Below are 57002 nucleotides of genomic sequence, written 5' to 3' on the forward strand. Positions count from 1 at the left end.
CCTGCGGCGCTGTCCCTGCCCGCCCACCACCGAGGAACCCGTTGGAGACCCCGACCCGAGCGTCGGGCCCAAGCCATGCCCACTCAACGACCAGGGGCCGACCGCACCAATCCTCCGCCATCACCCCAGCTCAACCACTCGAAGCGAAACGGGGAGGCTAACTTGGCCCAGGAGCCCAGGAGCCCAGGAGCCCAGGAGCCCAGGAGCCCAGGAGCCCAGGAGCCCAGGAGCCCAGGAGGCCGGGAGTGGGGAAGCGGGCCGTCAGTTTTCGACTGTGGTACTGGATCCTGGTGTTCCGGTGCGGGTGCCCTCCCGTGCGTAGGTCTCGGTCGTCACTGTTCCCTGGGGGTCGGTGAAGGTGAAGTGGACGCTCGATGAGGTGACGGTGTACGCCACCTCGCCGGCGGCGCCGTCGCGAGAGTACTCAAGCCGGTAGGAGCCTGATTCGGGGGATTTGAAGCCCGTGATGGTTGCTCCGGCCAGTGGCGTCTGGGCAGGCCGGAACGGGGTGGCGACGGGCTGAGGGTCCACCTGGTCGTCCACGACGCTGACGACTCCTCGCAGGCCTCCGTTGATGTAGGGGTAGGTGCGCGTGCCATGGTAGTGGTAGGTACCACCAGGCAACTTGTGACCGTTGAACTTGTCCAGGCCGGTAACGGTGCTGCCATCGGGCTCGGTCTCACCGTAGATCGGATAGCCATCGAGCGCGTAGGCGATGGGTCGCTTCTTGCCGACGGAGTCCTGCAGGTGCAGAGGGGCGATGTGGTAGTGGTAGTCGTCGCCTCGTCCGGCGTGGCCGCCCCACTCGTCGAGCTCGCCCGCCAGGTATGCGTCGTCGCCTCGGTTGTTGAGCGCGTTGAAGATCGGTACGCCGTTCACCGCCAGGGCGATCGCGCCGCGGTAGAGCGCTGTCTTTCCCGACACCGGCTCGTCGGCCAGTGCCGGAGCGGACGGGATACGCCAGGCGTTGGCCCCGGCGTAGGGCTGGGACACAGGTACCTGCTGCTGCCAACTCGTTATGCCCACCATCATGTTGTGGGCCGGCAGGCCGTTGCTCTCGACGAGCCAGAACTCGCCGTCATTGACGACCTTGACGGTGTCGGCGAACTCGTCGAAGCCACTCAGCGTGGTGAGCGACGCCCCGCTCGCCCCTTCGGCTGTGCCCGTACTCCGGGAGGAGCCGCTGCATGCCGCCAGGAAGACGGCGCCCAGGCCCGTTGCTCCCGCTCGCAGTGCCCGACGCCTGGTCACCATGTGTGCAGGAAGTCGGATGTAGCCGTGTTCGTGGTGCTCGCGCGGGTCAGGCATGTGAAAGATCTCCTATGAGCTGTGGGTGTAGGTGACGGTGATGGAGTCGTGGGCAAGGGTGATGCCGTCGACAGCGGCCAGCAGTGCCTCACGGTCGACAGCCGCCGGGTCGGGCAGATCGGCCGACCCGGACAGGGCGTACACGGTGATGGTGTAGGCCCTCTTCCCCGGTCCCTTCGAACACGGAGGTGCGTAGTTGAGTTGGTTGTTCACACTGTTGGTGCCGACGGTCGCGTCGCCGTTCGAGCCGGCCGCGAGGCCCGTGGCGGCCGGATCGATGCCCCACAGTGTCCAGTACCAGTGCCATTCGTCGTCGGGGGCGTGATGATCCATCAGCACCGCGAGGCTTCTCGTCCCGTCGGGCACGTCGGCCCACTTGATCGGTGGTGAGATCGCCGAACCGCCGCAGGTGAAGTCGACGGGGAGTTCCCCGCCGTCGGCCATCGCCGGACTGCTGATGCTGAACCCGGTCGAGGTCGCTGTGCCGGTCGGCTGTGAGGACACTTCGGCTCTGGTCGTGTCTGATCTGGTGGGTGTTGCTGACGATGTCGTCGTCGATCCGCCACCGTCGCCGCAGGCGGTGGTGATCAAGGCGAGTGCCAGAACGACGGGCATGTGCGCGCCGCGTTGGAACGATGTCATGCGGTGCTCTCTTGTGTGTCCAGAAAGGATTGGTGGTTGATCGCGTAGACGGTTGAGCGCTGGTTTGTAAGCTCGTCGTCGCTTGCCGGCGGAAGTCCGGTCCGGGTAGCTGTCAGGGGGCCCGGTAGCGGGCTGGCGGCTTCGTCTGGGGGTGGGGGTGGAGGTGGTTGCCGCCGCCTGTGCCGCCGTGTAGTCCTCGGGAACCACCTGGCCGGTCGGCAGGGTGTAGTGGCCGGTGTACTTCGTGGCGGGCCGTTTGACGAAGACAACCTTGGCCGTGGCCGATATCCCGCTGGAGATCGTCTCCGACGTCTCCGTCGATTCATTGAACGTCTTCGAGAACGTTCTGGTCATGCTCTGCAGGTGAGAGCTGGAATTCGTGAGGGTGACTATTTCCTCGGACGGCATCCACGCGTTCTCCGCCTCATCAGGCGTGAAAGTGCAGCCGGCGGATGCGACGCAGGCGTTCCACGCCTCGCTCTGCTTCCATCCGAACGCCAGCTTCAGCGATGCGACGGAGAAGTCCAGATTGACGTATTTGCTGGACTGATTCACCCCGGACGACGGCCATCCGACCACCGTGGACGCGGAGGATGCGTCGGAGCTGGACATGAACGTCGGCGATCAGTCCCCGTAGGGGATGTAGCTGCCGAAGTCCTTGAGGTAGGGAACCAGCTGGTACGACGTGCTGTGGCCGCAGTAGGAGGCGGGGCTGGTGGACACCACACTCAGTTGGTGGTTTGACCCGGGGTCGTACAGATCGATCAGCTTGTGGAGTCCACGCGCGTCGATCGCGTCGGACAGGCCCGACAGGGTCCTGGCACAGAACCAGTCGGACACGGTGGACGGTGCGTCGACCCACTGCGCGCAGTGGCGGTTGGCGGTGCCGGAGAACATGGCTGCCGGGGCCGACTCCGCTGCCTGCGGGATCGAGGCTGCCGCCGCCGGCGCGGCTGTCACCGCACCCAGAGCCACGACCGGCGCCAGCACCGAGAGCGGCCGGCTGAGCCGTGTCCGAGACGCCCTGCCCGATATCGTGTACGTGCGCGAGGTGGTTTTCATGCGCATGCCAATGATCCTTTCCGTGTCGACGGTCACCGTCAGGAGCTTGTGTGGCGACCGCTCAAGGGACCCTGCTTCGGACCGGCGGTTGTCGCAGGGGCGTTTTGTGGGGCGCATCCCGGATACTCACCCGCTCGAGTCGCCCAGTCTGCGCCTTGTTTAACGCCGCCATAAACCGCCGCCCGGAACCAGGACAGCCCAAACCGCGGAGTCCTTTCCGCGGAGTTCGATGACGGGACCTTACATGCGCCCTCCATTCCTGCAATAGGCACCGATCTTGAATCTGTGAGTGAGATTGATGAAGACTTGAGGTTACTGATTGGTTTTTTGACCGGTTGTTATCTATTTCAACAACGGGCGCACAGGTGAGGTCTTGGCGCGCTGGAGCAAAAGGGGTGGAGTCGGGAGAATTTTCCGGCACTTCGGCCATGGCCCCCTGCTCGATACGCGTGAAGCTCCCAAGAAACTCACATCGAATTCACAGCTTTCGGCGCTCCTCACAGGCAGTGAGCCATTTCCATCCTTACTCCGAGCTGGTCAGATGAAGGGTGAGGACGGCTTTGACGAGGCTGGTGATCCGGGTGGTCGAGCACCGCAGTTTGCGGAGAAGCCGCCAGGACTTGAGGGTGGCGACGGCCTGCTCGACGAGGGCCCGGACCTTCGCGTGGGACCGGTTCACCGCCTGCTGGCCTGCGGAGAGGGTTTCTCACCGTCCCCAGCACGGGATGCGGGCCGTGCCGCCGGCACCTCGGTACCCCTTGTCGGCCGAGCACGGGATGTCTGCCTCGGTGAGGGCGTCGACGATGCCGTGTTCGCGGGCCGCGCGGATGTCGTGGACGGTGCCGGGCAAGGCCGGTGATGCCCAGAGCAGTCGACCGAAGGGGTCGGCGGTGATCTGCACGTTCAGCCCGTGCTTCTTGTGTTTGCCGGAGCAGAACGGCCGGTCCGCGGCAATGCGGTCGATCGGCAGCAGCGTGCCGTCCAGGAGGAGGTACGCCTTCGCCGACGCGGTCCGCACCGTGTCGGTCAGGGTGGGGGCGAGAGCGGCCAGGAGCTCGACCGCCTCGGTGAGATGGCGGTAGGCCGTCGTGGTGCCGATGCCGAAGCCTGCCGCGAGATGGGCGTAGGTGTGTCCCATCCGCAGATGGGCGAGGGGCCTGGCGGCCGGCGCTCAGGCGCCGCCACCGGGAGCCGATCGCGCGGCGGTGCCGCCGCAACTGCTGCGTGAGGAAGCGGAGGGTGGAGCTGGACACGTCGACGCCCGACGGGTAGACAGGCACGTGAAGCCTCTGGTGGAGCCGGTTCTCTTGGTCGAAAACCCATCTATCAGGGGCTTCACCGCGTTGTCAGCCCAACTGCCGCACGCCCGAACCAGGTTGGAAAAGAATCAGTGCGCGCGGAGGCCATATGTTCGGCCACGGATGACGGTGATCCGGCGGCCCGCCACGCGCGCAACGAAGGGTGTTGTCATCTCTGAAGGAGTGGGGTCGGTCACAGGGTCTCTGAGGAGTCGCGAGGTGGGTGGTTCGTCTGCTGGGCACGGGATGTGACGAGTCGTCGGCTCGTGGCGGTGACGGGTTCTGGAAGCAGTGCAGGCATGGCCGCCTGGTGATCACGTGGGTGTCGAATCCGTATGAGCACCGAGCGAGTCCATGCCTGCCCGCCCGTCGTCCCTCGTGCCGTCCTGCCTGGAGCGGCTGGGGGACGCTCCTGGCCCCGTCGCACCGCCCAGATGCAGATCGACACCAGGAGTAACGAGATCCCGGCCTTCGCCCCACTCCTGGACGGCGTCGACCTGAGCCAAGCCGTGATCACCGCAGATGCCCCGCACGCCCAGCACGATCACGCCTCCTACCTGCACGAACGCTGCGCCTAATACCTGGCCGTCGTCAAGGGGAACCACCCCACGTTGCACGAGCGGGTCCGTCGACTGCCCTGGCGCGACATCCGCCTGGACCCCATCGAGCGCACCCGGGCCCATCACCGCGACGAGGTACGCCGCTTGAAGACCGCCGCGTTCGCCCACCTCGACTACCCGCACGCCCGCCAGGCCCTTCAAGTCGTCCANACGACTCGCCGCATGGATCCGCGGCCACTGGAAGATCGAAAACCAGCTCCACCACGTCCGCGACCGCACCTTCCCCGAGGACGCCTCAAAGATCCGCACTCGGCACCTGCCCCGCATCGAGGCCGGCCTGCGCAACCTCGCCATCGGCGTCCACCGCCAAGACGGCCGCACCATCGCCGCCACCCTCCGCCACACCGGCCGCGACCATCAGCGGCCCCCTCACCGCCCTCGGACCGGCCTGACGAACCCGGACACAAGGCCACTTCTCAAAAACCCCGTGGTGAAACCGGCCGCTGTCGCGCGGGCTTCGTCGGGGCCGCAGTCCCCCCGGGCGGGGCTCACGGCAGCGCGCCCGCCGCGGCGGGGTCGGCCAGGGGCGCGAGCAGGTCCCCGTAGCGGTCGAGCCTCGCCGGGATGTCGCCCAGACGGAGGACCAGGTCGTCGGGCGACCCGCAGCCCTCGACCTCGTCCCAGGTGACGGGCGCGGACGCGGTCGGCTCGGCGCGGGCGCGCAGGGTGTAGGGCGTGGCGGTGGTCTTGGCCGCGGCGTTCTGGCTGTGGTCGACGAAGACCTTGCCCGGTCGCAGGGCGCGCGCCATCCGGTGCACGACCAGCTCCCCGAGCTCCGCCTCGGCCTCCACGGCCAGGCCCTTGGCGTACGCCGAGACCTCGTCGGACGGGGTCGGCTCCAGCGGTACCAGAAGGTGCAGACCCTTGGAGCCGGAGGTCTTCGCGTACGCGTCCAGGCCGTCGGCCGCCAGCCGCTCCCGCAGCCACAGCGCCACGTCGCAGCACTCCACGACGGTGGCGGGGGCCCCGGGGTCGAGGTCGAGGACCATCCGGTCGGCCCAGGCCGGCCGGTCCGCCTTCCACTGGGGCGTGTGGAACTCCACGACCAGGTTCGCCGCCCACATCAGGGACGGCAGGTCCTGGACGACGACCTGCTCGCCGGTCTCGCGGGAGGAGCGCGGGACCTCGGCGACCTCCACCCAGTCGGGGGTGCCGGGTGGCGGGTTCTTGGTGAAGAACAGCTGGCCGTCCGGGCCGTCGGGATAGCGGAGGAAGGACAGCGGCCGGTCCCGCAGATGCGTGAGGATCGCATCCGCGATGGTCGCGTAGTAGTGCAGCACCTCGCCCTTGGTGGTCCCGGTGGCCGGATGGAGCACCTTCTCCAGATTGCTGAGGGCCAGACGCCGCCCCTCCACCTCGGTGATGGGCGTCATACGATGAGAATCCCATGAATCCCTATGTATCGGATGAAAGGGATGGAACGGTGCGATCCATCTGGAACGGTGCGATCTCTTTCGGGCTGGTCAGCATTCCGATCAAGCTCGTGAACGCCACGGAGAGCCGCTCGGTCTCCTTCCGTCAGATCCACACCCGGGACGGCGGGCGCATCCGCTACCGCAAGGTCTGTGAGCTGGACGACCAGGAAGTGCCGCAGGCGGAGATCGGGAAGGCGTACGAGGACGCGGACGGGACGATGATCCCCATCACCGACGAGGACCTCGCCTCGCTGCCGCTGCCGACCACGAAGACGATCGACATCGTCGCCTTCGTCCCGGCCTCGGAGATCGATCCGCTCCAGATCGACGGCGCGTACTACCTCGCGGCGAACGGTGTGCCCGCGGCCAAGCCGTACACGCTGCTGCGGGAAGCCCTCAAACGGAGCAAGAAGGTCGGACTGGCCAAGTTCGCCCTTCGGGGGCGGGAGCGGCTGGGCATGCTCCGCGTCGTCGACGACGTGATCGCGATGCACGGTCTGCTCTGGCCCGACGAGGTCCGCCGGCCGGAGGGGGTCGCACCCGAGGCGGACGTCACGATCCGCGACGCGGAACTCGACCTGGCGGACGCGCTGATGGACACGCTCGGCGACGTCGACCTCGACTCGCTCCACGACGACTACCGGCAGGCGGTGGAGGAGCTGATCGCCGCTAAGGCGGAGGGCATCGAACTGGAGCCCCAGCCCGCGCCGGCGGGCGGCGGCAGGGTCATCGACCTGATGGCCGCACTGGAGAGCAGCGTGCGGGCGGCGAAGGAGGCCCGCGGTGACGAGGCGGCGGAGGTCTCCGCGCCGGTCACGGAGCTGAAGCCGCGAAAGAAGGCGGCGGCGAGGAAGGCCGCGTCGAAGGAGGCGGCGGCGAAGAGGACGGCCGCCGAGCCGGCGGCGAAGAAGACCGCGGCGAAGAAGACGGCCGCGGCCGGGTCGTCGAAGACGGCGTCCTCGAAGTCCTCGGCGAAGAAGACGGCGGCGAAGAAGACCGCCGCGAGGAAACGCGCGTCCTGAGAGCTCCGTGCCGTGCGGTCGCCCTGGCGCGGCGACCCGGGGCGCCGTTCGGGTCACGGGCGTCCGGGCCGGAGCTCGTCCGGCGGTACGGGTGCCGAGGTGCCGTCACCCGGGTACGGGCCCCCGCCGGCGCAGGGAGCTCCGGCGCGGCCACCCGGACCGTGCGCCCTCCCGCTCTCGCCCCCGCTCCCCGGTCCCGCCTGCCCCACTCCCGCTCCCGCCCCGCTCCCGGATCCCGCCCGTCGGCGCGCAGCCGCTCCGGGAGAACGTGCTCGGGCGCGGCCACCCCTGCCGCGGCGTCCGCACTACGCCTTTCGGCCGATGCCGTAACCCCTCCACGCGGAGCAGGTGTTGAGGGAGCATTGACAGCCCAAAACTGCCCGGCTACTTTCGGCCCAGGCCGAAAGTGCCGGGCTCTTCGCTCGTTTCCCCAGGTCCCCAGGGCTTCCGGAGGCCCCCATGAAGACAGGGTTCAAACGCGCCACCGCTCCTCTCGCACTGCTCACGCTCACCACGCTCACGGTCGCCGGATGCGGCGGCGACAGCGGCGCCGAGTCCAAGAAGGTCACCGTGTGGATGTACCCGGTGATCATGGATCCGAAGGCCAATGCGGCGTACTGGGACGGGATCGAGAAAGGGTTCGAAGCGAAGGAGAAGGGCGTCGACCTCAGCATCGAACAGCTGCCCTGGGAGAACCGCGACCAGAAGCTCGCCACCGCCTTCGGCAGCGGCAAGGGCCCGGACGTGGTCCTGCTCGGGCCCGACCAGATTCCGCAGTACCAGGCGAACGGCGCGATCCGGCCGGTCGACCGGGCCATCGAGGAGGCCAGGAGCGCCTTCCGCCCGAACGCCCTGGAGGCCATGAGCCAGGACGGCAAGGTCTACGCCGCACCGATCTACCACACCGTCACCAGCACTCTCTACAACAAGAAGCTGCTGGAGAAGGCGGGCATCACCGAGCCGCCCGCGACCTGGGACGCCATCAGGGCCGCGGCCCCGAAGCTGAAGCAGGCCGGCGCGTCCACGCTCGACTACTCCGCGAGCAACGAGGCCTCGCTCAACATGAGCTTCTACCCGCTGCTCTGGCAGGCGGGCGGCAAGGTCTTCGACGACGGGGGCAAGAAGGCCGCCTTCAACGGCCCCGAGGGCGTCGAGGCGCTGTCCTTTCTCGTCGACCTGTACAAGAGCGGGGCCGTGCCGAGGTCCGCCATGAACAACGCCAACCTCTTCACCGACCAGGCGCTCGGCAAGCAGCAGGTCGCCATGGGCTACACCAACACGCCCGCCGACGCCGTACTGGCCGAGAAGGCATGGGGCAAGGGCAACGTGATCGTCGGCCCCGCCCTGACCGGGCCCGGCAAGCAGGTCTGCTTCGGCATGCCCGGCGGGCTCGGCATCAACGCCAGGTCCGGGAACGTGGCGGGTGCCGAGAAGTTCATCGCCTACATGGTCGAGCCGGCGCAGATCGAGTCCATGGGCAAGGCCGGCGGCTTCTTCTCCCCGCGGACCGACGTGACGGTCCCGAACGACAGCGCCTACGCCAAGGAGTACCGGGAGGCGCTGAACCACACCTATCCGGGTGAGCCGAATCCGGCGGCGCGTCAGCTGATGGCGCTGATCAGCCCGGAGATCCAGGCCGCGCTGACCGGGAAGAAGAGCCCCAAGGCGGCCCTGGACGCGGCAGCCGCCGAGGCCGACGAGCTGCTGGCGCGTCAGCGTTGAGGAGGACCGCCACCGACTCGATCGCCCCGGACGAGGGGGACGGGCTGCCCGGAGCGAGCGGCCGGCCGCCCGGTGCGAAGGCCACCGGCCCGGGGGACCGGAGCGGCCCCGGCCGCCCCGCCCCCGGGGCACGGAGCCGGATCCTGCGGCGGCGCGAGGCACTCGCCGGCCTCGCCTTCGTCGCGCCGATGCTCGTGCTGTTCGCCGTGTTCCGCTTCGGGCCGACGCTCGGTGCGGCGTTCCTCTCCGTCACCGACTACCGGCTCAGCGGGGAATGGACGTTCATCGGAGCCGGGAACTACACCCGGCTCCTCGGCGACGACCTGTTCTGGGAGAGCCTCGGCGTCACCGCCGTCTACACGGTCCTGTACGTGCCGATGACCGTCGCCCTCGCCCTCGGCACCGCCGTGCTGCTCCACCGCACGCTCTGGATGCGCGGCTTCTTCCGAGGGCTGTTCTTCCTCCCGTACGTCACCAGCATCGTGCTGGCCGCCGTCATCTGGAAGTGGATCTACGAGGTCCAGGACGGGCTGCTCAACGCCTCCCTCGGCGTCCTCGGCGTCGGCCCCGTCGACTTCCTCGGCAGCGAGTCCCTGGTCCTGCCGTCCATCGCCGCCGCCTCCGCGTGGAAGGGCTTCGGCTACTCCATGCTCATCCTGCTCGCCGGACTCCAGAACATCCCGCGCGAGGTCACCGAGGCCGCCACCATCGACGGCGCGAGCGGTTGGCAGCGCTTCCGCTGGGTGACGCTGCCCCTGCTGCGGCCGGTGCTGTTCTTCGTCCTCGTCATCGAGGCGATCCTCGGCTTCCAGGTCTTCGACGCCATGTACGTCATGACGGCCGGCGGCCCGGTCCGCGCCAGCTACTCGCTCGTGTACTTCCTCTACGACTCGGGCTTCAAGTTCTTCGACTTCGGCTACGCCAGCGCGGTCGGTCTGGTCCTGTTCCTCGTCGTCCTCGTCTTCTCGCTCGTCCAGCGGAGGCTCATCGGAAGGGACACGGACTGATGGCGACCCCCTCCACGTCCGCAGAACGGTCCGTGGCCCCCGTGTCCTCGGCCGCGCCCCCGGCCGGGACGGCGCGGGCCCCGCGGCCGCCGTCGGCCCGGCTGGGCCTGCCGGTGCTGCTCGTCCTGGTCGCCGTGGTGACCGTCACGCCGTTCGTGGTCATGGTGCTGGTGGCGTTCGCCCCCGCCGGCGGCCAGACCCTCCCGGGTGCCTTCGACATCACCCGCGCCACGCTCGCGAACTTCACGGACGTCCTGGAGAACGCCGACATCGCCCGCTGGGCCGTCAACTCGCTCGTCTACTCGCTGGTGTCGGTGCTGCTCATCCTGCTGTTCTCGTCCATGGCCGGCTACGCGTTCGCCAAGAAGCGCTTCCCCGGCCGGGAGATCCTGTTCTGGTCGTTCCTGGCGACGCTGATGGTGCCGTTCCAGGCCACCCTCATCCCGTACTACATCCTCGTCTCGGAACTGGGCGGCGTGGACACGTACTGGGGCCTGATCGTGCCGACGCTCGCGAACTCGCAGGCCGTGTTCCTGATGCGCCAGTTCATCGTGCAGCTGCCCGACGAACTGTTCGAGGCGGCGAAGATCGACGGCGCCTCCGAATGGCGCATCTACACGACGGTCGTGGTGCCCCTGATCCGGCCCGTGCTCGCCACGCTGGGCGTGTTCGTCTTCCTGTGGCACTGGAACGACTTCCTCTGGCCCCTGGTCATCGGCCAGTCGGAGGAGATGCGCACCCTCACCGTCGGACTCGCGACCCTGGAGGGGGAGAACGTGGCGATCAACCAGATCATGGCCGGGGCGACCATCACCGTCATCCCCTGCCTCCTCGTCTTCGGACTGCTCCAGCGCTACCTCACCGACTCGATCGCCACCTCCGGGCTCAAGTCGTGACCCTCGCCGTGCCCGCCGACGGTCGCCAAGGCCGCCGCCCCCGGTGCCAACCCGGTGCCGGAGACCTGCGGTTCCCGTATGAGGCACGCCATCTACCGTGTCTCGTCGCCGCGACCTGCGCAGACCGCGTCGCCTGAGGTCCGGACGCCGTCCTCCTCGATCTGCGCATCGGACGGGGCCGGGTACCGCCGGCCGACCCGGACGAGCCGGACCGCGCCCGGATCCTGCACGGCACGACGCCCTGCTGACCGGCTCCCGCCCATGACCGCGCCGGGCCGGGCCGGTCCGTCCGGGGCGTCGCCGCACGCGGCTCTTCCGCCGACAGGCGCGGCTGCGCGGGTCAGACCCCGAGATCCCCGAACGCCTCGATGGCCCGCAGGGCGTCCGCCTGCGCCATCCCGGGCGGCTGTACGCGCAGGACCAGCCCGTCCGCCCCCATCTCCGCGTAACGTCCGATCCGTTCCCGGCACTCGCCGGGCGAGCCGATCACCGAGCGGGCCGCGATGTCGTCCCACTGCTGGGCATAGCGCGCCGCGTCGGCAGACGTGCGCTTCCAGTCGCCGTAAGCGTCGTACAGCCCCCGCAACGGCCGCTCCAGTGCCGCCCGCGCCCGCTGCGTGGTCGCGGCCGCGTACCCTTCGCGGCAGACGATGACCTCGGCGCCCAGTGAGGCCGGACCCTGCGGGTACGACCGGTAGGCGCGGATCTTCCCGGGCAGTTCCTCGTCCGTCTCGTTGAAGGACGAGGTCCAGCCGTCGCACATCCGGGCCGTGCGTTCCAGCGCGGCGGGCACCCGGCCGCCGTTCCAGATCCGGGGTCTGGGATCCTGCACGGGCCGCGGTGACAGGTACGCCCCCTCGACACGGGTCCAGTGGCCCTCGAACGTCACCTCGTCCTCGGTCCACAGCCGGGTGAGCACTTCCAGGCACTCCTCGAAGCGTGGCACGCGCTGCTCCGGCCGGGTGCCGAACAGCGCGAACTCCTCGGGCCGGTAGCCCAGGACGAAACCCGCGGTGAGCCGGCCGCCCGACAGCACGTCGATGTGCGCCAGCGTCTCGGCGAGCCACACCGGCTGGTAGACCGGAGCGATCAGCCCGGCCGTCGCCAGCCCGATCCGCTCGGTGTGCGCGGCGAGATAGGCCAGGGAGGTGAGCGCCTCGTGGTAGCCGGGCCGGTGCAGATGGCGCTCGCCAAGCACGACCCAGGCGAACCCGGCCTGTTCGGCGAGGCGGACCTGCTCCACCGCGTCGGCGAGCCGTGGCCGGTCGGCCTTGTCGGCATAGAGATTGACGTAGAGGCCGAGGCGCATGGGAGCGTAATCCCTTCCTTTACGGTCCGGACCGTAAAAGCTAGCGTAGCGGCGACGGCCGCAACAGACAGGAGAGAACGCCCATGTCCGCGACGGACCTGCTGGTGCGCCGGCTCCGCGGCACCGTGCTGCCCGCGGTCGCAACCCCCATGGACGGGCGGGGAGTCGTCGACTTCGCCGCACTGCGCGGCTACGCCGGGCGCATCGCCGCCCAGCCGGTCGGCGGAGTCGCCGTCTGGGCGCACACGGGCCGCGGGCTGTATCTCTCCGAGGAGGACCGCCGCCGGGTCCTCGCGGTGTGGCGGTCGGCGGTGGACGGGCCGGTCGTGGCGGGCGTGGGCGTGCCGCGGACCGTGCGGGCCGGGCGCCCGCGCGAGGTGGTGGACGCCACGGTCGCGATGGCCGTGCAGGCGGCCGAGGGAGGCGCGGACGCCGTCATGGTCTACCCGTCGGTCCTGCTGGCCGGTGACGAGGACGCCGCCGTCGCCCTCCACGAGGAGGCGGCCGCCGCGAGCGGCCTTCCCGTGCTCGGCTTCTTCCTGCACGGCGAGGCGGGCGGATACCCCTATCCGCCGCGGCTGGTCGGCAGGCTCCTCGGCCTGCCCTCCGCGGCCGGCCTCAAACTCGCCACCCTGGACCGGGCGATGGCCTGCCAGGACGCGATCCGCGCGGCCCGGCCCACCGGGAAGCTCGTCGTCACCGGTGAGGACCGGATGTTCGGGCCCTCGCTGATGTGGGGCGCCGACTCGGCACTCGTCGGCATCGCGGCGGCTCGCGTACCGCTGACGACCGCAGTGCTGGACGCCTGGCGCGAGGGAGACCACACCGCGTTCGTCCGGGCCTCGGCGCGGCTCGACGCCTTCGCCGAGGCCACGTTCCTCGACCCCGTCGAGGGCTATGTGCAGCGCATGCTGTGGGCGGCGGTCTGGGAGGGCGCCGTCCCCGAGGAGGCGGCGCACGATCCCTACGGCCCTGACCTGCCGGACGCGGAGCGCCGGGCCGTGGTCGAATGCCTGGAGAGGCTCGCGAAGGAGCCGGACGTGCTCCGCTGAGTGCGCGGGCCCGCCCGCCGGGCGGGAGGAGCGCCCGGCAGGAGCGGCCAGGGGGTTGCCGGGCGGTGGATCGGACCACCGGGACAGGCCCGGCGGCAGGGCGGGAACCGGGCCCCGCCCTCGGGCACCCGGCAGCGTCAGGCGGGGACCTCGAGGCCGAACAGCTCCGCGGCGTTCCGCCACAGCACCCGGTTCAGTTCGGCCGGGGTGAACCCGGCGTCCCGCAGCACGCCCAGCGACCAGCAGGGGTCGATGAGCGTCGCGTCCGTGCCGAACAGCATCCGCCCCACCGGCACCCCGGCCTCGCGCGCGTAGGCGACCCTGCCCGCGTCGGCGGCGGTACGGCAGTGCTCCAGGTACAGCCCCTCGCACGAAGCGGCCGCGTGCGCCGCCTCCTGCCACGCGTCCCCGCCCGCGTGGCCCATGACCACCCGCAGTCCCGGGCGCGCGGCCACCATGTCGGGCAGCCGGGCGACCTCCCGCCCCCAGGTGTGCAGCAGCAGCGGTACGCCCGCCTCGGCGACCACGTCGAACGCCTCGGCCATCTCCCGCGAGCCGGGCAGCCGCCCCGGATAGTGCGTGTGGATCTTCGCACCGACGAACCGCCCTGAGTCCAGACAACGGTGCAGGTCCGCGGCGCTCTCCTCGATCCGGTTCGGGTTCACCACGGCGTACCCGTACAGGCGCGGCCGGGACGCCAGCTCCTTCATCAGCGCGGCGTTGCCCGCGACCGCGTCGTACACCACCGCCTCGGACGCCGACACCAGTTGGAGGTCGATGCCGTACCGGTCCATCAGACGCAGGTTCTCGTCCGCGTTGCCGCAGGTGAGGTGGAACTGCCAGCGGCCCACATGGGCGTGCACGTCGATGATCGGCATCAGCTGAGCAGCTCCTCGATGTTCCTCGTGGCAACCGCGTCGCGCTCGTCGTCGGAGATGTCCGCGTAGCGCAGCCGCAGCGTCAGCGGCGAGATGTCCATGAACGGGGTGCGCGAGCCGAAGACCAGATGGCGCGCCCCCACCGAGTGCACGACCCGCTCGACGGAGTCGGGGCCCGACAGCATCCGGGTGGTCACCCGGAACCCCGGCTCCTCGCGTGCCATCAGCAGGAAGTCCGCCAGCAGATACGCGTGCAGGTCCAGGAAGACGACATCGACCCCGCGGTCCATCAGGGGCGGGCCGTAGCGGCGCGGGTCGCCGTCGTGGAGCAGCACCATCCCGCGCGCCAGGGCCAGGTCGACGACCCGCCGGTAGCCGGGGAAGCCCGGGTCGGCGGCCTGCTCGACGGTGAACAGCCGCAGGAAGCGGACTCCCGCGGCCGTCAGCTCGTCCAGCCGGTCCTCGGCGGTCATCGCGTCCCGGACGTCGACGGTGCCCACCGGCAGCAGCTCCGGGCAGTCAGCGAGGTCGCGCAGCGTCTCCTCATTGCCCGCCCGGTCGTCGAACAGCGGCCCGCGCGTGGACAGCGCGAGGGCACCGCAGACGGGGGAGCGGTCGAGGCGCCGGCGCACCTCCGCGAGCGCGACGTCCCGGTGGTGCCGGGGCCACGGCCCGTACAGCACGTCCACGTCCCAGCCGACCTGCTCCCGTGGCGACGGCGTCAGCCAGTCGTACGCGGGCGGCCGGTCGTACTCGGCCGTCGTGCTCGTGCTCATCGCGCTCCCACCTCGCCCAGTGCCCGGGCGATACGGTCGACGTCGTCCTCGGTGTAGGCCTCGTTCCACTGAAGCACCAGCAGCGTACGGTCGATCAGCGTCTCCGCCCGGGGACACGGGCCCGCCGGATGGCCGGACAGTGCCGGATTGGCGTACAGGGGCCGCTCCAGATAACCCGGCAGCGCCGGTACGCCCGCGGCCCGCAGGCCCTTCGCCCAGCGGGAGTTGTCGTCCACGAGCAGCGGCATCACCCACCAGGCGTGCCCGGTCCGCCGGGACGGGAGACGGACCTCCGAGGACGGCCCGAGCCCCTCGACGGCCGCCGCGAACCGAGCCGCCCGCTCCCGCCGCACCCGTACGACCTCGGCGACCCGGGTCAGCTGGGCCCGGGCGACCGCGGCGACGAGCTCCGTCATCCGGTAGTTCAGCCCCATCGTGCGGTGGATGCGGCCCTCCGCGCGGTCCCAGCCCTTGTCCATGAACAGCCGCATCCTGCGGGCCAGTTCCGGGTCGTCAGTGATGCTCAGACCACCGTCGCCCGCTGTGATGTGCTTGTACTGCTGGAGGCTGAAACAGGCGATGTCGCCGACTGTGCCGAGGAGCCGGCCGGTCTCGTCCTCGCCCAGCCACGCCTGCGCGCAGTCCTCGATCAGCGGCAGCCCGTGCCGGTCGCAGATCTCCCGCAGCCGGACCACGTCCGCGGCACCGCCGAAGAGATGGACCGCCACGACCGCACGGGTGCGCGGATTGATCGCCGCCTCCACCGCCTCCGGGTCGAGATTGCCGTCGTCCGACCGTACGTCCGCGAACACCACCCTTCCGCCCTGGGCGAGGACCGGCGCGACCGTACCGAAGTCCGAGATCGGGGTGGTGACGACCTCGTCGCCGGGACCCACCCCGGCGGCCGCGACCGCGAGATGCAGCGCGGCGGTTCCGGAACTGGACGAGACGGCCTCGGCCCGCCCGTACAGCGCCGCCATCTCCGACTCCAGCGCCCTGGTCTCCCGGCCGAACGCCCCGCACAGGACCGCCGAGTCGAGGACCCGAAGCACCGCGGCGCGCTCCTCCTCGCCGAAGGTCCTGCCGCGCGGTTCGAGAACTGTGGGCAGTGGCATTTCCCGTTGCGGCATCGGGGGATTATCCTCTCGGCAGCACGCGATTATGGCCTGGGCCGAAACTAGAACTCCCGTGGTCGGCCGTCAATCACGGGCGAACCCCCCGCGGAACGCGTCCCCGGCCCCGCCGGTACGTGCGTCACACCCCTCGCAGGTCGCCGCCGCGACCTCAGCAGAACGGAGACCGGGCCATGCCGCTCACGGTCGGCGTGATAGGCCCCGAGGACCTGGTCCGCAAGGTGGTCGCGGTCGGCGGCCAGGCGGGCACGGGCCGGCTGCTGCCGCTCCCGTACCGCCACGAGGACGAGACGACGGGCGTCGTCACCGGCGCCGGGTCCGCCACGGACGCCCTGCTGTTCACCGGGGTCGTCCCGCACAGCCTCGCCGAGGCGGCCGGCGTCCTCGACCGCCCCGCGATGTACGTGCCCTACAGCGGCGCCACGCTGCTGCGGGCGCTCGTCGAACTGCTCCGGCTCGGCCACGACGTCTCCCGCGTCTCCATCGACACCCTGCGCCGCGACGAGGTGCTGGAGACGCTCACGGAGGCGAAGCTCCCCACCGAGCACATACAGGTCCTTCCCTACCGGCCCGGACTCACCTCCCAGGACCTCGTCGACTTCCATCTGGAGGCGCGCGAGACCGGGCGGTCGAGGGTCGCGATCACCTGTCTCGGCTCGGCCTTCCACGTCCTGGAGCACCAAACCCACACCGTGCGGCTCGCCCCCTCCCGGCACTCGATCCTCGCGACCCTCCAGGCGCTCGCCCTCGCCACGGCGGGACGGCACAGCGGTGACGCCCAGGTCGCCCTCGGGGTCATCGACCTACCCGGCGCGGACGACCGGCTCGCCGACGACGTGAGGATCCTCGGCGGCAGCCTCGCCGCCCTGCCCGACGGCCGGCGGCTCGTCGTCACCACCCGGGGCGTGCTCGAGAAGGCGACGGACCGGTTCACCCGCATCCCCTTCCTCGACGGTCTGGCCGCCCGGCACGGCACCGCCCACATCGGCTTCGGCCTCGGGCGCACCGCCGCCGAGGCGGAGGCGCTGGCGCGCCGCGCGGTGAACCGGGCCCGGTCCGTCGGGGCCGCCGCGGGCGTCGTGTCGATGACCGACGACGTCGACATCGTCATCGACGGCGCCGCGGGGGGCCCCGACGGCGAGACCGCCCCGCGCGGGGGAGCGGCGCTGCTGGCGCGGCGGACCGGCATCAGCCCCCAGACCCTGGACCGGCTGCGAGAACTGGCCTCCGAGGACCGCGGGGAGGGACTCACGGCGCACGCGGTCGCCGAGCACCTGTCGGTGCAGCAGCGCACGGCGCGCCGGATACTCAAACGGCTGGAGCGGGCGGGTGTGGCCGTCCCGACGGGAATCCGCCAGGAGGGACAGACGGGCCGGCCGCCGATCGTGTACCGGGTACGGCTGTAGGCCCCGGCGGGTCGCCGGGCGGGGCGGTGCTCCGCCGGGGCGGTGCGGTTCGGAGGAGGCGCTCCGCCGGGGCGGGTGCCGTTCGGGGCGGCGGACCGGGAGCGGCCGCACCCCCGCCCGCGTCCGTTTGTGTACGGCCGCCGTGAGGGAAGTTACGGTCCGGACCGAAACGACGCCTGCGAAGGAGCTGAGCCGGCTTGAAGATCGCCTCGTTCCACACCCGAGTGGTCCGCGCCCCCTATCGACGCCCGTTCGCGATCAGCAGCGGCACCAGCCCCGAACTCGTCAGCCTGCTGGTGGAGGTACGTACCACCGACGGGGCGTCGGGCTTCGGCGAGGCCTCGCCCATGACCGCGTACACGGGGGAGACCCTGGCCGGGCTGCGGGCCGCCCTCACCGAGCACGCAGCGCCCGCCCTCATCGGCCGCGACCCGCGCGATCTGGCAGGGGCGCACGCGGCCATGGACGCCGCGATCCGCGGCCAGCACCTGGCCAAGGCCGCACTCGACCTCGCCCTCCACGATCTGGCCGCCCGCGCCGCGGGCTGGCCCGCGCACTTCCTCCTGGGCGGGGCCGTCACCCATCGTGTGCCCACCACGTGGGTCGTCGGACTCGGCAGTATCGCGGAGAGCGTCGAGGAAGCCGCGCGGTACGCCGAGCGCGGCTTCCACCACATCAAGCTCAAGGGCGGCGAGGACCCCGATCGGGACGTCGAACTCGTCGCCGCCGTACGGAAGTCCGTCCCCGATTCCGTGTCGCTCTCCCTCGACGCCAACGAGGGGTACGCGCCGGGCAGCGCGCTCCGCACGGTCACGCGCCTCGCCGACGCCGGACTCGACCTCGTCGAACAGCCCCTGCCCCGCTGGGACCTGGCCGGGCTCGCCGCGCTGCGCGCCCGGGGCGGCGCACGGGTGATGGCCGACGAGTCGCTCCAGTCGCTCCACGACGCGCTGGAGATCGTCCGCCGCGGCGCCGCCGATGTGCTCAACATCAAGATCCTGAAGGTCGGCGGTCTCCACCGGGCGCGCCAGATCGCCGCCGTCGCCGAGGCCGCCGGCCTGTCCGTGAAGATCGGCAGTATGCCGGAGTTCGGCGTCGCCACCCTCGCCGCCGCCCATCTCTCCGCGGCCCTCCCGCACGCCACGGTCCCGCCCGACCTGGTCGGGCCCCTGCTCGTCGAACAGGAGCCGCTCGCCCCGGAGACCTTCGCGGCGACGAGCGGCACGGGCCATGTCCAGCTCCCGGACCTGCCCGGGCTGGGCCACCGGCTGGCGCCTCTGTGAGCAGGTCCGGCCGTCCGGCGCGCTGCCTCCGCCCGCCCGTTCACCCACCCGCCCGACGGGCACGTGGACCCGTCGGGCGGCCGACGTCGGGCTCGTGGTGGCGCGCGGCGCGGTGGCAGAGGCCGGTTACGTCCTGGTGGCCGCCGGCGAAGCGGCAGGGCGGGCGGAGCTGTTCCGTGGCGGCCGCACGCTCGACGCGGAGCTCACGGCTCCCCGCTGCTCTTGCGCCGGTGGCGCCGGCGGCCTGCGCGGTCGCCCGCGCGCAGGTGGGGACGCCGTCCGCCCGGCGACGGTGCCGGCGGGGGAGGGGTGGGCAGGGCCCAGGACTCGGTGTTCGCCAGTTCGGGGCCGAGTACGTCGTCACCGTAGAGACCGTGCAGCCAGTTGGTCTGGTAGACGGTGTCGAGGTAACGCTCGCCCAGGTCCGGGGCGATGGCCACCGCCGTGCGCCCGTCGCCGCCGTGCTCGGCGAGCCAGCCCATCGCGCCGCTGACGACGGTGCCGGTGGAGCCGCCGAACAGGAACCCCCGGCGGGCCAGCCGGTGGCAGGCCCGGATGGTGTCCCGTTCCTCCACCCGGATGACCTCGTCCACGAAGGACTCGTCGAGCAGCGGAGGACGGATGCTCATCCCCAGCCCGGGGATCATCCTGCGCCCCGCCTCACCGCCGAAGGAGACGGAGCCGACGCTGTCCACCGCGATGATCCGCACCGGCCGGTGCCACTCGCGGAAGAAGCGGGCGCAGCCCATCAGCGTGCCGGTGGTGCCGGCGCCGACGAACAGCGTGTCCAGTTCGGGGAACTGACGTGCGATCTCGGGCGCCGTCCGGCGGTAGTGCGCCTTCCAGTTGCCCGGGTTCGTGTACTGGCTGAGCCACACGTACCGGCTGTCGGAGGCGCACAGCGCACGGAGGTAGTCGATCCGCGCGCCCAGGAAGCTGCCGTTGGCCTCCTGGCCGGCGATGACGTGCACCTGGCTGCCCAGGGCCTCCATCATCAGCCGGGTCGTCAGATTGCAGCGGGAGTCGGTGACGCACAGGAACCTGTAGCCCTTGCTCGCCGCGATCATGCTCAGTGCCACGCCCAGGTTGCCCGAGGAGGACTCCACGAGGATCGAATCCGGCGTCAGGACTCCGTCCCTCTCGGCGGCCTCCACCATCTCGATCGCGGCCTTCAGCTTGATCGAGCCGGCGAAGTTGAAGCCCTCGCACTTCAGGAAGAGCGAGCGCCCGAATATCGACTCGAGGTCGATGTAGAGATCGTCTTCGTTGAAGTCCTGGGGAACGGATATGACAGGCACGATGGCCTCCTCATCTGCAGCGGGCCCGTCGGGCCCCTGCGTCAGCGGCCGTGGAGTCGTCCGTAGCTGCTACGGAGACCTGACCCTTGATCTCTCCGGGGGACCAGTTCTGCAAGGTGCCTCCTCACTGGCTTCCGGGCGGCTCAGCCGTACCGGCGCAGTTCGTGGAAGAAGCCGTCGACGACGTGCAGCCCGCCGGAGCGCGCCACCTCGTCGTAGACCCATGTGCCGACCGCGAGGTCCAGCACCCCGAGGCCGAAGGGCGAGAAGACCACCGGCCGGTCCGCGGGGAGCGTCACCCGGCCGGCGATCACGTCGTCGAGCGTGCCGTCCAGGAAGGCGCGGCCGCCCGTCAGCCGCTCCGCCAGGTGCGGGGAGGTGTCGGCCTTGAGGCAGTGCTCGACGTCGTCCACGACATTGGCCGAGGCGAGCAGGACCTCCGGGGCGAGATCGCGTAGGGACACGTGCAGCACGAGCGGGTTGTGACTGAACCAGGACGGGTCGGTGACGTGCGGCTCGGTGGCGATGGTCGCGAACACCACGAGGTCGCTGAAGCGGATCAGTTCCTCGGGATCGTCGTGCACACTGATCCGGCCCGCCGTGCCCGACTGCTCCAGGTAGCAGCGGAACCCGGCCGTGCTCTCCGGCGCCACGTCGTGGACGCCGATCTCGTCGAAGGACCAGCCGGTGCCGGCGAGGAAGGTGTGGATGTAGCGGGCGACGAGTCCCGTGCCGAAGAACCCGACCCGGGTCGGGCGCCCGGCCGACCGTCCCCGGCTGAGCCGGTCCGCCGCCAGCGCCGCCGAGGCAGCCGTCCTGGTCGCGCTGATGATCGAGCCCTCCAGACACGCGAAGGGGTAGCCGGTGTCGTGGTCGTTGAGGATCAGCACCGCCGAGGCCCGGGGAAAACCGGCCTCCACGTTCGCCGGGAAACTTGAGATCCACTTGACGCCGTCCACGCCGGCCTCCCCGCCGAGCGACGCCGGCAGCGCGATGATCCGCGACGCCGGACGGTCCCGGAAGCGCAGGAAGTACGAGGGCGGATTGACGGTACGGCCCTCGCCGTGCAACCGGTACGTGGCCTCGACGAGTTCGACGATCCGCTTCTCGTGGCCCTGCAGCGCGCGCTGCACCTGCTCACCCGGGATCACCGCGAACGACGGCGCGGTATCCGGTTCGTCGGTACCCCCCGGGCCGTACGCCCGGTGCTTCGCGGATTCCACGGCGGACTCCGTCCGGCCGGATCGGATGGCGGTCATAGCGCCCTCACCTCTACGGTCGGCGAGCAGTCGGCCAGGGACACCGGCTCGGCCAGCCCGACGAGGATCTCGCGGGGGCCTTCGTAGGGCTCGCGGCTGTGGGCGGTGCGGATGTTGTCGACGAGCATGAGGTCGCCGGTCTGCCAGGGTTCGCGGGCCGTGTGGGCCTCGTAGACCTCGTTGAGGGTCTGGACGACGTCCTCGCCGACGGGGTCGCCGTTGCCGTAGCGGGTGTTGAACGGCAGGCNCCGACGAGGATCTCGCGGGGGCCTTCGTAGGGCTCGCGGCTGTGGGCGGTGCGGATGTTGTCGACGAGCATGAGGTCGCCGGTCTGCCAGGGTTCGCGGGCCGTGTGGGCCTCGTAGACCTCGTTGAGGGTCTGGACGACGTCCTCGCCGACGGGGTCGCCGTTGCCGTAGCGGGTGTTGAACGGCAGGCCGTCCTCGCCGTACTCGTCGACGAGGTACTCGCGGACCTCGGGGGCGAGGGTCCATTCGTTGAGGAACGCGATCTGGTTGAACCAGCAGCGGGCTCCGGTCAGCGGGTGGCGCACGACGGCGCTGCGGCGCTGGCGGGTGCGCAGTCCGCCGTCGCTCTGCCAGGCGAGGTCGATGGCGTTGGCGCGGCAGTACTCCTCGACGGCGGTGCGGTCGTCGGTGCCGAAGGCCTCGGTCCAGGAGGCGCCGATCTCGTCGTTGTAGCTGCGGGTGAGCAGCCAGCCCTCCCGCTCGAAGCGTTCCACCATCGCCGGCGGCAGTGCCTCCAGCACGGCGGTGGCGTCCGCGACTCCGGTGACCCCGCCGTCGGTCGGCGCGGTCAGGCACGCGAACATCATCATGCCCGGGAACGTCGTCGTGTAGCTGAGTTCGTGGTGCATGCACATCGGCTGGTTCGGCGGCCACGCCGTGGAGGAGTAGACACCGTCCCGGTACGACTCGCGCGCGGCGAACGCCTCCCGTTCGGTCATCAGCGGCCCGCCGGCGAGCTGCTGGAACACCGCGCCGACCTGGTCCGCCTCATGCAGTCCCAGACCGCGCACCAGTACCGAGCCGTGCTCGGCGACCAGGGAGCGCAGTGCGTCCCGCTGCCCGGCCGCCCAGCTCGCCGCGTCCCCGGGGGACTCGACGCGCAGGACCGGGGGCCTGCCCGGCCGCGACTCCACGTCGAGCAGTGACGCGTGGGATGAGGGCGACATTTCTGTTCCTTTCGGTCGTGGCTCAGGAGGGAGCCGGCAGGGCAGCGGCGCGCAGCACGGCTCGTGCCGCCTCGGCCGGACGGGTGCGGAGGAAGTAGTGGCCTCCGTCGGCGAGTTCGTACAGATCGACGTGCTCGGCCAGCAACCGCCAGTCGCGGTGCCGTTCGGGGGGTGCCGTGACGGGGTCGTCCGCGGCCACGACGACGGTGACCGGCGCGGACAGGCGCACGGCGGGCGGGGCCTCCAGGAGACCGGCGAAGTACTCGTGGGCGGCCACGCAGTCGTGGCGGTAGGCGGCACCGATGTGCTCGGCGCGCTGGGCGTCCAGTTCGCCGAGTCCGGTGCGGCCGCGGTCGTCGGCCAACCCGGCGGCGATCTCGGCGTCGCTCCTGCGCGTGAGCTCGTCGACGGCGCTCCGCCGTTCCGCCGCCCCGCCGAGCAGCTGCGCGGCGAGGAACACCCGCTCGACCTCGACACCGCGCTCCTGGAGCCTCCTTGCCGTCTCCACGGCGGGAGCGGTGCCGGAGGAGTGCCCCCACAGCAGCACCCGGGACACGCCCAGGCCGGTGATCTCCTCCACGACCCGCTCGACCACCTGCTCCAACGGGGCGAAGGGTTCACGGGCGGCCGCCGGGTCGTGTCCGGGGAGCTCGACGGCGTACACGGCCGGTCCGTCGGCAGCCAGGACGCGGGCCAACGGCTGGAAGTTCACCGCGTTGCCGCCCGCGTAGGGGAAGCAGACCAGGGCGCCGGCGCGGGGGGCCTTCGGCTCCGACAGGCGCTCCAGCAGACCGTCTCCGGCGGTGCGGCGAGTTCCCTGCGCCGCGCTCGGGCCGTTCGGGGTGGGTTGGCTGTTGGTGGTGTCGGTGGTGTCGGTGGTGTTGGTGTTGGTGTCGAGGAGTGCGGCGAGGTCGGTNCCATGCCGGGAGGAGTGAGGGCATAGCTGAGCTCGTGGTGCATGCACATCGGCTGGTTGGGCGGCCACGCCGATGACGAATAGACACCGTCCGCGTAGGCCTCCCGGGCGGCGAATGCTTCTCTGTCGGGCAGGAGTGCGCCGCCGGCGAGTTGCCGGAACACGACGCCGACCTGGTCCGCGTCGCGCAGTCCCAGACCGCGCACGAGGATCGCACCGTGCTCGGCGACGAGGGCGCGCAGTGCGGGGGCATGGGCCGCGGTCCAGGTCGATGCCTCGTCGGGGGCGTCGACGGACAGGACCGGCGGCCTGCCGGGCCGGAGGGCGACCTGGGGCAGGGTGGCGGGAGCGGAGGGTGTCATCGTGTGTGTCCTTTCCTTACTTCGGTGTTCCGTGATCTGTGGTGTTCCGTGGCCTGCCGGGTTCCGTCTTCGGTCCCGGTCGGCACGGTGTTCAGGAGGCGGGGGTGGGTTGGCTGTCGGTGGTGTCGGTGGTGTTGGTGGTGTTGGTGTTGGTGTCGAGGAGTGCGGCGAGGTCGGTGAGGACGGGGTGGCGGGTGACGTCCTTGAGGGTGACGGCGCGGTCCAGGGCGATGGCGAGTTTCACCGCGGACAGCGAGGTGCCACCGCGGTCGAAGAAGTGGTCGCCGCGGCCGATCCGGTCCTCGGGCACACCCAGCACGGCCGACCAGGCCGCCGCCAGCCGCCGTTCCGCCGGGGTCGCCGGCGCCCCGCCACCGCCACCGGTGTCGGTGTTCTCGGCGGGGGTGTCCAGGGTGGCGGCGAGCGCGGTCAGGGCCTTCCTGTCGACCTTGCCGTTCGCGGTCAGCGGCAGCTCCGGCCGCCAGTGGAACACCGACGGCACCATGTACGACGGCAGCGTCGCCCCCAGCCCCGCGGCCAGCACCCGCGCCTCCAACGGCCCCGCGGCCGTGTAGAACGCCACCAACTGCGTCCCCGCCCCACCCGCCACCGCGACCACCGCACCGTCCCGCACCCCCACCTGACGCAGCAGCGTGTTCTCGATCTCCCCGATCTCGATCCGGAACCCGCGGATCTTCACCTGCGTGTCCCGCCGGCCCAGGAACTCCAGCTTCCCCGACACATCCCACCGACCACGGTCCCCACTGCGGTACAACCGCTCACCCGGCCGCAACGGATCCGGCACGAACGCCGCCGCCGTCCGCTCCGGATCATTGACATATCCACGCCCCACACACACACCGGAGAACACGATCTCCCCCGGCGCACCCAACGGCACCGGCCGCAACCCCTCGTCCACCACATACACATGCACATTGGCCACCGGCCGCCCCAGCAGCACCCGCTCCGGCACCCCCGTCATCACCTCGTGGTTGGTGTCGTCACAGGTCTCCGTCAGCCCATAGGCGTTGACCAGCGCGATCCCCGGCTGCGCCGCGAACCACCGCTCGACCAGCTCCCGCTTCAACGCCTCACCCGTCACCGACACACACCGCAGATCCCCCAGCCGCCGCGGCTCGTGCTCCAACGCGGCCAACACCGCCTCCAGATACGACGGCACCACCTGCAGCACGTTCACCCCGGCACCGACGACCGTGTCCAGGAACCGCGACACATCCAGCACCGCGTCCTGCTCCACCAGCACCGTCCGCCCACCCACCAGCAACCCCGCTACCAACTGCCACAACGAGATGTCGAAACACTGCGGCGCGACCTGCGCCACCACACCCCCCTCACCGATCCCCAGATCGTCGATCTTCGCGAACAGATGGTTGACCAGACCCGCGTGCTCGCACATCGCACCCTTCGGCTCACCCGTCGAACCGGAGGTGAAATAGATGTACGCCAACTGCCCCGCCGCCACCGGCACGTTCAGATCGTCCCGAGCGTGCCCCTCGGCATACGCCACGGCCACCGCCAGCCGCTCCACCCCGCCCACCGAGACCAGCGCCTCGTCCAGCGTTCCACTGCTCCCGGACTCGGTCAGCACCACCCGGCACCCCGCCCGCGACAGCGTCGCCGCGATCCGGCCCGCCGGGAACCGCGGCTCGATCGGCAGATACACCCCACCCGCCTTGAACACCGCCAGCACCGACGCCAGCCAGTCCGCGTTCCGCTCCAGCACCACCCCCACCACACCCTCCCCCTCCACACCACGCACCCGCAGCGCCCGCGCCAGCCGGTTCGCCCGCCCGTTCAACTCCCCGTACGTCCACTCCCGCCCCGCGTGCACCACCGCCACCGCGTCCGGATGCATCCGCACCCGCTCCTCGAACAACTCGTGCACCCGCAACCCCGGCAACTCCCGCCGCCGCCCCGCCAGCCCCTCCACCTGAAAACCCACCTCCTCGGCGGACAGCAGGCCCGTGTCGCCGCACGCGGTATCCGGATCCGCCGCGATCCGCGCCAGCGCGGCCAGGTGATAGCCGGCGATCCGGCCCGCCGCCTCCCCGTCCAGCACATCGGTGCGGAACCGGAACCGCAGCACCACGTCCCCACCCACCCCGTCCACCNNNCCCCTCCACCTGAAAACCCACCTCCTCGGCGGACAGCAGGCCCGTGTCGCCGCACGCGGTATCCGGATCCGCCGCGATCCGCGCCAGCGCGGCCAGGTGATAGCCGGCGATCCGGCCCGCCGCCTCCCCGTCCAGCACATCGGTGCGGAACCGGAACCGCAGCACCACGTCCCCACCCACCCCGTCCACCACCGACAGCCGCAGCACCGTCCCACCACCGACCCCCCCGTCGACCCCGTGAGGGTCGAACTCGGCTTCGGTGACCGGCCCCGCGATCGCCATCTGCCGGCGCAGGGACTCGACGGGGAAGTCCCGGTGCTCGGCGATCCGCGTCACGGCGTCATGGGTGTCCCGGACGAGGGCCCGCCACGAGGGGACGTCGGTGGCAATCCGGCACGGCAGCGCCGGAGCGCCCGGGGCGGGAACACAGCCGGTGACGGCCTCGTCCTCACCCGACAGCACCGCCAGCACACGGGCATGGGCCGCGAGCACCAGTGAGGTGGCCGGGATCCCGAGCTCCCCGGCCAGCCGCCGCAGCCCCTGCGCGAGCCCGTCCGGGACCCGCGCCACGTGCTCCGCGCTCCCCNGCCCCCGTCGACCCCGTGAGAGTCGAACTCCACCTCGTACAGCGGTCCGGCGGCACCCAGTTCGCGCGCTAGCTCCGCCACCGGGAAGTCGCGGTGCGCCCGCAGTCCCGTGGTCACGCGGTGCGCATCGCGGACCAACGCCCGCCAGGCACGAGCGCCGTCGGCCACCATCCGGCACGGCAGCGCCCGCGCGCCCGGAGCGGGAACACAGCCGGTGACGGCCTCGTCCTCACCCGACAGCACCGCCAGCACACGGGCATGGGCCGCGAGCACCACCGCACCCAGCGGGACGCCGGACTCCCCGGCCAGCCGCCGCAGCCCCTGTGCGAGCCCGTCCGGGACCCGCGCCACGTGCTCCGCGCTCCCCGGCACCGGCTCGGTCGTCCACCGCGGGATCGCGGTCAGTCCTCCGGCGCCGAGCACGTCGCACCAGAACTCCCGGCCCGCGTCCGTCCGCGCCGCCCCTGCCGTCCGCGCCATCTGCGTCTCCATCGGTGCGTCCTCCCTCACCCTCGCCCGGACGCCGCGTGCGGCTGCGGGCTGCCGTTCAGCGCGACGGGTCGGTAGGCGGCCCCGCGCGCCTCGGCGGCCGGATTCCCGATCCACCGTGCGTGTGCGGGCATTTCCTCGCCCTTCATCAGGAAGGCGTCGGCAGCGAGCTGGGCGTGGTCGCCCATCGTCACGCCGTAGTGCACGTGGGAGCTGACGCCGAGGGTGCAGCCGGTGCCGAGGACGCTGTAGTCGGACTTGAACGTGCCGTCCTCCTGCGAGTGGCACTGGACCGTGCTCGCCTGGTTCAGCGTGCAGAAGTCGCCGATCGTGGTCAGCGTCCGCTCCGTGAAGCCCGCGCCGTCGTCGAAGACCCGCCTGCCCATGCGCACGCCCAGCATCCGCCACAGCAGCGTCTTGTAGGGCGTGCCGCTGAAGAGGTTGAGGTAGTGCACGGGAACCTTCCAGAGGCGCTCGTGCCACCAGAAGTACGGGTCGTAGATGGAGCACAGCTTGGGCTCCAGCGGGCGGAAGCGGGTGATGAGCCGTTCCGACAGGGTGAAGTAGCACGCCGTGAACGCCAGGGTGATCGAGAGGTACAGCGCGATCACCAGCTGCCCGAGCACGCCGTACACGTCGAGGGTCGCCAGAGCGAACACCGTCAGCACGAACGAGTGCACCCACCGCACGAACAGCCAGAGCGCCATGGTGCGGAGGTTGTACCGGTTCTTCGCGGCCAGACTGCGGTGGAACTCCTCGCCGGTCCTCAGATGGTCGAAGCGGGTGTCGCGCTCGACGGTGCGCGGGATCCCGAAGCACGGCGCTCCCAGCAGGCCCACGTCCTCGCGGACTTCGCCGTCGAGCGGGATCATCACCTTCGTCGCGAGCAGGGTGTTCTCGCCGGTCCTGCCCCCGGACGGGTAGGCGATGTTGTTGCCGAGAAAGCTGTGCGGGCCGATGACGGCCCGGGAGACGCGAAACGACGTCCCCGAGAATTCCGCGTTCATGACGGAGAGACCGTCGGCGACCATCGTTCCGGTACCCACCGTGGTGAGGTAGGGGGACTCGTGCTGCACATGGGTGCCGAAGTTGGACCCGGTCTGCTCCACCTTGGACAGGTCGTAGCCGAGAAAGCGCAGGTAGTGGACGATGTACGAGCTGTCCCCGAAGAGCCAGCCGAAGAACTTGACGTTGGTCATCCGCGCGATGAGCCGGTGCAGCGAGTACTGCAGGCCGTACAGCGGATAGACCCTGTCCGGCTCGATCGTCAGGCTCAGCAGCCGCGGCACGGTGAACAGCCAGACCAGCCCGAGGACGAGGGAGCCGAAGAAGAGGACGACGGACAGGACCAGGGCGTCGACGTACAGGCCCGCCGACGTGATGTGCGTGGCGCCGGGGCCCAGCACCTGGTTCAGCGCCGGGATCTCCGTCACCAGGAGGTACGCGCCGCCGACCATCAGCGGGACGTACAGCACGAACAGTTGGAGCACGGTGCCGAGCCCGAAGAGCGTCCGGCGCAGTGTGCTGCAACGCGCCGGCGGCACGCGCACGTAGTCGACGTCGGTGCGCTCGGCCGGGGAGCCGTGCCAGTGCTCGCCGGCCGGGACCGAGTCACCGCTCTGCAGCGCCGAGGCGTGGCCCAGTTGGGCCCGGTCGCCCATCGACGTGTCGATGTCGAGCACGGTCTTCTCACCGACGAACGCGTCCCGCCCGATCGTGACGCGGCCCGTCTGGATGCGACCGGCGTGGGCGCGGTAGCCGATGAAGTAGGACTCCTTGCGGATGACCGTGCCGGAGCCGATCGTGAGCAGGTCGGTGCACACCGGGACGGTCCGGGAAAGGATGGTGACGCCCTTTCCGATACGGGCGCCGAGGGCCCGCAGATAGAGGACGTACAGCGGATTTCCGACGTAGAACCTCATCGGGTTCGCGTTGACCAGTACCTTGACGGTCCAGAACCGCAGATAGGTCAGTCCCCAGATGGGGAACTCCTGTGGTTTCCAGCGGCCGACCAGGATCCATTTGGCGGCGATGGGGAAGAGGCAGAGCACGATCATCGCGGCGCTGCCGAAGACCATGGACCGCAGGTAGATGTGCAGCAGACCCGAGCCCCTGGAAACCCACTCGTAGCCACGAGCGGTGACGGTGCCGAGGGCAAAGCAGTAGGCGAGGAAGACCAGCGTCTGCGCGGTTCCGCACAGGAGGTACGTCCTTCTGCTGACGGGTACGACGCTCTCGGCCGGTTCGGATGCCGGCGCGGCTTCGGGCGCGGGCGCCTCCGTCACCAGTGCGGTCACCAGGCCGCGGATCGTGGGGTACTGATAGATGTCCTTCATCGACACCGAGGGAAGGTCGTCGCGCTTCCTGACCCGGGCGCAGAACTGCGCCATGACCAGCGAGTTGGCGCACAGGTCCTCGAAGAAGTGGCTGTCCGCCGATATCTGCTCGGCCTTTACCAGGCCGGCCAGTACTTCGGCGAAGTCCTTCTCGGCACCTGCCGTACCCGTTCCCGTCGCCGGACCGTCAATTCGGTGCTCGTTGAGCGCCGATTCATCCGGCTCGGGCGTCAGGACCTCGACAGACTTGTCCACCATGCGAGCTCCTTGAGGAAATGCCGGTCGCCATCGTTCTGCGCGGCCGGCACTCGTTGTCCTCACGCTCCAGCGATGGCCGGAGCGAGCAATCCGGAAGTCACGCGGTCGTGAGCTCTTCTCCGGTCACAATCACGATCACCAGTCTCCGTCGTGCATCGCAGGGGTGCCACTCGGACCGGATCCCGTCGGACTGCCCTGAACGTGATGGCTACGCGAATGAATCCCGGCCGCCGGACCGCCGGTGGCCGGTAGTCCGGACACCGCATCGAAGCTGTTGTCATCGTCGGGACGAGGCGATGGCCCCCGGCGCCGACCGCCGGTAGCGGACGCCTCGGGAGGCGCTTGAATCGCACCCGTCAGGTATTCGGTACCGGCACCCGCCCGGATGGGAAATTCTTCAATCAAATGTCTTCAAAGTGCCGAGCGGGGTTCGGCCGGACGGGTGGGCGGGGCGTGTGAAAGGGGAGAGAGGGGCGCGCGGGGCGTGCGCCGGGCGTGCTGATGACGGGGCGAGAACACCGGTTGCGGGGTGCTGGCCCGGCCGGGTGAGTCACGCGGGTGCGTCCCGGTTGGACCGGTGCCCGGCGCACCTGGACCGGCCCCCGCCCGGGTCGCCCCCGGGGAGCGCGCCTCCTGGACCGGGCCCTGTGCGGGTCGGTCCCGGGCCCGCCCCGCTCGGTCCGGTCTGCCCGCGGCCGTGCAGAGCCGTGCGGACCGCCGGAAGGAAACCCTGACGGCCGTCGCACGAACGGCGTTACCGCGCTGCTGACGGGCCGCCGCCCGACCCGTCAGCACCGCGGCCCGTCGAAGCGGCTACGGGATCCGGATACTGTCGACGATTTCCCGGTGCGTCTTCTCCAGCGCCTTCTCGTTCGCCTCCGGGCCGACGGTCACGACCTGGACGAGGTACCTGTCGCCGTCGATGAGACGGGTGGACCCGGTCATCCGCTCCCCCTCGTCCGTCGCGATCCGCGCGTCGAGCGCGGGCCGGCCCTCGACCGTGGTCTCCTCGGCGCCCGTACTGACGAACGAGGTGCCGGTCTCCTTCTCCACTCCTTCCACGAAGGACCGGAGCTCGGCGCCGAGCCGCATGTCGTAGGCGTCCGGCACCTCGGTGACGGCGAAGACCACGAAACCCTCCCCGGTCTCCACCAGGTACGCGCGGTTGGTCACCTCCTGGCCGAGGACGCGCTCGGTGTGCTTCTCGACGGTCGCCTTGCCGGGCAGGTCCGCGGTGATGCCCGTAGGGGCGTCGGTGGTCTTCACCCATCCGGCACGAAGCTCGGCCCGGATCGCGGTGACGACACCGGCACGTGGTGTGACGGGGGCGGCGTTCGCGGTGGAGGACGCCACGGCGCCCCCGGTGACGGCGGCCGCGGCGACGGTGAGAAGAAGGAGGCGCTTGGTTCGGTTCGAGGTCCGGATGGCGTGGAACATGAAAATCACTTCCGTCAAGGTGTCGGCAAGAGGGACATGTCGAAACGACCCGGGGCGTTCGGCGAACCACTCACCGACGAGCCGCGCGGTCCCTCCGTTCCGGCCGGGTCCGCACCTCCATTACGCCGGTGGCGGGCGGCGGGCGTCATGCCCCTGGATCGCGTGACAGGAGAACCCGGGACTTGACAACGGCTCCGGCGTGGGGGGAAGAGAGGTCACGGACGGCGGGTCGCTCCCCGCCGGACGGCGGGCCGTGACGGCGGCCGCACAGGTGGCCCCCACGGGCGTCGGCGCCCATGCACCGTTGCCGGCGGCGTCCGCATCGAGGTCACCGACCCGCGGTCGGCCTCGCGGTACACGGGCCCGCGACCCCGCGCCCGAGTGGAGCCGGAGCCCTCCGAAGCCCTCTGATCGGCCGCCAGGCCACCGGCCGGAATCGTCCGTCGGAGGTGCGAGGGCCCGGTTGGTCAGCCCGTGCCGCGCCTGGGCCGCTGCCTTCTTCCCCGGCTCGGTCAGACGTGTGACGCGCTCCTCGAACTCCTTGAGGGTGCGGAAGGCGGCACCACACCGAATTCGAAGACCCGTCATCTGACGACGGGGCCTCGTCGATATTGCGGCCAGGATCTGTCCGCAATCGACGGTAGCGTGAGAAGTGGCCCTCTTCCGTCGATGTGAGGATGTTCATGCAGCAGAAGGCTATTCAGATCATCGGTGCCCGTGAGAACAACCTCAAGGACATCTCCGTGGAGGTGCCGAAGCATAAGGTCACCGTGTTCACGGGGGTATCGGGGTCGGGAAAGTCGTCCCTGGTGTTCGACACAATCGCGGCGGAATCCCAACGGCAGCTCAATGAGACGTTCACCGCGTTCGTGCGCAATCGCCTGCCCAAGTACGGTCAGCCCGACGTCGACGACATCGCGAACCTCTCCGCTGCGGTGATCATCGATCAGAAGCGGATCGGAGGGAACGCGCGGTCCACCGTCGGGACGATCACCGACATCTACGCCCTGCTCCGGCTTCTGTATTCCCGGGTGGGCCGGCCTTGGATCGGCTATTCGAACGCCTTCTCGTTCAACGACCCCTCGGGAATGTGCCCCGATTGCGAGGGCCTCGGCCACCGAGTTCAGGTCGACCTCGACAAGCTGCTCGACAGGTCCAAATCCCTCAATGAGGGCGCCATCCGGCATCCCGCCTTCAATGTCGGTGGCTGGTTCTGGAAGCTGTACGCCAATTCCGGCCTCTTCGACAACGACAAGAGGCTCCGCGACTACACCGAGAGCGAGTGGCAGGCGTTCCTGTACGGGGCCCAGGGGTCGATCGCTCTGGAATGGCAAGGAGGCAAGATCAACTCCAAGTACGAAGGGCTGATGGACAAGTTCAACCGGCTCTACTTGCGCAAGGAGCCGGACGAGATGAGCGCGAAGAACCGGGTGGCGCTGGAGCAGGTCGTCACCCGGGGGCCCTGCGACACCTGTAAGGGGCAACGGCTCAGCCGGCAGGCGCTCGGCTGCCGCATCAACGGCCGGAACATCGCCGAACTCTCCTCCTTGGAGATCGCCGACCTGATGGAGGAGGTCAAGAAGGTCGACGCGCCCTCCGTCTCCCCCCTGACGGCCAGTCTGATCGAGCGGCTCCAGCACCTCATGGAACTGGGGCTGGGATACCTCAGCCTCAGCCGTGAGACCTCCACGCTCTCCGGCGGCGAGTCACAGCGCATCAAGATGGTGCGTCACCTGAACAGTTCGCTCGTCGACATGGTGTACATCTTCGACGAGCCCACGATCGGCCTGCACCCCAGTGACGTCCAGCGGCTCAGCCGGCTCCTGATGGAACTGGCCGAGAAGGGCAACACCGTGCTGGTGGTCGAGCATGACCGCGACATCATCGAGATGGCCGAGCACGTCATCGACCTCGGGCCCGGGGCCGGGCGGTGCGGAGGCGAGATCGTCTACCGGGGCGACGTCCGGGGTCTCACAGAGGCGGACACGCCGACCGGACGGTTCCTCCGCAGGATCACCCCGATCAAGGAGCGATTCCGCGAGCCCAGGGGGCACCTGGAGGTGACGGGAGCCCGGATCCACAACCTCAAGGACATCAGCGTACGGATTCCGCTCGGCGTTCTGACCGCTGTCACCGGACCGGCCGGCTCCGGGAAGAGCACGCTCATCCACGACGTACTGCTGCGGCAGCACCCCTCGGCGGTCGTCATCGACCAGTCCGCGGTCACCACCAACCGGCGTTCGAACCCGGCGACCTACACCGGCATCATGGACGAGATCCGCAGGCTGTTCGCCCGTGAGAACCAGGTCAGCCCCTCACTGTTCAGCTTCAACTCCGAGGGCGCCTGCCCCACCTGCCAGGGACACGGCATCATCTACACCGACCTCGCCTTCATGGATCCGATGATCACGACCTGCGAGGTCTGCGCGGGCATGCGTTTCACCGAGGACGTCCTGCGCCTGACCCTGCGAGGGCAGAACATCCACGACGTGCTGTCGATGAGCGCCGCGGAGGCGGCCCAGTTCTTCACCGAGCCCAAGGTCGCCAGGACGCTCCGTTCCATCAACCAGGTCGGCCTCGGCTATCTCCAGCTCGGGCAGCCGCTCAACACCCTCTCCGGCGGTGAGTGCCAGCGCATCAAGCTCGCCACGGAGCTGGGGAAGAAGGGCAGCGTCTACGTCATGGACGAGCCCACCACCGGACTCCACATGTCCGATGTCGACAGCCTCGTCCGCCTTCTCGACGGCCTCGTCGAGAAGGGGAACTCGGTCATCGTCATCGAGCACAATCTCGACGTCGTCAGGCAGGCGGACTGGGTCGTCGACCTCGGCCCCGGGGGCGGCAGCGAGGGCGGCCGGGTGATCTTCGAGGGCACCCCCGCCGACCTGGCGGAGGCCGAGCACTCCGTCACCGGGCGGTTCCTCGCCGCGTCCCTGCCGGGTGCCGGTTCCAAGGCCGACCACCGGGCCTCGCGCTGATCCTTGACCCGGGTGCTGAGCGGCGTCCCGCCATGCCTTCGGCTGAGCATGTGCTCCGACCAAGGAACACACACGCCCAGCACGAAGGCCGTGGGGATGAGTCTGCTGCATCACACGGTCCGGCAGGATCCGTTCGCGGAACTGTCACGCTTCCGGGGTGAGTTCTACTCCTGCCTGACCAGACGTGTGGACGCGCTGTTCGAGCGGGCCGACGCCGTGCTGTGTGAGGACGGCCCGGTCCGGTTCCCTGGTGGAGTTGTCGCCGGTGGGCGAACACCGTCGCGGGCACGGTGGGCTCTATGACGCCCTGGCCGCCGGCCGGGTGGAGGTGGCCCGGCTGCGTCGGGCCCTTGCCGCGGTGCCGCTGCCGAAGAAGTCCACGACTCCTCGTCCACGCCGCACAGGTTAAAGATCAAGTCAGCGCCGGACGCCCTGCCCGGCCGGCGCACGGTGCCGGGCCGTCAGCTGTTCCAGCGTCGGCACCACCGCACCGGGTGCCGGGGTCCGCAGCATCTCCGCGCGGATCCGTGCCGCGCCCTGCCGGAAGGACGGCTCGGCCGATACCTGAGCCAGCCTGTCCCTGACCCGGCCGGCCGAGGCGCCCTCGCCGTGCGGCGGGAGGAAGATCCCCGCGCCAAGCTTCTCCAGCTGCCCGGCCCGGAAGACGTCGTCCCACTGCCAGGCGAGGGCAAGCTGAGGCACCCCGTGCAGCGCCGCCGTCGCCCAGGTGCCGGCGCCGCCGTGGTGCACGACGGCCGCGCAGCTCGGAAGGACGACGTGCAGGGACAGGCTGTCCACCACCCGCACGTTCCCGGGCAGCGGCGGCAGGCCGTCGCGCTCCTCGGCCTTGACCGTGGCGACCACCTCGGCGTCCAGCTCCGCGATCGCGGCCAGCAGCTCACCGGCCCGGGGCAGCCCCGTGAAGCCCGTCGAGCGCTCCGTGATGCCCTGAGTGAGCAGGACCCTCGGGCGCCCAGGATCCGCCCGCAGCCACGGTGGCACCACCGCCGGGACCGGGCCGTTGTAAGGGACGAACCGCATCGGCACCGTCGGGCGGGCCGTGGCGAACCGCACGCTCGGCGGCATCTGGTCGATCGTCCAGTGGCCGCTGATCACCGCGGGCCCGAAGGCCGCACCGTGCCGCTCCAGCGTCCACGTCAGCCACTCCTCCAGGGCGTCGTCCCGGCGCTCGGCCGGCACCTCGTCCAGTACCTGCTGGAACCGGTCGTGCACCCGCAGGAAGAGGTCTGGGCCCCACAGCAGGCGGGCCTGCGCCGCGCCGGTCACCTGGGCCGCCACCGCGCCGGCGAAGGTGAAGGGCTCCCAGACGACCAGGTCGGGACGCCACCAGCGGGCGAAGTCCACCATCTCGTCGATCATGGAGTCGTTGTTGATCTGGGCGTAGAACGCCGCCGTCAGCATGGACGTGGACGCTTCGAGGAACTCCAGGTCGAGCAGCTCCGGCCGGTTCTCCAGGTAGTCCGGGTTCCGGTGCAGCGCGAACACGCCGGGCGCCATGGCCCCCATCGCCGCCTGCACCTGGTGGTCCGTACCCACCGGCACAGCCGTGAGTCCAGCGCGGGTGATGCTCTCGGTGAGAGCGGGCTGGCTCGCCACCCGGACGTCGTGCCCGGCCGCCCGCAGCGCCCAGGCGAGCGGCACCACACCGTTGAAGTGCGCGTCCATGGCGAACGCCGTCACGAGCACCTTCATCGGGTCACCCTCCCCGGGTCACTTCTGGGCCAGCCGCAGCGAGAGCGGGGCGCGGACCACAGGGGAGCGCCCGCGCCGCAGCGGCTCGCCCTCGGCCTGCAGCACCTGCAGCCGCTCGGCCACCGCCCGCAGGACGGCGGTGCACAGCACGCGGACGAGCGGGGCGACCAGCCTCAGGTGGTCCGGGCCCGCCAGGGCCACGTGTGTGAAACCGGGGCTACGGGGGCGGTCAAGGCGGAAGCGGTCCGGGTCCTCGTACAGCTCCGCGTCCCGCTGGGCGGCGTCGACCAGCACCACCACGTGCTGGTCCGCCTCCAGCGTCTCGCCGCCGATCTCGACCTCTCCCTGGGTGATCAGGCTGCGCAGTGTCACGGGCGGGGCCCAGCGGAGGGTCTCCTCGACCGCGTCCGCCGCCCTTTCGGGATCGGCCCGCAGCAGCGACCACTGCTCGCCGTGCTCCAGCAGAGCCATGACGGCGTTCGCCACGGTGGTGATCGCCGTCTCGGCTCCGACCACCGTGCTCAGCACCGCGGCCGTGACGGTGTCCCCGGGATCGCGTCCGCCATCGGGGTCCACGGCCAGCAGGGCGCTCAGCGCGCCGTCTGCCGGTGCGGTGAGGTGGTCGGCCACGGCCGCGGCCATCAGCTCCCGGACGCGGCGCAGCGCCTGCGTCATCGCCCGGGCCACCGGGAGGCGCGGCGGGCAGAGGGCGGAGTCGAGCACCGGACCGCAGGCGGCCAGCAGGTCCGGCAGTACCGCACGTGCAGCGTCCGGGAGGCCCAGGACGGCGGCGAGCGAGCTCGCGACCGCCGGCCGCGCCAGGTCCGACACCAGGTCGAAGTGCGACGGCAGACCGTCCAGCACCCGATGCACCGCACGCTCCGCGTCGATCTGCCACGCCGTGCACGTACCGGGCCCGAGGACCGGACCGAGCAGGGCCGCGAGACGGTCGTGCTCGGCGGCCGGGGGCAGCAGGTCCTCGCCGAGCGGAGTGACGTGACAGGTCCGCCAGGTCTCCCAGACGTTGTCACGCACGTGCTCCTGCGGGCCCTCGGAGGCAGGGTGCCGGGGACCCAGCAGCGGGTCGTCCAGCAGGCGGGCCGCCAGCCCGCCGTCCGCGGTCACCCACGTGCCAAGCGCACTGCGGTGGAGCGGGCCCCGGCCGCGGACCAGCTCACCGAGGGACAGATGATCGGCCTCGCCGCGCAGTCGCCGGGCATAGGGGTCGCCCAGCGCGCCGAAGACGAAGTGGAAGCCGCGCACGGTCAGCAGATGGCGCCCCAGCTCGCTGTCGGTCGGGGCGGCCGGCGGCGCGTACGTGGGTGTGGGCATCGTCGTGCTCCTCACACTGTCGTGGCCCGGGTGTGGGCGCAGATGGCGGCGGCCAGCGGCTCGTGGACCGCGAGGGGCAGGGCGTGCCCCATGTTCTCGATCTCCACCACCCGGGCGCAGGGAATCCGGTCGGCGAGGTGCCGGGCGTGCGGCGGCGGGGCCGCGGGGTCGCACATCGCCTGGACCGCCAGCACCGGTGTGGTGACGCGGGACAACTCCGCCCCCCGCGACACCGGCGGCTGCGGGATCATGTGGTGCACGATCGGCTCGTCGAACGTTCCCGCGTGCCCGGCGGCCAGGAGCTCGCGGCGCCGGAACTCGTCGGCGTCGAAGGGCACTCCCTTCCCGTTGAGCAGGCGCCACTTCTCCACCCGGCGCTCCAGCCGCCCCTCGTCAGTCTCGGCAGGTTGCTGAAGCAGCGTCATCATGTCGAGGAACCGCTGGGTGGGCACGGGCAGTCCGCTGACGGACGGCTCACCCTTGAGGGCCGCCTCCAGGTCGGCGTCGAAGTCGACGTCGAGCGCGCCCCCCAGCATCACGGTGAGGGTGAGGAGCCGCTCCGGAGCGTCCAGGGCGAGCAGCTGGCCGATGGTGTGGCCCAGCGACATGCCCACCACATGGGCGGCGCGGACCTGCCAGCCGTCCAGGACGGCCAGCGCGTCGGCGGCCAGTTCGTCGAAGCCGTAGGGGTGGAGCTCGAAGTCGCACCGGGAGGAGCGCCCGGTGTCCCGGTGGTCATAGCGGATCACGAAGTGCCCGGCCGAGACCAGGCGTTCGACGAACTCGTCCGGCCATGACCTGGCCGAGAGGTTGCCGCCGGCGATCAGGAGCATCGGGGCGTCGGCCGGGTCACCGAGCCCCTCGCTCCACAGGGTCACCTCGTCGTGGGTGATCGTGCGTGTCGGCATCGCTGACCAACCCTTCCCGTTCCTCGTGTGTCAGGCGCCGGTGGACGCGGGGGCAAGGACGAGGAGCGAGAGGTCGTACGGGATGGTCGGCGAGGGCAGTTGCCGCACCTCCTCGACCGCGAGGCCCGCCGACGCGGCCAGCCCGTCCCACTTCTCGCGGGTGCGCAGGGCACCGCCGAGGAAGACCAGCATCCGCAGATCGAGCTCCGTGAACTGTTCGTTGAACGAGTTCTCGTGGAGGTCGTCGCGCTCGTGGATCAGGATGCGTCCGCCGGGCTCCAGGGCCTCGGCGCAGCGGGTGAGGATCCGGACGGCGTCGGGGTCCGGCCAGTTCAGCAGGACGAAGGAGAGGATGATCGCGTCCGCCCTGCGGGGAAGCGGCTGGAAGAAGTCACCCTCGACGACGTCGACGCGCTCGGAGAGACCCTCGTCCTTCAGATAGGCGCGGGCGGTGTCCACGGTGCCCGCCATCTCCAGGACGGTCGCCGAGACGTGCGGGGCCCGGCGCGCGATGGCCGCGGCGAAGCCACCCTTGCCGCCGCCCACGTCGAGCACGTGCCGGACGTTCGTCCAGTCGTACGCGGCGGCCGGCGCGTCGAAGGCGACGTCCTGGTCGCAGGCGAGCAGCGAGTCGAAGGACGCGCGCAGGCCGGGGCGGCCGGCCAGGTCCTCGTAGAACGGCTTGCCGTAGATCGACTCGTACGTGGGACGGCCGGTGCGGATGGCGTCGGGGAGGTGGGTGAAGGAGATGTCGGCCCGCGCCACGGTCTGCGTCAGGTCGTGCCAGGCGCGCTGCGCGGCCGGGTGGTCGTCGGCGAGCAGCTCCCCGACCTCGGTCGGGACGAACTCGCCCGGTGCGTCCTCCTGCAGCAGCCCGATCGCCACCAGGTGGCGGATCAGCCGCAGGAGTGTTTCGGGCCGGGTGTCGGTCCTGGCCGCCAGGGCCTCCACGGTGCGGGACCCGGCCAGGATGTGGTCGACGAGCCGCAGGGTGGCGGCCGTCCGGACGACCATGGGGGTGTGCAGGCTTCCGAGGCGGATCAGGGTCCTGAGGGCGTCGATCTGCTGCGGCCGGGCAGCGACCGTCTGTTCGGCTGTCATGGGTGTGTCCGTGCTCCTGTCGTGGCGTCGGTGGGTGAAGGAGAGCTCAGGGGCGGCAGCCCTCGGGGGTGGGCCAGGGCTCGCCGAGCTGGCGGTAGGTGCCGAGGTAGTCGGGCCAGTCGCGGTGGTCGCGGATCTTGCCGTCGACGATGCGGATGAGGTGGATCTGCTCACCGGAGAACCGGCGCCCGGTCGCCGGCATGCCGACGAGATTGCCGACGTGCCGGCCGTAGAGGGCCAGCTTCGCCCGCACCCACGGGCCGTTCTCCTCGTAACCGATCTCCTCCAGGTGCGCCTCTTCGGAGAAGGCGTACTTGAGCCAGGTGACGGCGGCCGCGAACGCCTCCGGGCCGCGCAGATCCGGATTGTGCTCCAGCGCGCCGGGGTTCAGATACTCGGGGTGAATGAATTCCGCGACATCGTCGGTTTTTCCCGTGTTGTATGCCTCCACCATGCGGCGGGCCAGATCGATCTGCATGCTCATGATTTTCCCTCCCGTACCGGAAACGGCGACACCGGCAGCGGCCGCGTCAACGATTGTTGTTCCGACTGCGGTGGCGTACAAGGGTTTCGGGGGTGCCTCGAACGGCACTCCACCGCCCTTCAAGTGCGGGTCGAAAACTGGGAAGTCGGGAAGAGACGGAATCGCAGAGGCAGGAGCCGAGGATGCAGGATTCGTCCTACAAAGAGCAGGTGGCACACGCCTTCGACCAGTCGTCGTCGACCTATGACCGGCTGGGAGTGCAATTCTTCACGCCCATGGGCAACCGCCTGGTGGAAATGGCGGAGCCGGCCGCCGGTGAACGAGTGATCGACATAGGCTGCGGGCGCGGCGCATGCCTTTTCCCGGCTTTGCGAAAGGTCGGCCCTCAGGGGCACGTCCACGGAATCGACATCGCTCCCGGAATGATCGAGGAAGCTCGCAGGGAAGCCGCCGAACGCGGTCTGCGGAATATCGCCCTCGATGTGATGGACGCGGAGACGCCCGAATTCCCGCCGCGCTCGTTCGACCTGGCCATGGGGAGCTACAGCGTCATCTTCCTGCCGGACGCGGTGGGGGCGCTGGCGCGCTACGCCGGAATCCTGGACCACGGGGGCAGGATCGCGTTCACCAGCCCGGTCTTCCGCGCCGGCACGTTCCCCTTCCTGCCACCGGAGTTCACCCCGCTCATCCCGCAGGCGCTGCTGGAGCACCTGCCCGAGCAGTGGCGGCCCGAGGCGCTGGTTCGGCGGTTCAACAGCTGGCTGGAGCGGGTCGAAGATCTCGTCCGCACCATGGAACGCTGCGGCTACACCTCGGTCACCGTCACCGACGAACCGGTGCGGATGACGGCCCTGTCCAGCGAGGCGTGGGTGGACTGGTCCCACACCCAGGGCATGCGTCTGCTGTGGCAGAACCTCCCGCAGGCCCAGCGAACGGAATTGCGCGCACGGCTCGTCGAGGGACTCGACAAGCTGAGTGACGCCACCGGGGCCCTCGCCATCGACGTGCCGGTCCGCTTCGTCACCGCCCAGGTCGCCCACTGAGCACGGCGCCCTGCTCGCGCACCGCGGCCAGCGCCGCCGCCACGGACGTCCGGTCCGCCTCGGCGGTGCCGGCCCGCGGCGGCAGCAGCGGCACCACCGAGTTCTGCCCGGACCGCACCGTCGGATGGCGGCGGGCGATGGTGCTCAGCCCCTGCCCCGGCCCCGTCTCCACACAGACCACGCCCGTGCGGGAGCCGAGCACCGCGTCCAGCGCCGGCCAGAAACGGACCGTCTCCACGGGATGCCCGGCCCAGTACGACGGGTCGGCGGCCAGTTGCCCGGTCACCGCACCCGGCCGGTACCCGGAGCGGAAGGGGATGGACGGAGCCGCCACGCGCGTGGACGCGAACCGCTCGGCCGCCCCCGCCGCGTACGGGGCCAGCATCGGACTGTGGAAGGCGGTCAGCGACGGCACCTCACGGCATGTCAGCCCTGCCTCCCGCAGCGCCCGGGCGACCCCGGCGAGCGGTGCGACGGGCCCCGCGAGAATGGTCTGGCGGGGCGAGTTGACGGCCGCGACCACCACCTCCCCGTCTCCGAGATACGGACCCAGCACGTCCCCGCCCGCGGCGACCGCCAGCATCCCTCCGGGCGGTGCCTGGGCCAGCCGTCGCACCCGGTCCAGCACGAGGCCCGCCGCGTCGCGCAGCGTGAACACCCCGGCGAGCGCGGCCGCCGCCATCTCCCCGACACTGTGCCCCAGCAGTGCCCACGGCCGGCCGGTCGTGGCCGTCACCATCCGGCCGAGGGCGTAGTCCACCGCGAACAGCAACGGCTGGGAACGGGTGACGTGGTCCAGCGGTATGACGGGGTGATCGCTCAGCCAGTCGGCACGCAGCCGTCCGCCCTCGCCGTAGCCGGCGGCGTCGTACGCATCGAAGACCTCGTCCACGGCGGCCGTGAAGGCCGGTTCGGGTCCGTACAGGCCGGCGGCCATCCGCGCGTGCTGAGACCCCTGTCCGGGGAACATCAGGAGAATCGCGGGGGCATCCATGGCGGGCTCCTCACCGGGCGGCCGGGGCGGCCGCCCACGACGGGCGTTCCAGCAACTCCACGACGGCGCACGACCAGCTGAAGCCGGCGCCGACGCTGACCAGCAGACACAGCTCTCCCGGGGCGAGGCGTCCGGAGCCGACGAGGTGGTCGAGCCCGGCGATGGGGTCACCGCCTCCCAGGTGGCCGGTCCGCCGCCCGAACTCCCAGGTGGTGCGCTCGGGTTCGATGTCCCACTTGTTGAAGTAGGCGGCGCTCAGCCGGCGCCACCCCATGTGCGGCAGCACAACCCTGCTGATGTCGTCGAGATCGACCCCGGCCGCCTCCAGGGCGCCGGTCAGTGCCTCCTCCTGACCCGCCGAGACCCGGGCGACGCTGAACGAGCTTCCCGCCTCGGCCACGTACGCCCGCTTGTGCGCGTCCAGGTCCACAGTCCGCTGTCCCTCCGGGGACGGCGGGCCGAACGGGTGCCCGCCCCGGTGCATGCCCTCCAGCACCGGTTCGGAGACCGTCACCAGGCTGCGCAGTCGGGCGAAGCCGCCCTGCCGGGAGAGCACGAGGGCGGTGCCGCCGTCGGCGTACACCGTGCCGGGGTCGCTTCTCCAGCGGTCGAAGCCCGGCGTATGCATCCGGTCGCCCGTGGTGATCAGCGCGGTCACCCGGTCCGGGGCGGCAATCAGGTACGCGCGGGCCAGTTCCAGGGCGGCCATACCGCCGTTGGACACCTGCCGCACCTCCATGGCGGGACAGCGGTTCCCGACTGCCACCCGCTGGACGTAGGAGGCCGGCGCCCACAGATGGTGCCCCTGGAAGTACAGGCTGGCGTGCAGGACGAGGTCGACGTGGGCCGGTTCGACGCCAGAGCGGTCCAGGGCGGCGCGGGCCGCCAGCGCCGCCATCTCCGCCGGGGTCTCCTTGTCGGCGACCGCCACCGACAGCATCCCCGTCGACGAGGCGAGCCTGCGGTCGCAGTGGCCGGCGGCCAGGGCCTGTTCCATGGTCACCGGCGGGGGCAGCCAGACGCCGCAGCCGGCCACGTGGACGTCCCCGGGCGCCGTGTCCGGCACGCTCACGCCGCCCCCCGGACCACCAGAGCGCTGTTGAACCCTCCGTAACCACGGGCGACGACGAGGGCCGCCCTGCCGCCCGCCAGTGGCCGAGGCTGTCCGGTCACCACGTCGAGCGGCAGGTCCGGGTCGGGTTCGACGTGGGCGGTCGCCGGGACCACCTCGTCCCGCAGCGCCAGCAGCGCGGTCGCCACGTCCAGTGGTCCCGCGCCCGAGTACAGCCGGCCGGTGAGGGTCTTGGGGACCGTCACCGGCACCCGGCGCGGCCCGAAGACCGACGCCAGGGCCTCCGCCTCGGCCGCGTCCATTTCGGGAACGGCCGCGCCGTCGGCGAACACCACTGCCACGTCGGATGCGTCCAGCCCGGCATCGGCCAGTGCCGTTTCGACGGCACGGGCGAACGTGGAGGGGCGGCCGGAGCCGGGCGGAGGATCGAAGCTCGCGCCGTACCCCGCGATCTCCCCATACACCGCCGCGCCCCGCGCGGCGGTCCGCTCCGCGTCCTCGACGGTGAGGATCGCCCCTCCCTCGCCGGGCACATGTCCGGACGCCCGCCGGTCGAACGGCAGATACCCGGCCGCCGGGTCGTCCGAGCCGCTCAGCCGGCCCGACTTCACCTGGGCCGCCATGCCGTACGGGCACAGCGACGAGTCCACAGCGCCCGAGACGATCAGCTCGGCTCCGCCCCGGACCTTGCGGCGAGCGTGCGCGAGGGCGTCGAGGCCGCCCGCCTGCTCGGCCACCACCACGCCGACCGGGCCGCGCAGGTCGTGCCGGATGGCGATCTGCCCGGTGTTGACGGCGTAGAACCAGGCGAACGACATGTACGCGCTGACGTGGGCCGGTCCCTTGCTCCACAGGTTCTGCAACTCCCGCTGGCCGAAGTCGAAGCCGCCGGACGCGCTGCCCGTGATCACACCCGCCTCCAGCGGCGACGACGGGGAGCAGTCGGCCTCCCGCAGGGCCCACTCGGCGGCGGCTAGCGCGTACTGGGTCATCGGATCGGTCTGCGCCAGCAGCCGCTTCGGCAGATGGTCCTCGGGGACGAAGTCGCTCACCTCCCCGGCCAGCCGGCCCAGGCGGCCGTCGCCGGTGAACCGCTGCAGCGGTCCGATGCCGTTGCGGCCGTTCAGGACCGCGTCCCAGTACGCGCTCACCCCGAGCCCGTTGGGAGCGACGATCCCGAGACCCGTCACCACAGTGCGGCGCGTGCCGCCCCGCCGGGCCGCGGCCGACGAGGGGATCTGCGAAGACGCGGTCCGTGTCGTGGTACGTGTCATGGGGGTCACCTCTCGAAACGGCTCAGGAGCATGGCGCTCTGGAAGCCACCGAAGCCGCTGCCCACCGTCAGTGCGTTCCGCACCCGCTGTTCACGCGCCGTCACCGGCACGTAGTCCAGGTCGAGTTCGGGATCGGGGTCGTGCAGATTCGCGGTCGGCGGGATCGCCCCGTACTCCACGGCCAGCGCAGTCGCCGCCACTTCGAGCGAGCCGACCGCGCCCAGGGAGTGACCGATCATCGACTTGATGGAGCTGATGGGCACCCGGTACGCGTGCTCCCCCAGGGAGCGCTTGAACGCGGAGGTCTCGTGCCGGTCGTTCTGCTTCGTCGCCGTGCCGTGGGCGTTGACGTAGTCCACGTCCGAGGGGTCGCGGCGGGCCTCGTCGAGCGCCGCGGTGATCGCCGCCGCCATCTCGGCGCCGTCGGCGCGCAGCCCGGTCATGTGGTATGCGTTGCCGCGCGAGGCGTAGCCGCCGATCTCGGCGTAGATCCGCGCACCTCTGCGCTGGGCCGCCTCCGCCTCCTCCAGGACCACGATCGCACCGCCCTCGCCCAGCACGAAGCCGTTGCGGCTGCGACTGAAGGGACGTGAGGCGGTCCCGGGTGTGTCGTTGTGGTCGGAGGTCGCCCTGATGGCGTCGAAGCAGGCCACCGTGATCGGCGCGATCGGGGAGTCCACGCCGCCCGTGACCATGGCGTCCACCGTCCCCTCGCGGATGAGCTCGCAGGCGTACCCGATGGAGTCGATCCCCGAGGTGCACCCGGCCGAGACTATGTTCACGGGCCCCTCCGCTCCGGCGAGCCAGGCCACTTCGGCGGCCAGGGAGCTGGGCACGAAGTAGTCGTACAGCTGGGGCGAACCCCGGCCGGGATCCACGACCCAGTGTGCTCCGCCCGCACTGAGCGCGACATACTCCGACTCCAGCTTCTGGGTGCAGCCGACGGCGGTGCCCACACACACCCCGACCCGGTGCGCGGAGTCCTCCTCGATCCGCAACCCGCTGTCGGCGAGCGCCTCCTGACCGGCGACCAGCGCGAACTGCCCGGTCCGGTCGAGACGCCGGGCCTGCTCCTCGGAAAGCCCCGCAGCCACCGGATCGAAGTCGCACTCGGCGGCGACACGGGAGCGGAAGGGCGTGGCGTCGAACGTGCTGATGGCGCGGGTGGCGGTCGTTCCGGACAGCAGGAGCTCCCAGAACGGCTTGGTCCCGGTGGCGCCGGGAGCCACCACGCCGATCCCGGTGATGACGACCCGCCGGTTCACCTCGTCCGCCCTCCGGGCCCGCTCGGGGCCGGGACGCCCGGCGCGACCCGGACCTGGCGGTGCCGGTACAGGGCCGGTTCGCTGGTGCTCAGGGCCCGGAGAGCGGCCGCGTGGGCAGGGAACTCCGGGTGCGCCACGGCGGCGCGGAAGGAGGCTTCGTCGTCCCAGACCGCGATGTTCACGTACTGCGGGCGGGCGTCCGCCGGGCCGCGACCGGTGTCCGCCGGCACCAGCAGGGTGTGCCGGCGGAAGCCGGGCCGACGGCACAAGAACTCGGCCGTTTCGGCGAACGCCGCCTCGAAGTCCTCGGCGGATCCGCTCAGGGTGAATCGGTTGACGAACGTCACCGTTCCGGAGTCGGCGTCGTTCGGTTCTGGCAGAGGCATTGCTGCTCCACGGGTCCGTTGGTCCAGGTGTGTGGGAGGGGCGTCGGTGAGACGGTGCGGCCGAGTCCGCATATGTGCGTCACGCCGGACTCCGAGCCTCTGCGGCGCCGCTCGACCCCCTCTGGAAGCCGGGTCGTCAAGCGCGGCTCGAGCGCGAGGTGTGAGGTTGGCCCTCCGTCGAAGGGAGGACCATGTCCGACGCAGCCGACCGGGTCGCACTCGTCACCGGGGGAACCAGCGGCATCGGTCTCGCGGTGGCGCGCAAGCTTGCCCGGGACGGGACCCGGGTGTTCCTGTGCGCTCGCCACGAGAGCGCCGTCACCGGCACCGTGAAGGAACTACAGGCATCGGGACTGGAGGTGGATGGCGCGCCGTGCGATGTGCGGAGCACCGCCGACGTCGACCGGCTGGTCCGCACGGCACGCAACCGCTTCGGGCCGATCGACATCGTCGTCAACAACGCGGGCCGCGGCGGTGGTGGTGTGACCGCCGAGATCCCCGACGACCTCTGGCTGAACGTCGTCGACACCAACCTCAACGGGGCCTTCCGGGTCACCCGCGCCGTCCTGGCCGGCGGCGGCATGCCGGAGCACGGCTGGGGCCGGATCATCAACATCGCCTCCACGGGCGGCAAGCAGGGAGTGGCCCTCGGCGCCCCCTACTCCGCCTCCAAGAGCGGCCTGATCGGCTTCACGAAGGCCGTCGCGCTGGAGCTGGCCAGGACGGGCATAACCGTCAACGCCGTCTGCCCCGGGTACGTCGAGACGCCCATGGCACAGGGCGTCCGGCAGCGCTACGCCGCTTTCTGGGACGTCACCGAGAACGATGTCCTGGAGAAGTTCCGGGCGAAGATCCCCCTCGGACGCTACTCGACACCCGAGGAGGTGGCCGGGATCGTCCACTACCTGGCCTCCGACAGCGCCGACTCGATCACGGCCCAGGCCATCAACGTCTGCGGTGGCCTTGGTGGTTACTGACCATCCGCGACACGATCTCAGGAGGGCAGATGCCCGAGTCACCGCTTCAGCAGACCGAGCATGAGATCCACACCTCCGCCGCTCCGGACGCCGTGTTCGCCGTGCTTGCCGACGCTCGGGCCTGGCCCGTCGTGTTCCCGCCCAGCGTCCACGTCGAACAGATCGAGCGCACCGGCCCCACCGAGCGCATACGCGTCTGGGCCACCGCCAACTGCTCGCTGCGCACCTGGACATCGCGGCGCGAGTTCGACGAGGGGGCGCGGCGCATCCGTTTCCGGCAGGAGGTGTCCGCCCACCCCGTCGCCGCGATGGGGGGCGAATGGATCGTCGAGGAAGCCGGCGACGGCGGCACCCGGGTGCGGCTCACGCACGACTTCCGGACCGTGGACGACGACCCGGAGACGATCGGCTGGATCCACCGGGCTGTGGACAGCAACAGCGAAACGGAACTGGCGTCCCTGCGCGCCGCGCTGGAACGGCCCGACGGCACCGAGCCGACGACCTTCGAGGACACCGTCGTCGTCCGCGGCCGTGCCGAGGACGTCTACGACTTCCTCCGCCGTAGCGACCTCTGGGAAAAGCGGCTCTCCCACGTCGCGCGGATCGCGGTCAAGGAGGAGGAACCGGGTCTCCAGCACATGGAGATGGACACCCTCACCGCGGACGGCTCGGTGCACACCACCGCGTCGGTGCGGGTGTGCTTCCCCGAACGGCGTGTCATCGTCTACAAGCAGCTGCGTACGCCGCCGCTGCTCACGCTCCATCTCGGCCGCTGGTCGGTCCGTCCCGCCGACGACGGGGACGGGATCGCCGTCACCTCGGCCCACACTGTGTCCGTGGCCCGCTCGGCGATCCCCGGCGTCCTCGGAGCGGGGGCGACCGAGACAGACGCCGTGGACTTCGTCCGCGGGGCCCTGGGCCGCAACAGCCTGCTGACCCTGGAAGCGGCCAGACAGTACGCCGAGTCCAGCGCCTGAGACGAGCGTCCCGAGCCCGCACGGGCCCTGCCCCGATTCCCTCGGGGCAGGGCCCGCCGCGTTTCGGGCCGGTGTTCAGGGCGGTTCGCCCTCCGGCNACGGGCCCTGCCCCGATTCCCTCGGGGCAGGGCCCGCCGCGTTTCGGGCCGGTGTTCAGGGCGGTTCGCCCTCCGGCGAGCACGGGCGGGGCGCCCTCCGGTGAGCGGAGGGCGCCCCGCCCGTGCTCCGGGCCGGTGGGCCTCACGTCACCGAGAGGCCCCCGTCCACGGCCAGGACGGCACCGCTGGTGTAGGCGGCTTCGGGATCGGCGAGCCGCACCACCCACCACGCGACGTCCTCGGGTCGGCCCACGCGGCCGAGCGGGACGCGCGGCCCCATGGCCTCCAGGAAGTCGTCGTACGCCTCCTGGGACATCCCGGCCCGGACCCCCGCGCCGGTCTCGACCACCCCCGGGGCGACACCGGCCACGCGGATGCCGCGGGGACCGAGTTCCACGGCCCAGGACCGGGTCAGCAGGTCCAGGCCCGCCTTGGCCGCCCCGTACACCGCGTTCCCCGGCCAGGCCCGCCGGCCGAGCGCGCCCGCCGAACCGATGTTCACCACCAGACCTGAAGCGGCCTCCAGCGGGCTGAGCAGCGCCTGGGTGAGCAGCACGGGGGCCACGAGGTTCGTGGCCACCTGCGCCTCCACCGCGGTCCGGTCCAGCTCGCCCAGGTGTCCGAAGGCGGCCGTGGAGGCATTGTTCACGAGCACGTCGACCACGCCGCCGAGCCGCTCGCGCACCTCCCGGGCGACCGCCTCCGGTGCCCCGGCGTCGGTGATGTCCACGGCCAGCGTGTGCGCGTCCTTGTGCCCGCCCACCGTTTCTGCCAGCGGACCGGGAGTCCTGCCAACGACGAGGACACGTTCGCCCCGGGCAGCGAAGGCGCGCGCGACGGCTCGTCCGATGCCGGAGCCGCCGCCGGTCACGATCACGGATCGCTGTGTGTTCTCCATACGGCGAGGCTAGACACCGCTGGTGGAAGGCGACTTGAGCACTGGGCGCCGCTCCGTCCCGCCGGCCCGGTGCTCGGCGGTCAGCCGCTCCAGCACGGGCACGATGTCGTTCGGGCTCGGCGTCCCGACGATCTCGGCGCGCACCCGGCGCGCCCCGGTGGCGTAGGAAGGATCGTCGAGCAGGGCGAGCACGCGCTCGCGCAGCAGCTCCGGCGAAACGTCCCTGGCGTCCACGTAACCGCCCGCACCGCTGCGGGCCAGGCCGTGCGCCTTCTCCATGGCGTCCCACATCATGTCGGGCACGACCAGTTGCGGTACCGCGTGCACCAGGGCCGTCATGAACGTGCCGGAACCACCGTGATGGATAATGCCCGAGCAGGACGGCAGCAGGGCGTTCAGCGGGACGAAGTCCACGGCCCGCACGTTCGCCGGCAGGGTGCCGAGTTGCTCGCGCAGCTCCCGCGGCAGGGTGGCGACGACCTCCACGTCCAGGCCGTCCACGGCCGCGAGGATGTCGGACGCGGCGACCGTGCCGGCACCCGTCGCCTCGCCGAGCGACACACCGAGCGTCAGGCACAGGCGCCGCGGGTGGCGGGGCGCCTCACGCAGCCAGTCCGGGAGCAGGGAGGGCCCGTTGTACGGCACGTAGCGCACCGGCACCCAGGGCAGGTCCAGGGGGATGCGCATCGACGGCGGTGTGGGGTCGATCGTCCACTGCCCGAGGACCAGTTCCTCGCTCATGTCCCCGGCGCTGCCGCCGCACCGCTCCAGCGTCCAGGTGAGCCACTCGGCCAGCGGGTCGTCGCGCAGCTCGGGCGGCTGCCGGTCCAGCAGGGCACGGAACGCCGTCCTGTTCCGGCCCATCTGGTCCGGGCCGAACAGCAGCCGGGCGTGCGCCGCCCCGCTGAGCCGGGCGGCCACCGGACCGGCCAGGGTCAGCGGATCCCAGACCACGAGGTCCGGCCGCCAGTCACGGGCGAGGCCGACGAGGTCGTCGACCATGGGCTCGGGGCACACGTTCTGGAAGACCATGGCGGTCATCGCGGTGAACATGCCGAGCGCGTGGTCCGACGGAAAGGGGTCGTAGCGGGTGTTGCTCATGGCGAGACCGCCGAGGTTGCGGTCGCCCTCGAAGCCGGCGTTGGCCTCCCGGGTCTCCTCCTCGATGTTGAGGTCCTCGCCGATCCGTACGGCGGTGAGACCGGCCCGGACGATGTCGTCGAGGACGTCGGGCTGGCTGGCCACGAGCACTTCGTGCCCAGCGGTCCTCAGTGCCGACGCCAGGGTGACCTGGGCGTAGACATGGGACCGCGCGGCCATGGTCGCGAACAGGACGCGCACGGGAACTCACCTCCGGGACGGGGCGGACGGCACGGCCGAGCGGTTGACGGGCGAGCCCACGGACAGGCTGTGGAGACAGGCGACCAGGGTGCGGGCCTGGACGTTGACGTAGTGGGAGTGACGCAGCAGCCTGACCAGTTGGTGGAGCGTCAGCCAGCGGTAGTCGCCACCGTCCGGGATGTCATGGTCGGCTTCGACGATCACGTAGGTGTTCACCGCGTGGTAGAAGCGCCCTCCTTCCTCCGCGAGGGCGGTCGCAAAGCGCACGCGCTCGGGCGGGGCCTCCAGCACGGCGTCGAGGTAGCGGGGCCTGGCCTCCGGGGGCAGGGCGTGCAGACTGCCCGGGGTGCACTGCACGGTGGGCGCGATCTCCACGACATCGACATAGCCGGGCTCCACGCGCGCGTGCGCCAGGACGTGCAGGACCCCGTCGATCCGGCGGACCAGGAAGGCCGCGACCCCTTGGTCCTTGGGCTCGATCATCGGCTGGCCCCAGCCGGGCACCTCCCGTGAGGCGGCCGTCACGTCGACGGCCGTCACTTCCAGGAAGCGTCCGCTCTCATGGGCGATCACGCCGTCCCGCTCGTACCACTGTGGCAGCGCGTTCAGCGCGGCCGGGCGGGTGATCACGTCGGTGCGGCTGCGCAGGTCGGCGATCCAGCTGACGATGCCCACGGTGCTGTGCAGGCTGCCCTCGGCTGCCGTGCACGACCGAACGACGGAGCGGTGGAAACCGGCGTCCACCCGGCCCCCGCCGCCGTCGGGACGACCGGGGACCACGGGATGGGCGCCGCCGGGGCCGTCGGCTCCGGCCGGTTCCGCATCGGCCAGCGGGTGCGGCCCCTCGCTCGCGAACGGCAGGCAGGCCAGTACCGTTCTCGCGTCCATGTTCACGAGGTTCTCGACCCCCAGCAACCGGTGCAGCTGACCCAGCGTCAGCCAGTGGAAGTCCTCGTGCGGCGGGACCTCGCCGGACACCCGGACGATCATGTTGCGGTTGCGCTTGCGGTAGAACCAGGAGCCCTGTTCGGACTGGAGCACGTCGGCGACCACCTGCCGTTCGGCGGTGTCGCGGAAGTGTTCCAGATACGGGATGGCCTTTCCGCCGTGCACGCGCGTGTAGTTGCTGCGAGTGGCCTGGACCGTCGGCGAGAGCTGCAGCCCGCCCGGGTTGCCGGGCTCGAACTTGGCCTGGACGAGGCAGTGCAGGACCCCCTGGCACTCCTTCACCAGGAAGCCGAGGATGCCCACCTCGGGCTGGTTCAGGATCGGCTGGGACCAGCGCGGCACGGGAGCGCCCGGGATGTGCACGTCCAGTCCCTCGACGCTGAAGAACCTGCCCGTGTGATGGGAGACGGTCCCGCTGACCGGGTGGCGGCTCCACCCCTTGAGGGCGTCCAGCGGAATCCGCTCGGTGCGGTGCACGACCTGTGCGGAGCGGTCGGCGTACCACGCCCAGAAACGGTCCATGCCGCCGCCGAGGCCGTCCCGGGCGAGGACGGACCGGGCGATCTGGGCGGTCATCGCGGCGCCGCTGTGCCGGCGCACCGAGAGGGCCGGGAGGGCACGCATGGTCAGTCCAGCCCGTCCCGGGTGACGGTGCGGTGTTTGACGCGCCACTCGCCCGCCTCCCGTACCAGGATGTCCGTGCACCCGGTGCTGCGGCGCAGCACCGGGTCGCCGTCGCGCGGCGTCTCCAGCACCACCGCGTAGCTGCGGGCCGTGACCTCGTCGGGCTTTCCGTCGACGGTCAGCATGCCGATCCAGTGTCGGCGGGCGATCCCTTCGGCGGCGAACCGGTCCGTGGTCCGCCGTGCCGCCCGCGCGATGTCCGCGGCCCCGCGGACGGCCTCGCGGCCGACCTCGAAGACGCCGTCGCGCGCGAACGTGCGTGCCCAGTCCTCGGCCCTGCCGTCGTCCAAGAGCTGCATCTGCCGGGCGTAGAACCGCTGTACCTGGAGGTAGATGCCGGGGTCCGCCGAATCCGCCGACTCGGTCGTCGGCACGTCGTCAGCCGGGAGCGCGTCCATGGTTGTCCCTTGGGTCGTGTGATGGCCTCGGGTGGCCCGGTCCCGGCCCGGCCGCGTGCGCCCGCCGGTCGGCGCCGTGCCCAACCTGTTCCGCGCGACTTGAGGCAGGGCGGACAACCGCCGGTCCACCGCCGCTCCAGTACGACTGGACCTGCGGAACCGAGGGTGGTCGCCGCGGTCCCGATCGGGTCGTAAACGTCGTGCAGCAACCGGTACGGAGGAGCAGGGATGGCTGAGCTCAGCCTGGCGGAACTGCGGGAGATCATGCGGCAGAGCATGGGGGAGGACGAGGCCCCCGACCTGGCGGACGCGGACGCCGTGACCTTCGAGGACCTCGGGTACGACTCCCTGGCCGTCCTGGAAACGGTCAACCGCATCGAGCGGACCTACGGGGTGAAACTGCCCGAGGAGGAACTGGCGGAGATCAGGACGCCGCACGGCATGCTGGTCTTCGTCAACGAGAGGCTGCGGGCGGCGGTATGACGCCCTCCGCCCCGCACCACGGGACACCGGACAGCGGCCTGTCGAGCCGGACGGTGCTGGTCACCGGGGCCACGTCCGGCATCGGCCGGGCGGCGGCCCTCGCGGTCGCCCGGCAGGGGGCCCACGTCGTGCTCGTCGGCCGGGATCCCGAGCGACTGAAGACCGTCACGAACGAGGTGGCCCGGACCGCCGGCCCGGCCCCGGACGCCTTCCGCGCGGACTTCACCGAGCTGCGCCAGGTACGCGACCTGGGAGAGCGGCTGCGGGACCGGTACCCGCGCGTCGACGTCATGGCCAGCAACGCCGGCGGCATGTTCTGGTCGCGCACCACGACCCCGGACGGCTTCGAGGCCACAGTCCAGGTCAACCATCTCGCGGGCTTCCTGCTGGCACGGCTGCTGCGGGAGCGGCTCGCGGGCGGGCGGCTGATCCTCACCTCGTCCGACGCGTACACCCAGGGCCGGATCGACCCGGACGACCTCAACGGCGACCGTCACCGCTACAGCGCGGGCCAGGCGTACGGCACGTCCAAGCAGGCCAACATCATGACCGCGGCGGAGGCCGCCAGGCGCTGGCCGGACGTGCTGGCGGTCAGCTATCACCCCGGCCAGGTCCGCACCCGCATCGGACGGGGCACGGTCGCCTCGTCCTACTTCCGGTTCAACCCCTTCCTGCGCTCCTCGGCGAAGGGCGCCGACACCCTCGTGTGGCTGGCGGGCGCGCCGGCAGGGGAGTTGACCCCGGGCGGCTACTACGCCGACCGGCGGCTGTCCCCGGTGAGCGGCCCGACCGCCGACGCCGGCCTCGCAGCGAAGCTCTGGGAGGCCGGCGCGGCCGCCGTCGGTGACACCGCGCGGTGACGGCGGCCGCCCGCCGCGCCGCGCCGCGCCCGCATGTCCGTCTCATCCGCGAGCGCAGACGCTCGTGTGCCGATCCATCGAAAGGAACGATCCGTGACCAGGTTCGCGCCCGGCGCTCCCGCATGGTTCGACCTCGGGTCGCCCGATGTCGCCGCCTCGGCCGACTTCTACACCGGCCTGCTCGGCTGGACCGCCACCGTGGTCAGCGACCCGGGCGCCGGGGGATACACGACGTTCAGCTCTGACGGGAAGCTGGTCGCCGCGGTCGCCCGCCACCAGATCGACACCCCGTACCACCGGCCGTACGGGCCCGGGAACGACCAGCACGGCATGCCGGCGATCTGGACCGTGTACTTCGCCACCGACGACGCCGACGCACTGACCAAGCGGGTCGAGACGGCGGGCGGCGAGGTCATCATGACCCCGATGGACGTCCTGGGCCTCGGCCGGATGGCGGTCTTCGCCGACCCCGCCGGTGCCGCGTTCGCGGTCTGGCGCAAGGGGGTCATGGAGGGCGCGGAGGTGACCGGCGTGCCCGGCTCGGTCGGCTGGGTCGAGCTGGTGACCGACGGCATCGGCACCGCCCGGGACTTCTACCCGGCGACCCTCGGACTGGCTCCGGCCGAAACCGGCCTGGAGGGCGTGACCGACCCGGTCTGGCACATCGGTGAGACACCGGTCGCCGGCACCCAGGAGCTGGGCGTCACCGGCGCGGTACGGCCGCACTGGGCCGTGCTGTTCGCCGTGCGCGACTGTGACGCGACGGCCCGGCGCGCTGTGGAACTCGGCGGCTCCGTCGAGAACGAGCCCGCCGACACGCCCAGGGGACGGCGTGCGGACCTGCTCGACCCGCACGGGGCCGGTTTCTCGGTGGTCGAACTGCGGGAGGCGTACCCCGCAGCGGCGGGCGGTGCGTCGTGAGCGGCGAGGCGCCCCGGGTGGCCGCCGACCCGTTCGCGTGTCCCATGATGACCATGCAGCGCAAGCCCGAGGTGCACGACGCCTTCCGGGAGGCGGGCCCGGTCGTCGAGGTGAACGCCCCCGCGGGCGGACCCGCCTGGGTCGTCACCGATGACGCCCTCGCCCGAGAGGTGCTGGCCGATCCCCGGTTCGTGAAGGATCCCGACCTCGCCCCCGCCGCCTGGCGGGGGGTGGACGACGGTCTCGACAGCCCCGTCCCGGAGCTGCGTCCGCTCACGCTCATCGCGGTGGACGGCGAGGCCCACCGGCGCCTGCGCCGCATCCACGCACCCGCGTTCAACCCGCGCCGGCTGGCCGAGTGGACGGACCGCATCGCCGCGATCGCCGACCGGCTGCTCACCGAACTCGCCGACGACTCCGCCAGGTCGGGCAAACCCGCCGAGTTGATCGGCGGCTTCGCTTACCACTTCCCGCTGTTGGTCATCTGCGAGCTGCTCGGCGTACCGGTCACCGACCCGGCGATGGCGCGCGAGGCCGTCAGCGTCCTCAAGGTACTCGGCCTCGGCGGCGCGCAGAGCGGCGGGGGCGACGGCGATGACCCGGCCGGGGGCGTGCCGGACACCTCGGCCCTGGAGAGCCTGCTCCTCGAAGCCGTGCACTCAGCTCGGCGGAACGACACCCGGACCATGACCCGCGTGCTGTACGAACGCGCGCAGGCCGAGTTCGACTCGGTCTCCGACGACCAGCTCGTCTACATGATCACCGGGCTCGTCTTCGCGGGCCACGACACCACCGGCTCCTTCCTGGGCTTCCTGCTCGCGGAGGTCCTGACGGGCCGCCTCGCGGCGGACGCCGACGACGACGCCGTCTCCCGGTTCGTGGAGGAGGCGTTGCGCTACCACCCGCCGGTGCCCTACACGTTGTGGCGGTTCGCCGCCACGGAGGTGACCATCAGCGGCGTCCGGCTGCCCCGCGGAGCGCCGGTGCTCGTGGACATCGAGGGCACCAACACCGACGGCCGCCATCACGACGACCCGCACACCTTCCACCCGGACCGTCCCTCGCGGCGGCGGCTCACCTTCGGCGACGGCCCGCACTACTGCATCGGGGAGCAGTTGGCCCAGCTGGAGTCGCGCACGATGATCGGCGTGCTGCGCAGCAGGTTTCCCGCGGCCCGACTGGCCGTGCCCTACGACGAGTTGCGGTGGAGCCGGAAGGGGGCCCAGACGGCCCGGCTCACCGAACTGCCTGCCTGGCTGCGCTGATCCGCCGGCCACCACGGCACCGCCCACCGCCCACCGCCCACCGCGCACGGCGCGGTGGGCGGTGCCGTGCCGTGTACCGGTGCGGACAGCATCCCCGGCGCACCACTGTGACTTTCTCACATCAAGATGTGACGAATTAATTCCAGCAAGTGCCGCACACACTTTCATGACGGGCATTCACTTGCGAGGATGGAGCGAACAAACGGGGCCGCCGAGAACATCCTTCGGCCGCCGGAAATATGCCACCTGCTGACGCGATCGGAACGCCACAGAGGGAGCACCGGCAATGCAGATCAATATGTTGGGCCCGCTTGTCGCACACCACAATGGCACGTCGGTGACCCCGATAGCCCGAAAACCGCGACAAGTACTCTCACTGCTCGCACTCCAGGCGGGAACCGTGGTGCCTGTGCCCGCGCTGATGGAGGAGCTCTGGGGGACCCAGCCCCCGGCGAGCGCGCTGACCACCCTTCAGACCTACATCCTCCAGGTGCGCAGGGGCATCACCGTGGCCCTCGGCGCGAGCCACAACGGACCCGCCAAGGACGTGCTGCGCACCTGCTACGGCGGCTACCTGCTCGACGTGGACCCCACCCACACCGACGTGCACGCCTTCGAGCGTCTCGCCGAGGAGGGCAAGCGAGCGTGCGAGCGCGGGGAGCTCGATCTGGCATCCGCACGCCTTCGCCAGGCCCTCGGCCTGTGGCGCGGTGACGCGCTCGTCGACGTGCACACCGGCATGAGGATCGGTATGGAGGTGGCGCGCCTGGAGGAGAGCCGGCTCGGCGCCCTGGAGGCCCGCGTGGAGACCGACCTCAGGCTGGGTCGGCACGCGAGCCTGCTGCCCGAGCTGTCGGCGCTCACCGCGCGCCATCCCATGCACGAGAACCTGTGGGCCCAGTTCATGATCGCCCTGCACCGCTCGGGCCGCACGAGCCAGGCCCTCGAATCCTTCATCAAACTCCGCAAGACACTGGTGAATGAGCTGGGGGTGGAACCGTCCGCCCGTCTCCAGCACCTCCAGCACGCGATTCTGCGGGCCGATCCCGGCATCGATCGGATCGGTCCGGAAGTCCCGGCAGCCGCGTCCGTCGCGCTTGCCTGACCGCGCCCCGACAAGGAGTCACGTGTCCACCCACGTCTGGCAATACCTCGATGAATACCGGAAAGAACGCGCCGACATTCTCGACGCGGTGGAAACGGTATTCGAGTCCGGGCAACTCATTCTCGGGAGAAGCGTCCGCTCTTTCGAGGAGGAGTTCGCCGCCTATCACGGACTGCCGCACTGCACCGGCGTCGACAACGGCACCAACGCGCTGGTACTCGCCCTGCGGGCGCTCGGTATCGGCCCGGGGGACGAGGTCGTGACGGTCTCCAACACCGCGGCCCCCACCGTGGTCGCCATCGACGCCGTGGGCGCCACGCCCGTCTTCGTCGACGTGCACGAGGACAACCACCTCATGGACACCGGCCGGCTCCGGTCGGTGATCGGCCCGCGCAC

The 57002-nt window shown here is 71.1% G+C and carries 48 protein-coding genes and 4 pseudogenes (1 of these 52 running past the window's edge); 20 read left to right on the plus strand and 32 right to left on the minus strand.

What is annotated here, in order from left to right; translation table 11 throughout:
* Window positions 1-261: 261 nt before the first annotated feature.
* The 4 genes and pseudogenes from QMZ92_RS29800 to QMZ92_RS29815 all read right to left on the minus strand — a co-directional run bounded on the left by QMZ92_RS29800 (window position 262) and on the right by QMZ92_RS29815 (window position 4292).
* The gene (locus QMZ92_RS29800; protein WP_283300678.1) at window positions 262-1254 is read right to left on the minus strand and encodes a YHYH protein; all 993 of its coding nucleotides are present in this window, start codon (window positions 1252-1254) and stop codon (window positions 262-264) included.
* Window positions 1255-1320: 66 nt separating this feature from the next.
* Window positions 1321-2562, minus strand: coding sequence for a YbhB/YbcL family Raf kinase inhibitor-like protein (locus tag QMZ92_RS29805; RefSeq protein WP_283300679.1), 1242 nt, complete (start codon window positions 2560-2562; stop codon window positions 1321-1323).
* Window positions 2563-2574: 12 nt separating this feature from the next.
* On the minus strand, window positions 2575-3018 hold the full coding sequence (locus tag QMZ92_RS29810) for a hypothetical protein (protein ID WP_283300680.1): 444 nt from the start codon (window positions 3016-3018) through the stop codon (window positions 2575-2577).
* Window positions 3019-3535: 517 nt separating this feature from the next.
* A pseudogene (locus QMZ92_RS29815) lies at window positions 3536-4292 on the minus strand (transposase family protein).
* Window positions 4293-4645: 353 nt separating this feature from the next.
* On the opposite strand from QMZ92_RS29815, the gene QMZ92_RS29820 reads away from it, so the two are divergent.
* On the plus strand, window positions 4646-4888 hold the full coding sequence (locus QMZ92_RS29820; RefSeq protein ID WP_283300681.1) for a hypothetical protein: 243 nt from the start codon (window positions 4646-4648) through the stop codon (window positions 4886-4888).
* A 530-nt stretch (window positions 4889-5418) separates the two neighbouring features.
* Here the strand turns inward: QMZ92_RS29820 and ligD are convergent.
* Window positions 5419-6303 (minus strand): non-homologous end-joining DNA ligase, encoded by an 885-nt coding sequence (gene ligD, locus QMZ92_RS29825; RefSeq protein WP_283300682.1) that lies wholly within the window; start codon window positions 6301-6303, stop codon window positions 5419-5421.
* Window positions 6304-6353: 50 nt separating this feature from the next.
* Between ligD and ku the strand changes: the two genes are divergently transcribed.
* The 4 genes from ku to QMZ92_RS29845 all read left to right on the plus strand — a co-directional run bounded on the left by ku (window position 6354) and on the right by QMZ92_RS29845 (window position 10992).
* Window positions 6354-7367: a non-homologous end joining protein Ku gene (gene ku, locus QMZ92_RS29830; protein ID WP_283300683.1), complete on the plus strand. Its 1014-nt coding sequence runs from the start codon at window positions 6354-6356 to the stop codon at window positions 7365-7367.
* A gap of 459 nt (window positions 7368-7826) precedes the next feature.
* Window positions 7827-9089 carry an ABC transporter substrate-binding protein gene (locus tag QMZ92_RS29835; protein ID WP_283300684.1) on the plus strand — a complete coding sequence of 421 codons (1263 nt, stop codon included), beginning with the start codon at window positions 7827-7829 and terminating at the stop codon, window positions 9087-9089.
* Complete coding sequence (locus tag QMZ92_RS29840; protein ID WP_283300685.1) at window positions 9086-10096, plus strand: carbohydrate ABC transporter permease; 1011 nt, start codon at window positions 9086-9088, stop codon at window positions 10094-10096. Before QMZ92_RS29835 ends, QMZ92_RS29840 begins: the two co-directional genes overlap by 4 nt.
* Window positions 10096-10992, plus strand: a complete 897-nt coding sequence (locus QMZ92_RS29845) for a carbohydrate ABC transporter permease (RefSeq protein ID WP_283300686.1) — start codon at window positions 10096-10098, stop codon at window positions 10990-10992. The genes QMZ92_RS29840 and QMZ92_RS29845 overlap by 1 nt, the downstream gene beginning before the upstream one ends.
* Before the next feature lie 340 nt (window positions 10993-11332).
* Here QMZ92_RS29845 and QMZ92_RS29850 read toward each other — a convergent pair whose 3' ends face one another.
* Window positions 11333-12301: an LLM class flavin-dependent oxidoreductase gene (locus tag QMZ92_RS29850; RefSeq protein WP_283300687.1), complete on the minus strand. Its 969-nt coding sequence runs from the start codon at window positions 12299-12301 to the stop codon at window positions 11333-11335.
* A gap of 83 nt (window positions 12302-12384) precedes the next feature.
* On the opposite strand from QMZ92_RS29850, the gene QMZ92_RS29855 reads away from it, so the two are divergent.
* Window positions 12385-13353 carry a dihydrodipicolinate synthase family protein gene (locus QMZ92_RS29855; protein ID WP_283300688.1) on the plus strand — a complete coding sequence of 323 codons (969 nt, stop codon included), beginning with the start codon at window positions 12385-12387 and terminating at the stop codon, window positions 13351-13353.
* Window positions 13354-13490: 137 nt separating this feature from the next.
* Here the strand turns inward: QMZ92_RS29855 and QMZ92_RS29860 are convergent, their stop codons facing one another.
* From QMZ92_RS29860 to QMZ92_RS29870, 3 genes are read right to left on the minus strand one after another with little or no spacing between them, the layout of a single operon-like run.
* Window positions 13491-14231 (minus strand): amidohydrolase family protein, encoded by a 741-nt coding sequence (locus QMZ92_RS29860; RefSeq protein ID WP_283300689.1) that lies wholly within the window; start codon window positions 14229-14231, stop codon window positions 13491-13493.
* Complete coding sequence (locus tag QMZ92_RS29865; protein WP_283300690.1) at window positions 14231-15007, minus strand: hypothetical protein; 777 nt, start codon at window positions 15005-15007, stop codon at window positions 14231-14233. The genes QMZ92_RS29860 and QMZ92_RS29865 overlap by 1 nt, the downstream gene beginning before the upstream one ends.
* Window positions 15004-16137, minus strand: coding sequence for a DegT/DnrJ/EryC1/StrS family aminotransferase (locus QMZ92_RS29870; RefSeq protein WP_283300691.1), 1134 nt, complete (start codon window positions 16135-16137; stop codon window positions 15004-15006). The genes QMZ92_RS29865 and QMZ92_RS29870 overlap by 4 nt, the downstream gene beginning before the upstream one ends.
* Window positions 16138-16313: 176 nt before the next feature.
* Here QMZ92_RS29870 and QMZ92_RS29875 point away from each other — a divergent pair, with 176 nt between their 5' ends.
* Entirely contained in the window at window positions 16314-17546 is a 1233-nt protein-coding gene (locus QMZ92_RS29875; RefSeq protein WP_283300693.1) for a response regulator, read from the plus strand.
* 197 nt (window positions 17547-17743) lie between these two features.
* On the plus strand, window positions 17744-18829 hold the full coding sequence (locus QMZ92_RS29880; RefSeq protein ID WP_283300694.1) for a mandelate racemase/muconate lactonizing enzyme family protein: 1086 nt from the start codon (window positions 17744-17746) through the stop codon (window positions 18827-18829).
* Window positions 18830-19032: 203 nt separating this feature from the next.
* Here QMZ92_RS29880 and sbnA read toward each other — a convergent pair whose 3' ends face one another.
* The 7 genes and pseudogenes from sbnA to QMZ92_RS29910 all read right to left on the minus strand — a co-directional run bounded on the left by sbnA (window position 19033) and on the right by QMZ92_RS29910 (window position 25990).
* Window positions 19033-20127 carry a 2,3-diaminopropionate biosynthesis protein SbnA gene (gene sbnA / locus QMZ92_RS29885; protein WP_283300695.1) on the minus strand — a complete coding sequence of 365 codons (1095 nt, stop codon included), beginning with the start codon at window positions 20125-20127 and terminating at the stop codon, window positions 19033-19035.
* Window positions 20128-20270: 143 nt separating this feature from the next.
* A complete protein-coding gene (sbnB, locus tag QMZ92_RS29890) occupies window positions 20271-21386 on the minus strand; it encodes a 2,3-diaminopropionate biosynthesis protein SbnB (protein WP_283300696.1) in 1116 nt (371 codons plus the stop codon).
* The gene (locus QMZ92_RS36575) at window positions 21383-21724 is read right to left on the minus strand and encodes a TauD/TfdA family dioxygenase (protein WP_502962169.1); all 342 of its coding nucleotides are present in this window, start codon (window positions 21722-21724) and stop codon (window positions 21383-21385) included. The genes sbnB and QMZ92_RS36575 overlap by 4 nt, the downstream gene beginning before the upstream one ends.
* Window positions 21637-22581: pseudogene (locus QMZ92_RS29895) on the minus strand (TauD/TfdA family dioxygenase); the annotation flags it as partial. The gene QMZ92_RS36575 and the pseudogene QMZ92_RS29895, both read right to left, overlap by 88 nt.
* Window positions 22582-22603: 22 nt before the next feature.
* Window positions 22604-23374 (minus strand): annotated as a pseudogene (locus QMZ92_RS29900) (thioesterase II family protein); the annotation flags it as partial.
* Window positions 23290-23859 (minus strand): TauD/TfdA family dioxygenase, encoded by a 570-nt coding sequence (locus QMZ92_RS36135; RefSeq protein ID WP_349307776.1) that lies wholly within the window; start codon window positions 23857-23859, stop codon window positions 23290-23292. The pseudogene QMZ92_RS29900 and the gene QMZ92_RS36135, both read right to left, overlap by 85 nt.
* 91 nt (window positions 23860-23950) lie before the next feature.
* Window positions 23951-25990, minus strand: coding sequence for a non-ribosomal peptide synthetase (locus QMZ92_RS29910; protein ID WP_283300697.1), 2040 nt, complete (start codon window positions 25988-25990; stop codon window positions 23951-23953).
* A gap of 100 nt (window positions 25991-26090) precedes the next feature.
* Here QMZ92_RS29910 and QMZ92_RS29915 point away from each other — a divergent pair, with 100 nt between their 5' ends.
* Window positions 26091-26492 carry a hypothetical protein gene (locus tag QMZ92_RS29915; protein WP_283300698.1) on the plus strand — a complete coding sequence of 134 codons (402 nt, stop codon included), beginning with the start codon at window positions 26091-26093 and terminating at the stop codon, window positions 26490-26492.
* A 595-nt stretch (window positions 26493-27087) separates the two neighbouring features.
* On the opposite strand, the gene QMZ92_RS29920 is transcribed toward QMZ92_RS29915, so the two are convergent.
* Both QMZ92_RS29920 and QMZ92_RS29925 read right to left on the minus strand, forming a co-directional pair.
* The gene (locus QMZ92_RS29920) at window positions 27088-29664 is read right to left on the minus strand and encodes a Pls/PosA family non-ribosomal peptide synthetase (RefSeq protein ID WP_283300699.1); all 2577 of its coding nucleotides are present in this window, start codon (window positions 29662-29664) and stop codon (window positions 27088-27090) included.
* An 813-nt stretch (window positions 29665-30477) separates the two neighbouring features.
* On the minus strand, window positions 30478-31101 hold the full coding sequence (locus QMZ92_RS29925) for a hypothetical protein (protein WP_283300700.1): 624 nt from the start codon (window positions 31099-31101) through the stop codon (window positions 30478-30480).
* A gap of 683 nt (window positions 31102-31784) precedes the next feature.
* Here QMZ92_RS29925 and QMZ92_RS29930 point away from each other — a divergent pair.
* A complete protein-coding gene (locus QMZ92_RS29930; RefSeq protein WP_283300701.1) occupies window positions 31785-34079 on the plus strand; it encodes an ATP-binding cassette domain-containing protein in 2295 nt (764 codons plus the stop codon).
* A gap of 96 nt (window positions 34080-34175) precedes the next feature.
* Window positions 34176-34452, plus strand: a pseudogene (locus QMZ92_RS29935) (transposase); the annotation flags it as partial.
* Between the two features lie 44 nt (window positions 34453-34496).
* On the opposite strand, the gene QMZ92_RS29940 reads toward QMZ92_RS29935, so the two are convergent.
* The 5 genes from QMZ92_RS29940 to QMZ92_RS29960 are packed head-to-tail and all read right to left on the minus strand — an operon-like array spanning window position 34497 to window position 39617.
* A complete protein-coding gene (locus QMZ92_RS29940) occupies window positions 34497-35792 on the minus strand; it encodes an activator-dependent family glycosyltransferase (protein WP_283300702.1) in 1296 nt (431 codons plus the stop codon).
* 18 nt (window positions 35793-35810) lie between these two features.
* Window positions 35811-37124 (minus strand): cytochrome P450 family protein, encoded by a 1314-nt coding sequence (locus QMZ92_RS29945; protein ID WP_283300703.1) that lies wholly within the window; start codon window positions 37122-37124, stop codon window positions 35811-35813.
* An 11-nt stretch (window positions 37125-37135) separates the two neighbouring features.
* Window positions 37136-38032, minus strand: coding sequence for an alpha/beta fold hydrolase (locus QMZ92_RS29950; RefSeq protein WP_283300704.1), 897 nt, complete (start codon window positions 38030-38032; stop codon window positions 37136-37138).
* A 30-nt stretch (window positions 38033-38062) separates the two neighbouring features.
* Window positions 38063-39133: a methyltransferase gene (locus tag QMZ92_RS29955; protein ID WP_283300705.1), complete on the minus strand. Its 1071-nt coding sequence runs from the start codon at window positions 39131-39133 to the stop codon at window positions 38063-38065.
* A gap of 46 nt (window positions 39134-39179) precedes the next feature.
* Window positions 39180-39617, minus strand: coding sequence for an ester cyclase (locus QMZ92_RS29960; protein ID WP_283300706.1), 438 nt, complete (start codon window positions 39615-39617; stop codon window positions 39180-39182).
* 182 nt (window positions 39618-39799) lie between these two features.
* Between QMZ92_RS29960 and QMZ92_RS29965 the strand changes: the two genes are divergently transcribed.
* The gene (locus QMZ92_RS29965; protein ID WP_283300707.1) at window positions 39800-40660 is read left to right on the plus strand and encodes a class I SAM-dependent methyltransferase; all 861 of its coding nucleotides are present in this window, start codon (window positions 39800-39802) and stop codon (window positions 40658-40660) included.
* On the opposite strand, the gene QMZ92_RS29970 is transcribed toward QMZ92_RS29965, so the two are convergent.
* The 5 genes from QMZ92_RS29970 to QMZ92_RS29990 all read right to left on the minus strand — a co-directional run bounded on the left by QMZ92_RS29970 (window position 40638) and on the right by QMZ92_RS29990 (window position 45651).
* A complete protein-coding gene (locus QMZ92_RS29970) occupies window positions 40638-41654 on the minus strand; it encodes an acyltransferase domain-containing protein (protein ID WP_283300708.1) in 1017 nt (338 codons plus the stop codon). The genes QMZ92_RS29965 and QMZ92_RS29970 overlap by 23 nt on opposite strands.
* 10 nt (window positions 41655-41664) lie before the next feature.
* On the minus strand, window positions 41665-42651 hold the full coding sequence (locus QMZ92_RS29975; protein WP_283300736.1) for a ketoacyl-ACP synthase III family protein: 987 nt from the start codon (window positions 42649-42651) through the stop codon (window positions 41665-41667).
* Window positions 42652-42722: 71 nt separating this feature from the next.
* The gene (locus tag QMZ92_RS29980; RefSeq protein WP_283300709.1) at window positions 42723-44000 is read right to left on the minus strand and encodes a ketosynthase chain-length factor; all 1278 of its coding nucleotides are present in this window, start codon (window positions 43998-44000) and stop codon (window positions 42723-42725) included.
* Window positions 44001-44005: 5 nt separating this feature from the next.
* Window positions 44006-45265 (minus strand): beta-ketoacyl-[acyl-carrier-protein] synthase family protein, encoded by a 1260-nt coding sequence (locus QMZ92_RS29985; protein ID WP_283300710.1) that lies wholly within the window; start codon window positions 45263-45265, stop codon window positions 44006-44008.
* Window positions 45262-45651, minus strand: a complete 390-nt coding sequence (locus tag QMZ92_RS29990) for an antibiotic biosynthesis monooxygenase family protein (RefSeq protein WP_283300711.1) — start codon at window positions 45649-45651, stop codon at window positions 45262-45264. The genes QMZ92_RS29985 and QMZ92_RS29990 overlap by 4 nt, the downstream gene beginning before the upstream one ends.
* A gap of 191 nt (window positions 45652-45842) precedes the next feature.
* Here QMZ92_RS29990 and fabG point away from each other — a divergent pair, with 191 nt between their 5' ends.
* A complete protein-coding gene (fabG, locus tag QMZ92_RS29995; RefSeq protein ID WP_283300712.1) occupies window positions 45843-46628 on the plus strand; it encodes a 3-oxoacyl-ACP reductase FabG in 786 nt (261 codons plus the stop codon).
* Between the two features lie 29 nt (window positions 46629-46657).
* Complete coding sequence (locus QMZ92_RS30000; RefSeq protein WP_283300713.1) at window positions 46658-47605, plus strand: aromatase/cyclase; 948 nt, start codon at window positions 46658-46660, stop codon at window positions 47603-47605.
* A gap of 240 nt (window positions 47606-47845) precedes the next feature.
* Here QMZ92_RS30000 and QMZ92_RS30005 read toward each other — a convergent pair whose 3' ends face one another.
* From QMZ92_RS30005 to QMZ92_RS30020, 4 genes are read right to left on the minus strand one after another with little or no spacing between them, the layout of a single operon-like run.
* Window positions 47846-48601, minus strand: coding sequence for an SDR family NAD(P)-dependent oxidoreductase (locus QMZ92_RS30005; protein ID WP_283300714.1), 756 nt, complete (start codon window positions 48599-48601; stop codon window positions 47846-47848).
* A 9-nt stretch (window positions 48602-48610) separates the two neighbouring features.
* Window positions 48611-49942, minus strand: coding sequence for an activator-dependent family glycosyltransferase (locus tag QMZ92_RS30010; RefSeq protein WP_283300715.1), 1332 nt, complete (start codon window positions 49940-49942; stop codon window positions 48611-48613).
* Between the two features lie 6 nt (window positions 49943-49948).
* Window positions 49949-51514, minus strand: a complete 1566-nt coding sequence (locus QMZ92_RS30015; protein WP_283300716.1) for an NDP-hexose 2,3-dehydratase family protein — start codon at window positions 51512-51514, stop codon at window positions 49949-49951.
* Window positions 51515-51516: 2 nt separating this feature from the next.
* Window positions 51517-51972, minus strand: coding sequence for a nuclear transport factor 2 family protein (locus tag QMZ92_RS30020; protein ID WP_283300717.1), 456 nt, complete (start codon window positions 51970-51972; stop codon window positions 51517-51519).
* 228 nt (window positions 51973-52200) lie between these two features.
* On the opposite strand from QMZ92_RS30020, the gene QMZ92_RS30025 reads away from it, so the two are divergent.
* From QMZ92_RS30025 to QMZ92_RS30050, 6 genes are all read left to right on the plus strand, one after another.
* Window positions 52201-52455 carry an acyl carrier protein gene (locus QMZ92_RS30025; RefSeq protein WP_138053162.1) on the plus strand — a complete coding sequence of 85 codons (255 nt, stop codon included), beginning with the start codon at window positions 52201-52203 and terminating at the stop codon, window positions 52453-52455.
* The gene (locus QMZ92_RS30030) at window positions 52452-53315 is read left to right on the plus strand and encodes an SDR family NAD(P)-dependent oxidoreductase (RefSeq protein WP_283300718.1); all 864 of its coding nucleotides are present in this window, start codon (window positions 52452-52454) and stop codon (window positions 53313-53315) included. The genes QMZ92_RS30025 and QMZ92_RS30030 overlap by 4 nt, the downstream gene beginning before the upstream one ends.
* Window positions 53316-53408: 93 nt before the next feature.
* Window positions 53409-54236, plus strand: a complete 828-nt coding sequence (locus QMZ92_RS30035) for a VOC family protein (RefSeq protein WP_283300719.1) — start codon at window positions 53409-53411, stop codon at window positions 54234-54236.
* 53 nt (window positions 54237-54289) lie between these two features.
* Window positions 54290-55501 (plus strand): cytochrome P450, encoded by a 1212-nt coding sequence (locus tag QMZ92_RS30040; protein WP_283300720.1) that lies wholly within the window; start codon window positions 54290-54292, stop codon window positions 55499-55501.
* A gap of 286 nt (window positions 55502-55787) precedes the next feature.
* Window positions 55788-56606 (plus strand): AfsR/SARP family transcriptional regulator, encoded by an 819-nt coding sequence (locus tag QMZ92_RS30045; RefSeq protein ID WP_283300721.1) that lies wholly within the window; start codon window positions 55788-55790, stop codon window positions 56604-56606.
* 22 nt (window positions 56607-56628) lie between these two features.
* A protein-coding gene (locus QMZ92_RS30050; RefSeq protein ID WP_283300722.1) for a DegT/DnrJ/EryC1/StrS family aminotransferase crosses the window boundary here: on the plus strand, window positions 56629-57002 show its 5' end (the start). 739 nt of this gene lie beyond the right edge of the window; the window shows 374 of its 1113 coding nt (coding positions 1-374); its start codon is at window positions 56629-56631; the stop codon falls past the right edge of the window.

Origin of the sequence: Streptomyces sp. HNM0645 (genome assembly GCF_030056615.1) — a bacterium.
GTDB classification, from domain to species: domain Bacteria; phylum Actinomycetota; class Actinomycetes; order Streptomycetales; family Streptomycetaceae; genus Streptomyces; species Streptomyces marianii.

Coding starts and splice junctions, on each gene's coding strand:
- QMZ92_RS30025 (WP_138053162.1), top strand. CDS start 52,201: ATGGCTGAGCTCAGCCTGGCGGAACTGCGGGAGATCATGCGGCAGAGC.
- QMZ92_RS30000 (WP_283300713.1), top strand. CDS start 46,658: ATGCCCGAGTCACCGCTTCAGCAGACCGAGCATGAGATCCACACCTCC.
- QMZ92_RS29955 (WP_283300705.1), bottom strand. CDS start 39,133: ATGACAGCCGAACAGACGGTCGCTGCCCGGCCGCAGCAGATCGACGCC.
- QMZ92_RS30015 (WP_283300716.1), bottom strand. CDS start 51,514: ATGCGTGCCCTCCCGGCCCTCTCGGTGCGCCGGCACAGCGGCGCCGCG.
- QMZ92_RS29975 (WP_283300736.1), bottom strand. CDS start 42,651: ATGGAACAGGCCCTGGCCGCCGGCCACTGCGACCGCAGGCTCGCCTCG.
- QMZ92_RS30040 (WP_283300720.1), top strand. CDS start 54,290: ATGCAGCGCAAGCCCGAGGTGCACGACGCCTTCCGGGAGGCGGGCCCG.
- ligD (WP_283300682.1), bottom strand. CDS start 6,303: ATGACGCCCATCACCGAGGTGGAGGGGCGGCGTCTGGCCCTCAGCAAT.
- fabG (WP_283300712.1), top strand. CDS start 45,843: ATGTCCGACGCAGCCGACCGGGTCGCACTCGTCACCGGGGGAACCAGC.
- QMZ92_RS29845 (WP_283300686.1), top strand. CDS start 10,096: ATGGCGACCCCCTCCACGTCCGCAGAACGGTCCGTGGCCCCCGTGTCC.
- QMZ92_RS29870 (WP_283300691.1), bottom strand. CDS start 16,137: ATGCCGCAACGGGAAATGCCACTGCCCACAGTTCTCGAACCGCGCGGC.
- QMZ92_RS29965 (WP_283300707.1), top strand. CDS start 39,800: ATGCAGGATTCGTCCTACAAAGAGCAGGTGGCACACGCCTTCGACCAG.
- QMZ92_RS29805 (WP_283300679.1), bottom strand. CDS start 2,562: ATGTCCAGCTCCGACGCATCCTCCGCGTCCACGGTGGTCGGATGGCCG.
- QMZ92_RS29835 (WP_283300684.1), top strand. CDS start 7,827: ATGAAGACAGGGTTCAAACGCGCCACCGCTCCTCTCGCACTGCTCACG.
- QMZ92_RS30020 (WP_283300717.1), bottom strand. CDS start 51,972: ATGGACGCGCTCCCGGCTGACGACGTGCCGACGACCGAGTCGGCGGAT.
- QMZ92_RS29820 (WP_283300681.1), top strand. CDS start 4,646: ATGAGCACCGAGCGAGTCCATGCCTGCCCGCCCGTCGTCCCTCGTGCC.
- QMZ92_RS29970 (WP_283300708.1), bottom strand. CDS start 41,654: ATGGATGCCCCCGCGATTCTCCTGATGTTCCCCGGACAGGGGTCTCAG.
- QMZ92_RS29810 (WP_283300680.1), bottom strand. CDS start 3,018: ATGCGCATGAAAACCACCTCGCGCACGTACACGATATCGGGCAGGGCG.
- sbnB (WP_283300696.1), bottom strand. CDS start 21,386: ATGACCGCCATCCGATCCGGCCGGACGGAGTCCGCCGTGGAATCCGCG.
- QMZ92_RS29945 (WP_283300703.1), bottom strand. CDS start 37,124: ATGCCCACACCCACGTACGCGCCGCCGGCCGCCCCGACCGACAGCGAG.
- QMZ92_RS29960 (WP_283300706.1), bottom strand. CDS start 39,617: ATGAGCATGCAGATCGATCTGGCCCGCCGCATGGTGGAGGCATACAAC.
- QMZ92_RS30045 (WP_283300721.1), top strand. CDS start 55,788: ATGCAGATCAATATGTTGGGCCCGCTTGTCGCACACCACAATGGCACG.
- QMZ92_RS29940 (WP_283300702.1), bottom strand. CDS start 35,792: ATGAAGGTGCTCGTGACGGCGTTCGCCATGGACGCGCACTTCAACGGT.
- QMZ92_RS29860 (WP_283300689.1), bottom strand. CDS start 14,231: ATGCCGATCATCGACGTGCACGCCCATGTGGGCCGCTGGCAGTTCCAC.
- QMZ92_RS29865 (WP_283300690.1), bottom strand. CDS start 15,007: ATGAGCACGAGCACGACGGCCGAGTACGACCGGCCGCCCGCGTACGAC.
- QMZ92_RS30005 (WP_283300714.1), bottom strand. CDS start 48,601: ATGGAGAACACACAGCGATCCGTGATCGTGACCGGCGGCGGCTCCGGC.
- QMZ92_RS29850 (WP_283300687.1), bottom strand. CDS start 12,301: ATGCGCCTCGGCCTCTACGTCAATCTCTATGCCGACAAGGCCGACCGG.
- QMZ92_RS29980 (WP_283300709.1), bottom strand. CDS start 44,000: ATGACACGTACCACGACACGGACCGCGTCTTCGCAGATCCCCTCGTCG.
- QMZ92_RS29925 (WP_283300700.1), bottom strand. CDS start 31,101: ATGTTCCACGCCATCCGGACCTCGAACCGAACCAAGCGCCTCCTTCTT.
- QMZ92_RS29950 (WP_283300704.1), bottom strand. CDS start 38,032: ATGCCGACACGCACGATCACCCACGACGAGGTGACCCTGTGGAGCGAG.
- QMZ92_RS29875 (WP_283300693.1), top strand. CDS start 16,314: ATGCCGCTCACGGTCGGCGTGATAGGCCCCGAGGACCTGGTCCGCAAG.
- QMZ92_RS29800 (WP_283300678.1), bottom strand. CDS start 1,254: ATGGTGACCAGGCGTCGGGCACTGCGAGCGGGAGCAACGGGCCTGGGC.
- QMZ92_RS29920 (WP_283300699.1), bottom strand. CDS start 29,664: ATGGTGGACAAGTCTGTCGAGGTCCTGACGCCCGAGCCGGATGAATCG.
- QMZ92_RS30030 (WP_283300718.1), top strand. CDS start 52,452: ATGACGCCCTCCGCCCCGCACCACGGGACACCGGACAGCGGCCTGTCG.
- QMZ92_RS29990 (WP_283300711.1), bottom strand. CDS start 45,651: ATGCCTCTGCCAGAACCGAACGACGCCGACTCCGGAACGGTGACGTTC.
- QMZ92_RS29930 (WP_283300701.1), top strand. CDS start 31,785: ATGCAGCAGAAGGCTATTCAGATCATCGGTGCCCGTGAGAACAACCTC.
- QMZ92_RS29855 (WP_283300688.1), top strand. CDS start 12,385: ATGTCCGCGACGGACCTGCTGGTGCGCCGGCTCCGCGGCACCGTGCTG.